The organism is Rubritalea marina DSM 17716, assembly GCF_000378105.1.
GTDB lineage: Bacteria > Verrucomicrobiota > Verrucomicrobiia > Verrucomicrobiales > Akkermansiaceae > Rubritalea > Rubritalea marina.
The window spans coordinates 171,606-219,373 of the sequence record NZ_KB899250.1 but is presented as its reverse complement, the minus strand read 5'-3'; the positions used below and the strand labels follow the sequence as shown (position 1 = coordinate 219,373).

Below are 47,768 nucleotides of genomic sequence, written 5' to 3'. Positions count from 1 at the left end.
CTTCAGGTGGCCGTGGCGGAACTTCCACGAGAATGTGGAAGTGGTTGCTCATGATGCAGAAGCTGAGGACGCGGACGCCGCAGAATTCTTCATAGAGGCGCATGATCTCAACGAACTTCGATTTTTCGCGATCACCGAAGAGGAATTGTCGGTCGACGACACGCGAGACACAGTGGTAGATGGCGGGCCTAAGTTCTTTACCGGCCCAAGGCGCTAGGGTTCTAGGGGAGGACATAGAGCAGATTGTAACACGGGAGGCCCTGCGACATCAACGATCCTCTGTATTTAGTCTGGCTACTAATAGAGGAGTGGCTACGAATAGAGGAGTGGCTACGAATAGAGGAGTGAATAGAGTGCACAGCTAAACACTCAAGAAGTCCTGACCACAAATCACCCATGATAGGAAATTAGTCAGACTAAAATAAGAGAATCTCTAAATCCCCCATCAAAAGCCTATGAGCAAAGTAAGAAGAGTTAACTGGATCGACATGATTGTCCCAGACTCAGATAAAACATCCGAATTTTACTGCAAGGTCTTCGGTTTTGAACGCGAAGCTGAGGATGAAGGTGACGGTCATACTTCATACCATATCAAGGATGGAGATAAAAACGTTCTAGGTATTTGTGCTGACGCCGTCTTCCCGAACTGGGTTAAAGGTTGGCTCCCATATATTGGTGTCGAAGATTATGACCACAGTGTTTCTCAGATCGTTTCATCAGGCGGTTCAATTCACAAGGAGATGGTTATGAACTATGAATGGGAAGGACAGAGATTCTGCCTAGCTATAGATCCGTCTGGTGCCCCAGTCATGCTGTGCGAATCCAAAGATCAACTGGCTTAGTATCAAGCGCTATGTGCAACAGCTTACTAGCTGATCTAACATCCCTTTGGGTGCTATGAAGAAAACTAGTGAGCCCTTAATCAAACAGATTCATCTGCGGGGGATCGACCTCAGGCATGGTGGCTTTGGTGTTTTTGGGGCGTGGTTTTTTCTTTGCCTCTGGTTTGGAGGAATTCATTTCGAGGTGTGAGAGGATGTCTTTGGCGCGGTTGACGATGGATTGCGGGAGTCCGGCGAGTTTGGCGACCTGGATCCCGTAGGATTTGTCGGCGGAGCCGGGGAGGATCTTGCGCAGGAAGATGATGTCGTCGTTCCATTCGCGCACGGCGACGTTGTAATTTTGCGCGGCCTTGCGGGTGTTTACGAGGTCTGTAAGCTCGTGGTAGTGGGTGGCGAAGAGGGTGCGTGACTGGAGCTGATCGTGGAGGAATTCGGCTACGGACCAGGCGATGGAGAGGCCATCGAAGGTGGCGGTGCCGCGGCCAATTTCGTCGAGGATGACGAGGGAGCGATCGGTGGCATTGTTGATGATGAGGGAGGTTTCGTTCATTTCGACCATGAAGGTGGACTGGCCTCGGGCGATGTCATCTGAGGCTCCTACGCGGCAGAAAATTTTATCCACGAGGCCGATGTGTGCGGACTCGGCGGGGACGAAGGCACCGATCTGCGCCATCAGGGTGATCAAGGCGACCTGGCGGATGTAGGTGGATTTACCAGCCATGTTGGGTCCTGTTAGGATGATAAGTCGTGCGTCATCATGCTCTAGCAGCGTGTCGTTGGGGACAAATTTTTCATCGACGAGTGTTTGTTCGAGTACCGGGTGACGGCCTTCGACGATGGAGAGTTGGGTGGATCCATCGAGCTGAGGGCGGGTGTGTTGGAACAGCTGTGCGGTCTCGGCGAGGCCGAGGAGGACATCGAGGGTAGCGAGTGCTTCGGCGGTGGATTGGAGTTCGTCGAGGTGGAGTGCGACTTGGCTGCGGAGTTTGGCGAATTCTTCGGCTTCGAGTTGTTTGGAGCGTTCTTCGGCACCGAGGACTTTGGATTCCACTTCTTTCAACTCAGGGGTGATGAAGCGTTCGGCATTCGCCATCGTTTGCTTGCGCTGGTAGTCTTCGGGCACTAATTCGGCCTTGGCTTTGGTGACTTCGATGAAGTAGCCAAAGACGTTGTTGTACTTGATTTTTAGGGTGTCGATGCCGCTGCGCTGGCGTTCTGATTCTTGGAGCTCGGCGATCCATTGTTTGCCGTCGCGCGAGGCGCTGCGGTAGGTATCGAGTTCCTCGCTGTAGCCATCGCGGATGATGCCGCCATCGGATAGTTTGGCTGGTGGTTCATCGACTAATGCTTGTTGTAGCAAATCAACGAGTTCGTCGAAGTTGTGGATTGATGCCAATAATTCACTAGCGAGGGAGGTGGTGGCTGCAACAGCTGCTAGATCGGCGGTGAGTTGGGGTAGCTGTGCGAGCGAGAGTCCGAGTGACTGGAGATCGCGCGGGGTGCCGGAGCCTTGTGAGAGTCTGCCGGTGGTGCGTTCGATGTCTTTGATTTTTTTCAAAGAATCTCGGCATTGGTTGAGAAGGTAGGGTTGCTCAAGGAAGCTGGAGATGAGTGACTGGCGAGCGAGTAGTGGATCGATGTCGCGCAGTGGGTGGAGGATCCAATCGCGGAGCTTGCGCGCACCCATGGGGGTGGCGGTGCGGTCTAGCGCGTGCAGCAGGGTGTGTTTTTTCCCGGATCGAGATTCAACGAGGTCGAGGTTGTTTTGGGAGGCTGAGTCGATGGTGACGTATTCGTTGTTGTCGCGCACGCTGAGCTTGAGCAAGTGGTCGCAGGAGCGTCTGAGCTGGTGCGAGAGGTAGTGGAGCACGGCGCCTGCTGCCGAGGTGGCTACTGTCATACCCTGGCAGCCAAAGCCTTCGAATGATTGCACCTTGAAGTGCGATTTTAGTTGGTGCTGGGCTTGGTCTGGAATGAAGGTGTAGCCATCGTAGGGCATGCAGTGGGCAATGCCGCCGAGCTGGCTGAGTTGGTCGTCGGGGATGATGATCTCGGAGGGGGAGAGGCGCTTGAGTTCGTCTTCGAGTAATGCCTTGTTAGGAAACTCGCTAACGGTGAATTCGCCCGTGGTGTGATCGGCGCAAGCGAGGCCGAAGGTTTTGCCCTGATGGCACACTGCGGCGAGGTAGTTGTTCTTTGAGTCGTCTAGCAGGTTGATGTCGTCGACGGTGCCAGCGGAGATGATTTGAGAGATCTCACGTTCGACCAATTTGCCTGGGATCGGGGTAGAGGTTTGCTCGCCAATGGCGACGCGGATGCCTGCTTTGACGAGCTTGGCGATGTAGCCTTGGGCGGCGTGGTGGGGGACGCCACACATGGGCACGTCGTGGCGTTTGGTGAGTGCTACGTTGAGGGTGGCTGCGGCGCGCTGAGCATCTTCGAAGAACATTTCGTAGAAGTCGCCGAGGCGGAAAAAGAGCACCACATCGTCTGGTAGAGACCGGCGCATGGCCACGTACTGAGCCATCATGGGGGTGAGTTTCTTTTCGGACTTTTTCGACATCTGATCCGGATACTGAGCATGGATTTGGTGGGATTCAACTGAGAAGTCAGAATGTGGCTGATTTTTGAGAGATCCTCTTGACGGCATCGAGGAATTATCGAGATTAGAGAGGATGAAAATTGTATTCAGTAACTTGGTGAAAGCTTCTGTGATGGGAGCTTGCGTGGCGTTGCTCTCCGTGAGCGCCGAGGCACAGCACACACAAATGGGCAAGGATATGGAAACGGTGAGTGACAATCTAAAGTCACTGCGCAAGATTCCGAAAGATGATTTCAAGGCGGGCGCCGAAGCAGTGCGTGCGGCCCGTGCGGCAATTTACTCCAGCATGAATGAAGTTCCGGAGATGATTGATTACTGGAAAGAGGGTCCGAAGAAGGATATTTCTAAGGCGGACTCTAGCCGTTTGATGGCGCTTTCGTATGCGGCGCTGTGTGAGCTCGAGATTGCCTACCTCGAAGAAGATCCAGCGAAGATCAAAGAGGTGATGAAGAAAATCAAGGCCGTCAAAAAAGAAGGCCACGAGAAGTATTCCGACGATTGATACGTATCGATCATTGATTGATGTGGTGTGGGTCTGGTGATCCCACTGCATCTAGCAATTACCCTCTGTTTTGATGAAGCGTTTTCTTTGCCTTAGTTTCGCCCTGATTGTGGCTGTGTTGGTCGGTCTCAAAGTCGCTGTTAGCTACTTGGTGAGCGAGGATTTCTTAGTGGCCAAGATTGAAGAAAACCTCAATAGCCGGGTGTCGATCGAGTCGGTGGATCTGAGTTTGCTGAATTTTCCGGCAAAACTGGAGATCAAGGGATTCGCCATGACTCAGAGGGACCAATTTGCAAAGGACGGGGTTCCGGCGTCGGAGCGCCCCGAGATTGCGAAGCCGGCGGTTTGGTGTGATCGTTTCTTTTGTGAGGTGGCCTTGCGTGAATTGTTTGAGGGCAAGCTGCGTATTCATAGCTTGGAAGTCGAGCAAGCCAAGCTGCATGTGGTGATGCATGAAGATGGGAGCAATAGCTTGGCTCCATTGTTCGAGCCAGTGGTCGCAGCGGGGGCTAAGTTGCCACCTTCAGATACAGGTGATGTGCCGCCCAAGGCTGTGCCGGTGGAGGAAGCGAGTGCTGGGCTTGTGACTCAGTTAGATTCATTGCGTGTGGTCGACTTGAGGCTCGAGTGTGTGCTCGAGAAGTCTGGTCTGATGATCGTGGGGGAGCAAGTGAATGTGAGTATCGATGATATTCGTGTGGATCCTCAGAATTTGGAAAAAGTGAACCAGGCGAATGCGGGGATTCGTTCGACTCTGAAGGTGGTTGGCAATGCGGGGGAAAGTGACCCGATTGCGAATCTTTTGTTGTCTGGCGACACCACGACACGACTTTTCAATCCAAAGACTGGGGCGATCGACCCAGTGGTTTCTTTTGATATTGAGCTGGATGAGGAGTCCTTTTTGAGCACTCACATTCCGACACTGCAGCGCACTTGGGGTGCCTTGGCGGTGTTTGAGACGTTTGGGCTCAAGGTGGGCGAGTTGCCGGATGCGATCCGTTTTGGCAAGAGCCGAAGCCTGAAAGGGCAGTACGCTCAAGGGCGCGCGGAGATCGAAGAAGACGTTTCATTGATGGTCAACGACTGGGAATTGTCTCTGGATGCGCCGTCGTGGCTAAACATGGGCAACAACGCGCACGATGTGCGTGCTGGTCTGTGGGTGAGCAAGCGCTCAACCGATCGATTTTTGAAGAACATTGAAGGCTTGGTTCCAGAAGCGAGCCTTGATGGCGAAAACCTACTGCGCCAAGCAGTGGAAAAGGAATTAGTAAAAGATGGGAAGTTGCACCTCGAATTGCAGAGCCTTGGCTCACTGGAAGAACCGAAGGTGCGATTGATGACGAAGATGCCAAGCGTGGAAAATCAGGTGAAAGACTACGCCAAAAAGAAGGCCTTCGACTTCCTGCGCCGCCAACTTACGAAATGACGATTGAGCGTCAATCGAAGGCAAGCTGCCGTTAGTGCGTTTGGCCATGCTGTGCCATTGTTTCTTCATGCACGAAGCAGGAGACAAGTTGAGTCACTCAGGAATCTGGAGTGAACCTAGAGAGAGTCTCGAGATCGTTGCCCAAGCATGCTTCATTGCTGCGGCTCGCGAGTCCCTGCGTGCAGCCATTTCTGTGTGAGAACTGCACCTGAGTAGGTGTAGAAGCTAGCCTCTAGCGAGTGTTGAGTACACTTGTTAGAGGCTTTGTACTTTTGGTGGTGTGCTGGCGAGGGGCGGAGAAAAAAGCGACACAGGCTATGCCTGTGTCGCTTTCATCTACTACTGCTTGGCTATGGGGAGAATGCTTGATGGAGGTGGGGCTCCAATACCTCAGAGAGGCGCGAAGTGCATGCTCTATGCGGGGATTTTAAAATGGATTTGAGGGATGTTGCGGGCATCGTAGATCGTGCTGTGGATGGCGGTGCCAGTATGTTTGGTGATGATTTGGCTGTTCGGTTGGGCCACGAGCTTGAGATGTTTTTGTTTGTGGCACTGGATGTGTACTTGATCCCGCATCATGGTGACATTTTCCGCGTGGAGTTGTTTGCGGATCATCCCACCTTCTGTGAGCATTTCGATTTGAAAGCCGCGGCGTTTGTTGGCGATGAGTTCAGCCACTCGCTCGAGTGATTGGGCGCTGGCCTGATTGAGCGGGTTCAGAGGTTCTGTGTCGACGATCGAGAACTCAGGGCCTTTTTTTGCGAAGAGCTGGAGCAGGCAATTGAGGCAGTCGTTGTGGAGGATGTGCTTGATGTGGATACTGTGGAAGCAGAAGGATGAGTGGGAGCGAAAAAGGATCTCGATTTCTGCTTCACTCACGGTGCCGGCATTGCGTACGAGGCCCTGGCTCCAGTTGCCAAAATTCCAGTTGATGGAGCCATCGGCGCTCTGGCTGTGGTCCTCCGAAGCGGAGGCGATGTAGCGCGGGTATTCGCCTGATTCGGTGAGGCATGCCAGTGGGTTCTTGAATTGTGTGTCAACGGCGCCGAGCCCGTGGAGTCGGTGCAAGATTCTGGACCACTGGGGGGTGAACTCTAATGTCTTCATGATGCTGGTATTGCAGCATGATGGGGGGCGTCTGGCTAACGCTGGCTTGCCAATGATTAGCGCCAAGTCGTGTAGGCTCCGTGCTTACTTCTTTTGAGTTCGGCGCTGTAGCATCCTTGTTTTGTCTTTTTCAGACATCAATGAGCAGCCGCAAGTGCCGCAGCAGGCTGAGCGCTTTAGTGCTGTGTAGAATCGCCAAGTTAGCCAGATGGCGGTGGTGGCGATCACGCAGAGGGTGATGATGGTTTGGGTGCTGGGCATGCTTGATTTATTTCAAGAAGATGCTCGCAACTTGGAACACCACCAGGGCGGCGACGTATGCGAATGCGGACATGCCGACCAACTGGCCGATGGCCCATTTGTATGAATTGGTCTCACGTGCGACGACTGCGGAGGTTGGGAGGCATTGCAGTGCGTAGATGAAGAATACCAACAAGCTCAGGAGCGTGGCGGGAGTGTAGATTTTTGAGCCGTCGGGCCAGGTGGCCTTGGCTAGCTTCTCGTGGAGCAAGGTGTCCGCTTGGCCTTCGTCGAGCTCTTCGCTCACGTTGTATGTGACTTGTAGAGAAGATTTGAAGACCTCACGCGCAGCGAAGGACATGACCACTGCGGTGCTGGTGCGCCAGTCGTAGCCCAGTGGCTTGAAGACTGGCTCGATGACATGGCCGATCTGGCCCATGTAGGATTGTTCGAGAGCGAGTGATGCATTTTCTGCTGCTGGGCTGTCCTCCGCGGGTTTTGGGTAAGTTTCTAATGCCCACAGGATGATGCAGAGCGCGAGGATGATGGAGCCCGCTCGCTTGAGGAATGCGTAGGCGCGATCGACAATGTGGCGCGCTAGGTAGCCTGGCTGCGGGAGTCGGTAGGGGGGGAGTTCGAGCATGAAATGGCTCGGGGTCTCATCTTCAGCAATGCGCCCTTTGAGGATGCGAGCAGCAATGAGTGCGGTGATGATGCCGGTGAAGTAGACGGCTAGCATCACCATCGCCTGAGTGAAGCTGCTGGCCAGGGGCAAGAGCATGGTGATGAGCAAGGTGTAGACTGGTAAGCGCGCGGAGCAGGACATCCATGGTGCGATTAGAATGGTGATCAGGCGCTCTTTAGCCGAGTCGATGGTACGCGTGGCCATCACGCCAGGGATGGCGCAGGCGTGCGAGGAAAGCAGCGGCAGGAAGGACTTGCCAGAGAGGCCTACCAAGTTCATCACGCGATCCATGAGGATGGCGGCGCGCGCCATGTAGCCGCTAGCTTCCATCAAGGCGATGAAGAAAAAGAGGATCACAATCTGAGGTAGGAATACCAAGGTACCACTGAGTCCTCCGATAATGCCTTCTACAAGAAGGTCGTTGAGGTCGCCCTCGGGCATCGCGCTGGCTACCCAGTCACCGAGCGAGGCGAAGCTGCCCTCAATGAAGTCCATCGGGTAGGAGGAGAGCGAGAAGATCGTCCAGAAGACGGCGTACATGACGGCGATGAGGGTGATCCAGCCGGTAACGGGGGCGAGCAGGAAGCTGTCTAGGCGGTCGGTGAGGGTGAGGGTGCCATCGTCTTCGCGGCGTGCTGCTTCGTTGCAGATTTCTTTGATGAACTTAGTACGTTGTTGCTGGCGTTCATCAGCATTTCCGCGGGTGTTCCATTTCGGGCTAGCTGGCCGGGGCAGTGGGGTGCCGAGTGCCTGCTTGAGTTCGATCAGGCCCTTATGTTTGTTGGCTTGGATGGGCACGATTGGGACGCCGAGTTCCTCTGATAGGATGGTTGGGTCGAGGTGGATGCCCTGCGCTTCGGCAAGGTCTACCATGTTGAGTGCGAGAACGACCGGGTGGCCGAGTGCGATGACCTCGAGGGCGAGGTGGAGGTGGCGTTCGAGTGCTGATGCATCGACCACGCAAATGGTGAGGTCTGGCTTTGCTTGTTCGTCTTGTTCACCGCAGAGCACATCATGGGTGACTTTTTCGTCAGCGGATTGTGGCTCCAGTGAGTAGCAACCGGGGAGGTCAATGAGTTCTACTTTGACTCCATGTGGGGTGCGGAACTCACCAGATTTGCGAGAGACGGTGACCCCAGAATAGTTGCCTACCTTTTGGTTTTGACCGGTGAGGGAATTGAAGAGTGTGGTTTTGCCCGCATTCGGGTTTCCAACGAGTGCAACGAGAAGTTGCGGCGATCCAGTAGACATCGAAGTGTGACGAATGATTAAGTAGTGAAAATAATGGAGCTCTTCAAGGTGAGCTTATGCTGGAGTCACTAAAATTTGATCTGCCAGTTTACGATTTAAGGCGAGCTTGGTGCCGCACAAGGTGCAAAGCATGTTCTGCCCGTCGCTGAGCTTGCGTACTTCCATGGCCTCACAAAAACCCATTTGGCGCAGGCGAGAGCAACAGGTGCCCTCCAAGGCCTTCACGCGAAACAGACGACCCGGGCGCGCTTGGCTCAGGGTCATCTTGTCGCAAGCCGAGGCTTGTTGCTTGGAGCGGAAGAACTTCATTGCCATTGTTTTAGTTTAATTGAGAATCGTTTGCAATAGTAAATTGTAGATTGTGCGTCACTGACGGGTTTGGCAATGGGAGATGGCGCAACTTGTCCTTGCTAGATGGCAGTTGGTATGAGCTATGATGTTGGAGGTATTATTTCACCATTACGAAGCATCTATGAAGAAACGAAGATCGATACTTATCTTGATATTGGCAGCTTGTGGTATCCCTGCGCATGCAGAAGTGCAGCTTTCGCCCTTATTTAGTGATCACATGGTGATCCAGCGTGAGAGCACAGCGCCAGTCTGGGGGATGGCGGATGCTGGTGAGCGAGTGACCGTGGTGGCAAGCTGGGGAGAAGAGGCTAGTGGTGTCGCTGGAGATGATGGGAAGTGGATGGTTCAGTTGCAGACGCCCGAGGCTGGAGGTCCTCATTCGATCACGGTGACGGGGAAGAATACTGTGGTGCTTCAGGACGTGCTTTCTGGTGAAGTGTGGTTTTGTTCAGGTCAGTCGAACATGGATTACACGATGCAGTGGCTCTCTGCAGCAAACCCAGATCGAGCAGCGGCGGAGGATGTGCTCACGGCTCAGTATATCCACCAGGAGCTCAACAGCGCCAGTGACTCACAGTTGCGGCAGTTTGAGGTGCAGAAAAAGACAGCGCCATTTGGACCGCAAGAATCACTCAAGGGGAGCTGGGTGGCATCCACGCCTGAGGCGAATGGAGGGTTCTCAGCCACAGCATACTTTTTTGCGCGCGAGCTCCGTGAGCAATTGCAAGTGCCTGTGGGTATCATCAAATGTGCGTGGGGTGGGACAAGGGTGGAGCCTTGGATGCCGCATGATGCCTTTGAGCAAGACCCCGAGATGTTGGAGTACTATGAAGCGAAACTCGAAGGCATGAAGAAAGGGATCGAGGATTGGGATGCGGTCGAACAAAAGCAGAACTACGAGCAAGCATTGGCCGCATGGAAAGAAACAAAACAGGGGCGGAAGCCGCAAATGCCAGTCTATCCTATGGCGGATAAGCAAAGCCCAGCGACTTTATTCAATGGTATGGTCTTCGCGGTGAAGCCCTTCGCCATCAGAGGAGTGATTTGGTACCAAGGTGAATCCAATGCCAAACATCAGATCGCGCAGTATGGGGCCAACCTCACTCGCATGGTGAGCTCGTGGCGCAGCCACTGGGGCCAGGGTGAGTTCCCATTCTATTTGGCACAATTGGCAAACTTTAGAGCGCCTAGTCAGAAGCCCTTAGAATTTGATCCATGGGCTTCGATTCAAGACCAACAGCGACGCTTCATGAAGCTTGAAAATACTGGCATGGCGGTGCTCAACGACATCGGTGAAAACAATGACATCCATCCGCACAACAAAATCGATGTGGGCAAGCGACTTGCATTGTGGGCGTTGAAGCACGATTACGGTATGGACGACATCGTAGCCAGTGGGCCGCTCTATGAGAGCCATTCGGTCCAGGGCGCAGAGATGTTGATTCGCTTTTCCTCTGTGGGTCAGGGCTTGATGGTGGGTGAGAAGGTTGGCATGCAGGACACACGCCCGATAGAAGCAGCCCTTGGGCATTTTCAAATTTGCGGAGAGGATGGTAGGTGGCACTGGGCTGCCGCGGAGATTATTTCCAAAGACACAATCAAGGTCTCGCATCCAGAAGTGCGGCATCCTGTCGAAGTGCGCTATGCGTGGTCGAAGAACCCGACGAGCGCCAACCTCTACAACAAGTCGGGTCTCCCAGCCTCACTTTTCACCACGAACCCTGATGTGGTGTACGAGAAAGTCGTCTTAGAATAGCCTAGCAACGATCTAGAAAAAGCCTGCGGTAGCCATGCTGCCGCGGGCTTATTTGTGAAAAGCCAGTCGCGCTTACTTGCGGCGTCTGAGTAGGAAGGTCAAGCCACCCAAACCGAGTAGGCTGGTAAGGTCCTGTTGTTGGATGTAGGCCGTTCTCTGGGCACAAAAAACGCCGGAGCGATAGGTCTACCGGCGTTTTGGATGGTTTAGAGGAATGCGTGGTGCTTACTCTTTATCGAGGTCTGCGAGTGCGTCTACGATGGCATTGCGGAGTTCTTGTTCATCGACTTCTCCGGTGTGGCGCCAGACGATTTCTCCGCCGGGCTTGACGAGGATACTGTGGGGGATCGGGCCCTGCCACTCTGGGTCAATGGTGGCGGCGAGCTTCTCGAGTTCGGTGCCAGTGAAGTGGTAGTTGTTGGTGCTGCGGCCTTCCGCTTTGACTGACTTCTGGGTGAAGCGTGAGAGTGGGAGGTGTTGGTCTTTGATGAAGGCTTGAACCTTGCTGGCATCCTTGGCTGGATCGATGGAGATGGTGATCATCTCAAATGGGCGCAGGGCGTGGCGGCGATAGCTTTTGATGAGCATCGGGAATTCTGCCACACAGGGGCCGCAGCTCGTGGACCAGAGGTTGATCAGGCGCAGTTTGTGGCTTGGGTTCTCTGCGAGTGATTTGGCGGTCTCTAGGTCGAGTGAGTCGACGGATACCGGGAAGCCTTGCCAGCGCTCCTCGTCTTCTATGACGAGCTTGGTTTTCCACTTCCATTTGGTAGAACAGCCGAAGACATGCGACTTGGTTTCTGAGATCGGCTTGCCATCTAGTAGCAGGTTGATGTTGTCGACCAGGGTGTTTTTTTCGGCTGGGCCAGGGTCGCGGCGGCCGTTGTCAAAGTGGCCATGGTAGAGCACCTTGCGCTCAGGGCCTAGAATGAACATGTGTGGGGTGGCTACGGCGCCGTAGGCGATTGAGGCTTGTTGGGTCTCGCCGTCATAAAGGTAGGGGTGTTGGAGTTGTTCTTCTTGGTGCACGACCTTCATTGCCGCGAAGTCATCGTCATATTTAGAGAAGGCATTTTCCCAGGTCATCACACCTTCTGGGGCGGCGCTGGAAATGGCGACGACCTCAACGCCTTTGTCTTTGTAATCTGCGGCAAACTGGCTGATTTTGCCACGAGCTGCGATGGCGTCTGGGCAATGGTTGCAGGTGAATGCTAGAACAACAAATTTAGCGTCTTTAAAGGAATCGAGTGTGTATGTCTTGCCGTCAGTTGCTGGGAGTTCGAAGTTTGGTGCCTGGGCGCCGATTTCGAGTGTTTTAATTTTTGGAGCATCGGCTGCGATGCCCATGGAAATGGCGGCGCTTGAGAATAAAGCGATGAGTTTCATAGAGTTTAGAGATCGTTGTGTCTGTTCGTGGCTTGTCAGTGCTGTGAGCAAGCTATACTTCAGTACTCGATTCTGGCTAGAGGATCTACTTAGAAATTACGAAAACTGTAAAAAAGGTCTTGCTTGATGAAAGAATCTGTATACACCTCGCCCTCCTATGGCAAAGAAGAGCTGGATCGCTCGCAATGAGCGCAAGAAAAAGACTGTAGCTAAGTACGCGAAACTTCGCGAGCAACTTAAGCAAGAGAAAGATTACGTGGGTCTCACAATGCTTCCACGTGACGCATCACCAACACGCGTTGTAAACCGTTGTGCCTACACAGGCCGTCGTCACGGTTTCCTTCGTCGTTTCAAGCTTTCTCGTATTGCTTTCCGTGAGCTCGCATCACACGGAATGATTCCGGGTGTTACCAAGTCCTCTTGGTAATTATCAATATTCGCAGTCTACTGCTATAGACAAATTTTTGATACGCAAGGTAGGTTGTTCCTGCCTTGCGTATTTGTGTTTTGATTGATTTGATTTAGAGATGCCAATCTACGAATACCAATCTGAGAGCCCTGGGGTGCGAGGGGAAAGTTGTGGCGTTTGCAGTAAGGGCTTTGAGCTTCGTCGTCCGGTGGACCGCGAGCCATTGGTGAGCTGCCCGCTGTGCAAGAATCCGGTGAAGAAGGTGATTAGTCGTGTGAATACCCCGACGATCACAAAGCCGATGTCCAAGATTGACGCGAAGAAGGCAGGTTTCACCATCCTCGAGAAGCGTTGCGACGGAAATTACGAAAAGCTCTGAGCAAGGCGTTCCCCCTTGCTGGAACTATTCCCTTTTACAAAGTTGGAGAATGCGCGTATTGGAAAGTCATGGAAGATAGAAATTTAGGTCCTCAGCCCTTGGATGCAATGATGGATGCTTGGGAGATTAGCAACCACCAGATGGTGGATGTCTCAACAGAGCAGCTCAATCATAAGCAGATCCAACGCGCAAGGCAGGGACGCAGGCTCACACTGAAGATGATGCAGAAGGTGACGCGCGCGTTTAATGTGACGATTTGGTATCGTCTCGACGATGCTCAGAAGGAGGCGTACTTCGAGTACATGCACAAGCATCTTTTCAATTACGCCAAGGGCTACGACGCTGAATTTGTCGACCCGAACGAGCCGATTCGTACGGCACTTGTTGGCGAAGAATAGCCAGCAACGGTGAATAACTAGCATTGGCCGGCGTGTCGAGTGATCCTCAATCAGCGAGCTATGATGTCCTCATTGTGGGGCAAGGACTCGCGGGCGCAGCACTTGCGATGGCATTGATGAAGCGGGGCAAGCGTCTCGCGGTGGTTGATGATGGTTCAGCGACTGCAGCAAGCCGTGTTGCCGCTGGATTGGTCACCACCCTCGCTGGCAAGGGGATGAATCCTGCTTGGCGACAGGCTGAGTACTGGCCGCGCTCCTTGGCCTACTACCGCGCGCTGGAGGAGGCATCTGGTCAGACTTTGTTTCACGCGCAGCCTGTACTGCGACTCTTTGGTGATGACAAGGAAGCTGCGAAGTTTGCACGCAAGAAAGCGCAGGTGGCCGATTGGGTAGGCAGTGATGCTCCCCAAATTGATCTGGCTCAAGTGCACGGCGGCTTTGGCGGCTTTGAAATGGCCCAAGGTGGGCGTCTAGACACGCAGGTGTACCTTGCTGTGGTGCGCGAGCAACTAATGAAGGCAGGAGTGGATTGTGTCGATACGGCTTTCGACAGTGCTGAGCTGCAGTCGACGGACGCAGGGTTGCGCTGGCGCGATCTGGAAGCAAAGCAGGTAATTCTTTGTCAGGGAGCGCGCGGGTTGCGATCTGGACCATTTAGCGACATGGAGCATCGTTGTGCCAAGGGGGAGATGCTCACGGTGCGAGTGCCCGAGCTAGAGCAGCAGCGCATCATCAACCGCAATGGCTGGATGGTGCCGATTGGTGACGGGCTTTGGCGTGCTGGTGCGACCTATGGCTGGGATGATCTTGAACCGAACCCTACAGAGTCCGGCCGCGCTGGGGTGCTCAAAAAAGTGGCTGAGCTTACGCCGCTAGCCTTCGACATCGTGAGTCACGACGCGGGTGTACGACCCATCATCCGCAAGAGCCAGCCCGTTATCGCCTTTTCCGAAGACTATCCGGGGCTGTCCTGTTTCAATGGTCTAGGATCAAAGGGCGTGATCACCGCTCCGTGTGTGGCCGAGCAATTTGCAGCCTTCTTGTGTGGCGAGATCGATGCTCTGGACCCAGACTTATTACTCAGTTAAGTCTGGGGGCAAAGGCGTCTTGTGTGTGTGCTTATGGTTGCTGCAGTGGTTCCGAGATGCTGTCACGTTTGATCCAGCCGCGGCTGCCATTGGCAAGTTCGATGTAGGCCCATTGATCAATCTCAGAGATGCGTCGTGCTGGGCTGGCAAGCTTGGCGGTGATTAGTGTCTTCTTGGCGATGTCGTCATCGCTTGGTTGGATTGGTTCGGTGAGCAATGGGGTGCTGCGGACGAGGATGCAATTCGTTTCGATGGGGGGCTCTGCGCCTCGCAAGGGGTGGATCCACCAGATGCCTACGGAGAGGATGGCGAGTGCTAGTGCTGTGCTGGCCAGCGTGTTGAGTGTTCTTTTTGACTGCGGGAGGTGGAGGCGCAGTGCGAGGCAACATAGCACGATCCAGGTGAAGCTGGCGGCGATGATGAGGCAGCGCTCTGGGCTCAGCCCGGAGAGCCATGGATTGGTCGTATCTGCTTGTTCCGCCACGATACTGGCGTGGCTGCTCTGGATGAACTTGAGATTCTTTTTTGCTTCGACGTGTGCTGGGTTTAACTCGAGAGCGGTGAAGAAATGCCTAGTCGCTTCTCCGAACTGACCGAGTCGGTAATAGCAACAGGCGATGTTGTAGTGGAGGTCTGCGGAGTTTGGGTGTTGCTCGGCTAGGGTTTGATAGTGTGCTAAGGCCTCGGGGTATTGCTTGGCCTGCCAGGCTTCAAAGCCATTGGCTTGGGCATCCGGGATGAGAGAGAGGAGCATCAGGATGAGTCCTAATTTCTTTAATGATTGGAGGATTTTGCTGCGCTCAGAGCGACTGAATTGGCTCGATTGTCCTGGGGTGTAGCAGGAGGTGTCGCGGAGGCTGCTGAGTTTGGCTGCCAGTTCACTTTGTGGTGACCAGCGCGATGCATAATTGGCCGCGGCCTTGATGAATGCGGCATCTTGTTTTGTATTCAGTGCCTGCCATTCACTTTTCTGCTCGGGCGGTACGGAGGATGCACGCTGCCTTTTACGTAGGAGGCCTAGGAGGAAAATGGGGAGTAGTATGAGGGCTGGAATTGATTGCCAGACCCATGGGGTGCGGGCCACCGCTACGTTGTGCGCGGCGGGAGTGAGGTTGACCTTGGCTAATGGGCCTAGGATGTCATGCATCGATTCAGTCGTGAGGGCAGCAGGGCTGACTGTGGGAGTGCTGATCGCTTCATTGATCGTGACTGCAGATGAGGCGGTGATGTCGGTTTTCCATGACTTGCTGGGGAGGTTGAAGTGCGTGAGTGAAAAGCGTGGCAGGAAGTGTGCCGCGGCCAGTGGCTGCAAGAGGTAGCTGAACTGCACGCTGCCTTCGAGCCTCTTGCGCTCATCTCCTTGTTCGACTCTGGAGACATCGATGACATTCCAGGCTGTGGGGTTGTTGAGCTCTGGGGCGGCTAGTTCTGAAAGGTTGCCAGAGCCGCTGACGGTGACGGTGACGTTGATCGAGTCGTTGGTGCTGAGGACAGTTTTCGCTGGGAGGCTGGCTTCGATTTGTAAGTCACCCACGGCACCTTGGAAACCGGCTGGCGGGGCACTTGGGAATTCGATGACTTCTAGCCCGATTTGTTCGGATTTGAGTGGCACGTCCATGCTGGTCTGGCGGATGAAGCCGAAGCGTGAATTGATCCCACGCGGCATGACGACGAGGGTGGTTTCTAGCGGTCCGAAGACGGCATCGCCTGGCTTGAGGGCGCTGAGTACTGTGGTGTAACTGGCAACGTGGTGTCCGAGGCCATTGATGTTGACGCGGCCGAGTTCGCGGCGGCTTGTTGGTGTGTTGAAGCGCCAGGCTGTGGCATTAAAGATTTCAGCAGCTTGGGGGATACCGAAGCCCTGAGGCTGCATCCGATGCGGGATGTAGACCTTGTATTCCACCGGCACAGCTTCACCTGGGTAGAGCGTGGTTTTATTGACGAATATCCGTGAATAGAAGGTGACCTTTTTATCACCCTGTTCGTCGCGGTAGTCGAAGTGGTTTGGGGTAAGGACTGATAAGGGGCTGACCTCTAGATCTACCGACTGTGACTGGACCATCTGCCCATTGAAGTCGAGCTTGAGCTCTGGAATAGTGTAGCGACCTACAGGCAGTAGTGAAATGTCATACTGGTAGATGTAAAAGCGGGCTCCATTGAGGTTTTGTGATCCTGTGTTCTTGAGGCGAATGACTTGGTCATTGCCTATTGGGATGATTTTTGGAGGGGACTGCTTCGGCCGTTCATTGCGAAAAATTAGACTGAGGGTTGCCTCTTCGCCTTCGATGAGCTGCGTGCTGCTTACTTGAGTGATCAATGGAGACTCTTCTTGAGCGAAGGTGATACTGCTGAAGCAAATGAGGAAGAAAAGTAGATAGCGCATGGTTGTCTTACCAATCAATTTCTGGGTTTAAAGTTTGCCACGTGGGCCTGGTGTCGGACTCAGGAGCTTGCTGCATGTCGGCGTGGCGTTCTAGCAGTTCACGAGCTTCTAGTTGCTGTTTGGCTTCATAGCCATATTGCGGTCCTTGGCGTACGAAAGATTGATGAGCGGGTTGTTGGCCGCCTTGTTGTTGGTCACCTTGTTGTTGGTCGCCTTGCTGTTGGTCACCTTGTTGTTGGTCGCCTTGTTGTTGGTCGCCTTGTTGTTGGTCGCCTTGTTGTTGGTCGCCTTGTTGTTGGTCGCCTTGTTGTTGGTCACCTTGCTGTTGGTCACCTTGCTGTTGGTCACCTTGCTGTTGGTCGCCTTGTTGTTGGTCACCGTCTTGTTGTTGGTCACCGTCTTGTTGTTGGTCACCGTCTTGTTGTTGGTCACCGTCTTGTTGTTGGTCACCGTCTTGCTGTTGGTCACCGTCTTGCTGTTGGTCACCGTCTTGCTGTTGGTCACCGTCTTGCTGTTGGTCGCCGTTTTGTTGATCCTGCTTTTGTTGCTCCTGCTCTTTGACTTTTTTGATGATTTCTAAGGCATCGCGGGTGGCGTTCGCATTGGATTGAGCATGGTTGGCGTAGGGGCCAGACTCGGTGGATTGGAATTTTTCAAGTGCGTTGGTCAAGCCATGTTCAAGGCGTTGAAGGTCTTCGATGTTTAGCCCATTTTCTTGGTCTTGAAGCCGCTGCGTGAGGTATTGCTCGAGGTTCTGGTCTTGAAGTCCTTCAAGGCTAGAGAGCTGTTCTTGTGCGATGCTATTGCCGAGGTTGAATTGGTTTTTGGGGGCCAAGCTGGGATCTCCAGTGGCGAGGGCTTCGGAGTAGTACTTCCTGGCTTCTTGGTAGTTGCCTAGTCGATAATTTGCTTGAGCGAGAGCCTCGGCGATTTGCGTTCTTTTGGGGCCTTGAGCGAATTGATGGGCATGTTTGAGTTGCTCAACGGCGGTCTCGAAGTCTCCGTTTGCGAGTGCTCGGTATCCCTCGCGCTGGAATTGCGGTTGTTTGACTGTTTCGTTCCACAGGGTTTTGATGGTGGATTCTTGGGCCTGTGCGCGTGGCGTAATCAGGAGGGCGGAGCCAGTGAGGAGGATTGCTAGTGTGTGGCTTGGGCGTGACTTCCATTGAGTCTGGGTGAGGGCGCCAAGAAAGGCGAAAAGTACTCCAAGGGCGAGGTAGGTTTGGTAGCTTTCGTTGGGAATGACGCGTTTGCGTCCGTCTTGTTGCTCGCGCTCTTGAGCGTCGAGGATTGTTGAAATTACGAGCTCTGGGCGGTCGTTGATGTCGGTGTATGCTCCATTGGTTTCGGTGGCCAATTGTTGTAGCAGGCCAGGTTCGAGTTTGCTATGGACCACGGTGCCTTGGGGGTTGCGGTGTTTGCCGTCTTCTTGGTCTTGGTTGGGCACGACGCCGCCGACGCGCGAGCCGATGCCGACGCTGATGATTTGGATCCCGTGCTCGCGGGCTGCATCGATGACCTCATCAATGCCGCTATCATGTTCTTCACCATCGCTGAGGATGATCAGGCTGTTGGCCTGTTTCTCCGTTTTTGAGAGTGTTTCGGTAGCTTTGCTAATGGCTTCTGCGAGATTCGAGCCGCCGATGGGCATCGACTCGGTGTCGACTTGGGAAATGGTGTCGCGGATGGCGAGGTGGTCGATGGTCAGCGGGGCGATGACCTTGGCGGAGCCCGCAAAGATGATCATCCCGACTTTATCGCTTGGGTAGTCATTGAGGATCTGGAAGGCGAGTGTCTTTGCGGCAGTGAGTCGATCACTCGAGATGTCTTTGGTGAGCATCGAGCGCGAGGTGTCCATCGCTAGCATGATGTTGCGGCTGGCGACTTGCTCGGTCTCCTCTCGTTCACCGTGGTAGGGGCGTGCCAGCGCCAAGATGGAACAGATCAGTGCGAGCGCTCCAAGTGTGAGGGTGAGCCAGCGACGGGTGCTCGGCACGCTGCGGACGAGCTTTGACTCTAAGCGTGGGGCTACCAGGCTGCGCCAAGCGCGTCCGCGCGCACGGTATTGCAGCACCGCTAGCACCATGAGTAATGGCACGAGGGCGAGGCTGTAGAGCCAATCTGGTGAGATGAATTGCATGTGACGAAATGGGCTCAGGCGGGGCCCGGGTGACGGCGGAAGATCTGGTGGCTGAGGTAGGCGAGTAGGCTGATGACAGCCATCAGGGTGAAGTGGTGGTGGTGGTCTTCGAAGGTGGTGATGACGGTTTTGGTGCGCTCGGTCTTTTCTAACTGATCGATGCTGGTGAAGGCGTCTACTAAGTCATTGGTGGACATGGCGCGGTAGTATTCGGCTTCGGTGATTTCGGCAATTTGCTTGAGTGTTTCAGTGTCAAATTCTTGGCCTGGGTGTCGTTGAGACTGGAGTCTTCCGGTCTCTGTGCCGATAGCGACGGTGTAGATTTTGATGCCTAGCGTCTTGGCTGCTTCAGCGGCTTGCAGTGGAGAAATTCTCCCAGAGTTGTTGGATCCATCAGTGAGTAGAATGATGATGCGTGATTTTGAGTCTTGGCGTTTATCGAGTCGGATGGCTGAGGCTGAGATGGCTGAGCCGATCGCGGTGCCTTGGAAGAGGTGGCGATTGGGTTTGATGCCATCGACCTTGGTGAGCAGCCATTCGTGTTCCAATGTGATGGGTGATTCCTGGTACGGGCGCCCGGCAAACGGGATGATGCCGATGCGGTCGTTGGGGCGCCTGGCGATGAAGGACTTCACCACATTGCGTGAAATCTCGGAGCGTTGGACGCGATAGCCATCGAGAATGAAATCATCGATTTCCATAGAGTAGGAGACGTCCATGGCGATGACGATGTCGATGCCGCTGGCTTTGCGCTCCGAGTAATCGTGGCTTAGCTGCGGGCGCGCTAGGCTGATGCTGGCAAAGATGATGAAGAGCGAGAGCAGGCTCAAGGCGAGCCAGCCAGCCTTATCTTTCTGCTGACGGCCCAGCTCCCCAAAGAAGTCCAGCGAGGAGAAGGAGATACTGCTGCGTGTCCCCGCTCGGTTGCGTAGCAACAACAGCGGGATCAGGCCAAGCAGGAGGAAAAACCATGCAGGCTGAGCAAATGTGTACTCTGTGAATGGCGTGTTGATGCTTAGGTGTTTGGCTTGGGTTCGGATGTGGCTGCACGGTCGGGCGCGGCCTCGCAATGATCGATGATGCTGAGCCCTAGCTGTTGTAGCGTAGTGGCTTCCTGAGCATCGTGGGAGCGCGGGTTGTAGATGATCGCACTAGAATTTGTTAGGAACTGCGTGGTGTCGGCTAGAACGGAATCGGGAAGCAAGGATGTTTCCTCGCTGCTGAGTTTAAATTCCTCGAGGGTTTGGAAGAGCGTGGGTGCTTCAAAGCGAGCTCTGAAATAGTCACGCAGGATGAATGAGGCGGATTTGGCAAATGCGGCGGTGCTGAGCGCTTCTGTGTCGAGTTGGCGCAGTGCTTGGCGGGCTAGATCGGCGGGGTAGATGGAGGGCGCTTTGCGCTTGTGCTTGGATACAACGACTCCGGCGAAGATGAATCCGGCAAGCACCAGGAGACCGAGCATGGCATAGCCAGCGAGCTCCCACCAGAGTAGCCCTGGTTCGGGGTGTTGCGTTTCTATAATATCCTCGAGCTTCATGGTGAAGGGTGGTGCTTAGGCGTGTCTGCTGGAGCGGTTCTTAAATAGTTGGTGCAGGAGTGGGAGATAGTCTTGGTCAGTGGCGGCTTCGATGTGGTCGATTTTGTATTTGGCAAAGCTTCGTTTGAGCCATTCATTGCGCGCTCGATTGCGTTCGTTGTAGCTTTCTCTGAGTGCTGAGTTTGAGGTGTTGATCATCCTGTCCTGTCCGGTCTCGGGGTCGGTGAGGTTGACCATGCCCACATCTGGGAGTTCTTGCTCTACTGGGTCGAAGACGCGGATGGCGATGGTTTCGTGTTTTTGGCTCAGGGTGCCGAGCTTTTTGTGAAATTCTTCATCGACGAAATCGGAGAGGAGGAAGACGAGGCTTTTGCGTTTCAGGGTGCGAAGGATGAAGTCGCAGGCGGAGGATAAGTTGGTCGTTTTATCCTCAGCATTGGTGGCTAGAATTTCGCGGATGATGCGCAAGCTATGGTGGCTACCTTTGGCAGGCGCTAGGTAGAGTACGGTATCATGGGCGAAGAGTAGGAGTCCCACCTTGTCGCCATTGTGCTTGGCTGAAAAGGTGAGTACTGCGGCGATTTCTGCGGCGATTTCACGCTTAGAATAATGCACGGATCCGTAATCGAAGGAGCCCGAGATGTCTACTGCTACGAGCACGTTGAGCTCGCGTTCTTCACGAAAGGTACGGATGTAGGGGGTCTGGGCACGTGCGGTAACATTCCAATCGATGAAGCGGATTTCATCGCCGTGTTGGTATTCGCGGAAGTCTTCGAAGTCGAGACCCTGGCCTTTGAATGAGGCATGGTATTCGCCGGAGAAGGACTCGCGGCTAAGGCGCTTCGCTTTGATTTCCAGCTGATGCACCTTGCGCATGATTTCCTCAATCGAGGAATCTAGCTTTTGGGTCTTTTCTATCAAATTATTCTATCGGTTGTTTGGCTATCGGGCTAGCGGGTGACTCGCTCAGCAACTTTTTTGGCAGTTTCGAGGAAAGCGTTGCTGACCGACGATTCTGTTTCAGAAACTGTGGCGATAGGGGTTCCGGCGTCGGCGCATTCGCGGGTGCGCATGTCGATTGGGATTTGGCCGAGCAATGGCACGTTGAGGCGCTCGGCTTCGCGGACGCCACCACCATCGCCAAAGAGGTGGTATTTCTTGCCAGCATCGCATTCGAACCAGGCCATGTTTTCGATGACTCCCAGGATGTCTACATTGACTTTGGCAAACATGGAGACGGCTTTGCGGGCGTCGATGAGAGCGACTTCTTGTGGGGTGGTGACGATGACTGCTCCATCGAGTGCGACGGTTTGTACGATAGTGAGCTGGATGTCACCAGTGCCAGGAGGCAGGTCGAGGATGAGGTAATCGAGGTCGCCCCATGCGACTTGGCGGAGGAATTGTTGGGTGTAGCGAGTGGCGAGCGGGCCACGCACGATGACGGGTGAATTGTCCTCGAGCAGGAAGCTCATCGACATGAGCTTGATGCCGTGGGCTTCGATCGGGATGATTTCATCGTTCTCGTTGGCCAGCGGTTGTTGGTTGGTGCCAAACATTTGCGCGGTGGAAGGCCCGTAGAGGTCACAGTCGCAGAGGCCCACCTTGGCTCCAGTTTTTGAGAGTGCTACGGCGAGGTTGGATGATACTGTGGATTTGCCCACGCCGCCTTTTCCTGAGGCTACAGCGATGATTTTTTTGATCCCGGGAATAGCGCTTTTCCCTTGTGCTTCTCCACCAGCATTTCCGGCGGCTTGAGCTTCCGGGTTTTTGACGTCGATACGTACTTGTACGTTGCCAATGCCATCGAGGGCACCGAGGGCTTCTTGGCATTCTTTGAAAATTGTTTCAGGGACTTTGGGATCCTTGGTCTGAAGGGCAATATCTACTGTGACGTCTGCGTCTTGGATGGTGATTTCTTTGACGAGTCCAAAGGCGACGATGTCGCGTGAGAAGCCAGGGTATTTGACTTGGCTGAGGGTAGATTTGATTTGTTCTTCAGTCATGATGGTGGTGGAGCAATATGCTGCAGTTAAGTAATAGGATTTTCTAGCATCCCGCAAGTCAGACAATAAAAAAACGAGAGTGTCCGCTATGAGTGGTGCGGATCGTGTGGGTGGGGCGCATTTCCCTATCGGTTCGTCATGCTGAGCGATCCATCAACAAAAAAGCGAGCCCAAGGGCTCGCTTACTTTGAGTGGTATGAATTTCTTTGGGCGCTTAGCTGCGATCCATGAGCTCGATGTAGCGTGGGAAGACCTTCTTGAAGAGGGAGTTCTTTCCGCCGCGTGAGAGTTGGTCGCGCACGAGGTCTTGCGGTTCGATGCTTTCAGCTGGGGTGGATTCTTCCACATGGATGCCTTGAATGTCGAAAACCAGGTGGATGAGGTTGTCATTTTCGCCGAGCGAGACCTTGGCTTCAAAGTCATCGCCTGAGAGAGTGACCTCGTTGATCGCGAGGCTATTCTCGTCGGTGACGATTTGGGCTTCGATGAACTTGCCACCTTTGCTTTGGAAGCTGAACGAGTGGGGTGCACGGTCGCTGGTGAGCATGTCATTGGCGAATGCCCATTCGCATTGGGTACTCATCCATGCGAGGAGCTGAAGCCCAGACTGCAAGTTGTCTGGGTGCACGACGATGTTGACCTTCTCAATTTTTGGTAGTGCCGCTTGGCCGGCGTGGTCGTCAAATAATGAGGCGATTGCGAGGCGCACGCGGTAGGTGCGCGTCCAGGATAGGTCTTGCACTACGAGGCCATCTTGGAGGAGTGCGCGCTCGAGGAGGCGGTATTGTGCACGTGGTTCAGCCCATTCTGCTGAGTCGATGATGAGGCGAGCAATGAGTGTGTAGAGGCGGTCGTCAAAGCGGTCGGTAAGCTCTCCTTGCCACCAGAATACTAAGGGTAGGTCGCTCTGGAGGTGGGCGAAGATGCTATTGCGGTAGCGCCCGACGACTTTGCCGGCGAGGTGGAAGGCGATCTGTTCGCAACACACGGCTTTCTTGCCATTGGCGAGATTGCAGTGCGCGGTGATCCATGAGCGCATGCCCACCTCTGGGTCATCGAGGTCAATCCCGACGAGGATGGCGCGGCAGGCGTGCTCGCGGGTGATTTCTCTCACCATCGAGGAATTGCATGCGAGAGCGGAGGCGTCTTCTGAGTAGACTGCAAAGTTCATCAGCGAGGCGTGCGTGCTCGCATCGTCTGCTTCCCATAGTTTTTTGAGTTCAATCTCAATGTCTGAGACTGGAACTTCTTTTCCGAGGATTGAACAATCTGAAGGAATGGTCATGGGTGCTAGTTGCTTAGAGTCTTCTCCAGGAATTGCCGTCTTGCTCGAGCAAGTCGTCCGCTTCTTTTGGTCCCCAGCTACCAGCGACGAACTCAGCCATCTCTGGTGTGTGGTCGGAATCGTGCCAAGCGCGCTCGATGTGGTCGACGTAGCGCCATGCTTCTTCCACCTCATCGCGGCGTGCGAAGAGTGTGGCGTCGCCTGCCATGGCATCGAGTAAGAGGCGTTCGTAGGCCTCTGGGCTGCCTTTGCCAAAGCTGGTGGCGTAGTGGAAGTCCATTTTCACTGGTTCCATGCGGAGGGTCGTGCCTGGAAGCTTGGACATGACACGCAGTGAGATGCCTTCGTCTGGCTGGATGCGGATCACGAGGACATTGCCGCCAGAGGCAGCACCTGGGATCGCATTGAAGAGAACGCTTGGTGGGGACTTGAAGTGGATGGAAATCTCGGTGGCCTTCTTTGGAAGACGCTTACCAACGCGGAGGTAGAATGGAACACCACTCCAGCGCCAGGTGTCGACGTGCATGCGTAAGGCGACGTAGGCTTCGGTCATGGATTCTGGGTCGACGCGGTCTTCCTCACGGTAGCCAGGCACTTTGTTGGCATCGATGTGGCCTGCAGTGTACTGCGCGCGCACCACATTTTGCTTGATGAGTTCGGGTGTGTTGAGTTGGCGAAGGGAGCGGATGACTTTGACTTTTTCATCGCGCACACCATCGGCTGAGAGGTCAGTTGGTGGCTCCATGGCGACCAAGCTGAGGAGCTGGAGGAGGTGGTTTTGTACCATGTCGCGCAGAGCGCCAGCTTTGTCGTAGTATCCACCGCGTCCACCTTCCATGCCAAGGTTTTCGGCACAAGTGATTTGGATTTGCTCGATGTACTTGCGGTTCCAGAGTGGCTCGAAGATCGAGTTGGCAAAGCGAAGAACCATGATGTTCTGCGCGGTTTCTTTACCGAGGTAGTGGTCGATACGGTACGTGTCCTTCTCTTCGAAGGTGTTGTTGACCACGGAGTTGAGGTGCTGTGCTGTGGCGAGGTCGGTGCCGAATGGCTTCTCGACAATCACGCGCGCCCAGCAACCCTCGGCCGAGTTGTTGAGGCCGACTGCCTTGAGGTTCTCGAGGATGACATCGAAGAACTCTGGGGCACTGGCGATGTAGAACAGGCGATTGCCTGCGCCACCGCGGGACTCGTCGATCGCGTCTAGGCGCTCAGCGAGGCGCTTGTAGCCGTCGATGTCGTGGAATTCGCTCTGATGGTAGTATACATTTTCTTTGTATTCGTTCCAGAGTGCGGGATCGTGGCCGGTGCGTGAGACTTTTTGGTTCAGCTCTTCGAGGCCGGAGCGGAACACGTCATCTGATTTTTCACGGCGTGCGAAACCGATGATTTTCACCCCATGGGGAAGTTCTCCGTCCACAGCGAGGTTGTAGAGTGCTGGGACAAGTTTGCGGTGGGTGAGGTCACCAGTGGCGCCAAAGATGACGACGGAACACGCTTCTGCACGGGAACGCGATACTAAATCTTCTCTAAATGGATTGCTCATTGCTGCGGGCAGCATTCCCTCGGATTGGCAATCTGCCAAGCCGTAACTACGGCAATTGATAAAAAAGTGGGAGAAGATCTCGATGTTCTGTTCAGTAATCGGAGATTCTTAAGGAGAAATCATTATGCTAGTTTGAAGTGTCTTGTCGGGTTTTGGTGGTCGCGGGGGTGTTCTCCTATTTGTTGGGGCGGGTGAGCGTGTGCGGTCGGGCGACTTGGTGCTGGTGTTATGGGGCGAAGTTTGGCTGTATCGTTGGAGTTGTTCCCCGTGAGGGTTGGTCGCAGGTTTGGCCGATGGATTAGAACACACTTAAGATAAGAGGATGAGTAAGCAAAGTAATGTATTAGGAACACCGCTACAAAAGTGCAGCACGCAACCGCTGACGGGGTTTATGCGTGATGGCTATTGTTCGTGTTGTGCTGGGGATCATGGCTTGCACACCGTGTGTGCGAGTGTGACGGCAGAATTTTTAGAATTCTCTCGCTCGAGAGGTAATGACCTTTCGACGCCACACCCTGAGTATGGATTCCCTGGTTTGAAGCCTGGAGATTGTTGGTGCCTCTGTGTCACACGCTGGGTGGAAGCGTATCAATCCGGGAGCGCCCCAAAGGTCCACCTTGAGGCCACGCACCTCTCAGCGCTGGAGTATATCGATCTTGAAACCTTGAAAGAATTTGCCACTGAGCCGTCATAGAGATGGCAGTATGGTCTAGGGGCTGAGTTTGAGCTTGGTTCACGGACATGTGTGGACTGAACAGAGGACGCAGGTCCCTACTTGGCTTGGTGGTAAGGAGGTGGTTCCTCAAGCGTTCGGTGACATAAAAAAAGCCAGCCGCGACGGTGGTCGGGCTGGCTTAGACGATTGATAGATAGCTTCGGTGCGGAGCTTATTTGGCGTCAGCAGCGATCGATGCCTTGAGGGCATCAATGACATTGCTGTCTTCCAAGGTGGTGACGTTGCCGGTGACATCGCCGGTGGCGACGAGCTCCTTGAGGAGGCGGCGCATGATCTTGCCTGAGCGGGTCTTAGGGAGGCCTGGGGCAAAGTGGATGTCATCTGGCTTGGCAATGGCTCCGATGACTTTGCCAATGTGATTGCGCAGCTCAGCTTTGAGCTCTGGGCTTTCAGTGAACTCGCCTTTGAGGGTGACGAAGCAAACGACCGCTTGGCCTTTAATCTCGTGAGGCTTGCCTACGGTGGCGGCTTCGGCCACGGCTGGGTGTGCGACGAGTGCGGACTCGATCTCAGCGGTGCCGAGGCGGTGACCTGAGACGTTGAGAACGTCGTCGAGGCGTCCAACGATGTAGATGTTGCCATCTTCATCTTTGCGTGCGCCGTCACCCGCAGTGTACATGCCGTTGTAGTCGCTCCAGTACGTGTCTTGGTAACGTTGCTTGTCGCCGTAGATGGTGCGGAGCATGGATGGCCATGGCTTGCGGATCACGAGGCGCCCGGCCACATTGGGTGGGCATTCGTTGCCTTCCTCATCGAGGATGGCGGCATCGACTCCGAAGAATGGTTTGGTCGCGGTACCTGGCTTGATTGGGGTGCAGCCTGGGAGTGGTGAGATCATCACAGCTCCAGTTTCAGTTTGCCACCAGGTGTCGACGATCGGGCAGCGGCCGCCACCAATTTTTTCGTAGTACCATGCCCAAGCGGCTGGGTTGATTGGTTCCCCCACGGTGCCTAGCAGGCGGAGGGTGGAGAGGTCGTGTTTATCGACAAATTCGTCGCCAGCTTTGATGAAGGCACGGATTGCTGTAGGGGCAGTGTAGAAGATGGTGACTCCGTAGGATTCGATGATGTTCCAGAAACGTCCCCAATCTGGGTAGTTCGGGCCACCTTCGTACATGATTTGGCTGACGCCATTGAGCAGCGGGCCGTAGGTGATGTAGGAGTGGCCTGTGATCCAACCCACATCGGCGGTGCACCAGTAGACGTCGTCTTCTTTCATGTCGAAGATGTACTTACAGGTGGTGTAGGTGCCTACCATGTAGCCGCCTGAAGTGTGGAGGATGCCTTTTGGCTTACCGGTGGATCCAGAGGTGTAGAGGATGAAGAGCGGGTGCTCAGAGTCAAAGCCTTCGGCCTTGTGTTCGGAGGATGCTTTGGCCGTTTCTTCGTGCCACCAGAAGTCGCGCCCCTGAAGCATGTCGATATCATTTTTACAACGTTCGAGCACGATCACAGACTTGACGGTGTCATTGCCTTCGAGGGCTGCGTCCATGTTGTCTTTGAGTGGCACGACACTCGCGCGGCGCCATGAGCCATCAGCGGTGATGACTGCCACTGCTTTGGAGTCTTCGAGGCGGTCTTTGATGGATTCTGAGGAGAAGCCACCGAAGACGATCGAGTGGACTGCGCCGATTCGGGCACAGGCGAGCATGGCGATGGTGGCTTCAGGCACCATTGGCATATAGATCAGTACGGTGTCCTCGGCTTTGACGCCTTTGGCAAGTAGGACATTGGCCATGCGGCTGACTTGTTCGAGGAGGTCGTTGTAGGTGAGGGTGCGCTTGTCGCCAGGTTCACCTTCCCAGATGATTGCTGCTTTGTCGCCGCGGCCAGCCGCTACATGGCGGTCTACAGCATTTTCGCAGACGTTGAGTTTTGCGCCTTTGAACCACTCGGCGTATGGAGCATTCCATTCGAGTACTTTCTCCCATGGTTGCTGCCAGGTCAGGTCATTGGCTTCACGCGCCCAGAAGGTGTCAGGGTTTTCGATAGATTCTTTGTGGAGCTCTTCGTACTGTTCCATGCTGGAGATACGGGCCTTTGAGGCAAACTCAGCAGACGGTAACAAGGTAGTGTTCTCGTCAATCGTTGGGATGGTTTCTGTAGTCATATGTTCAAATGAAATAGGGTGGGTATGGACAGCTGCGGGGCACGTTACCAGCCTGAATCTGCTCCTGACAACCAAGAAACCGATGTTTTTTACACGAATTTTCAAATTTCAATCAAATGCAGTCATCTGATTGTGTGGTGGTGCATCGGTTCTTTAAATTTGCAGTTTAAATGTGTGTTAGAATTTGTCGAAAATGGCCCTTTTTTCTAGAAACTCGACTAACACGATGATCTAATCGCTAGGACAAAAAAAGACCCACCAAGCTGGCGGGTCTTTTTCATGTGATTGGTAATGAGTTGCAGGCGTTTAGCGTTTGCGTTTGTAGGATTTTTGTGAGCGCTGCGTGGATTTTGGGCGTGATTTGGCGGTTTTCTTCTTTGCCGCGCTGCCACGTGTTTTCTGAATCGAGTGCTTTGTTTTGTATGAGCGATCGAGCTTTGGGTTGCGCATCATGAGCTCGAGGTCATCGTATTGGAGCTCTGAAAAGCGACCTGCATCCAAGCCGCCTAGAGTGAGGTGGCCGACGCGGATGCGTACGAGTTTGACAACATTGAGGTGAGCGGCTTTGCACATGAGGCGGATTTGGCGCTTGAGGCCAGTCTCGAGTACGATGAGAAAGCGGCGGGGGGAAAGGCGTTTGACAGCCTTGGCATATGCTTTGGCTTCGCCAGTCCAGATGCCATTGAGAAATTGGTCGAGCACATCATTGCTGAAGGCTTGATTGACGGTGACGAGGTATTCTTTTTCTACCTTCTTACCAGGGTGGGAGAGTTCTTGCGCGAGATTGCCATCATTGGTCATGATGAGCAGGCCCTCGGAGTCGCGGTCCAAGCGGCCCACGTGATTGAGGTGGCGCATGTTTGGAGGCAGAAGCTCGTAGATTGTTTCGCGTTCCAGTTCATCGCTCTTGGTGCAGACAAGGCCTTTAGGCTTGTTGAGCATGATGGTGCTGGTGTCGCGGGGAAGGACGCGAGTGTTGCCGATTTTAACGAAGTCGTCCTCGGTGACGCTGGTGGCAAGATCCGTGCAGACTTTGCCATTCACTACGACGTTGCCTTTCTTGATCAACTCATCGCATTTACGGCGTGAGCCGATGCCACATGAGGCCAAGTATTTGTTGAGGCGGATGGCGATCTGTGTTGGTTCTTCGTGCATGGATTGGTGATGGGAAGTCTGGTCGATGAGGAAGGAATGCAGACTAGCAGACCGATAGGGCTAGCGACAAGAAAACCCGCACAGTGCATGTTGACCGTGCGGGTGTGTAAAGTTCTTAGAGCCGGAGGCTTACTTAGTGACCTTGGTCTTAGGAAGGCCGATTGGTGATTGGCCTTCTTGCCACTTACCAGATTCCTGGAGTGCCTTAACGCGTTCGAAACGCTTCATCACTGAACGCTTACCTTGTGCGCTACCTTTTGCTTTGAGACTGGAGTGCTTTGACATAATAAAAAATTGGTTTGGTTGCTGGAGGCGCAAGCTAGGGGGATCGATGGAAATTTGCAACTGGAAATTTCGTTTTTTTCGGGACTTTATTTTTTGGGTAGTGGGCGCATGGAACCATCCTCCCAAGAGGGGCGATGCTTGATGTCGTTCTTCTCTAATAAAAAACTCGCCCCGAGGCTTGTGGGCCAAGAGGCGAGTCTACCTACACATGAAATTAGATTTGAGCCATTTTAAATATTACAAGCTCATCACTAATGAATAACTACATCTAAAAAGCGCCCACTAGAGATTTCTTTGTCTAAATCATCTTCTTTTTTTGAAAATTATTTCAAACCCTAGGTTTTTAGGGGGGCGGGCTTGGGTTGACCATGGGTTCGGTGGTTGCGGTGGACTCATGTCCCTAGCTGCATTGGTGGTGTGCTTCGGGACGCTTATCCGATGGCGACTTTGGCGTAGGCGTGGACTTCGGTGTAGGGTAGGCGTGCTAGGAGGCCAAAGTGTTTGTGGTGGTGCAGGTAGTACTGGCGGTTGCGACTGCTGTGGATGCCGCAGAGGAAACGTGTGAGTTGTTCGGTGCTATGGATGCGATGCGCTTTTTCTTTGAGGAGTTCTTGGATTTCTCTGAGTTCCGTTTCGCTGGGCGTATCTGGTGTCGCGCTCGGTAGTGTTTTTGGGCGTTTGTCTTTTTTGCAGGATGAGCAATGACCGCAGGGTGGGACATCGTGGTGGCTGAAGTATTTTGCTAGATTGCGTGCGATGCAGGCTCTGGAGGTAGCGATACGCACGACTTCGTCGAGCTTGGCAAATTCTGACTGGATCCATTCGCTTTGTTCTTGGGTGAATTTGGCGATAAAGTTGAGGGGTTTCTTTTTGATGGAGTAATGCCAAAACCATCCACTGGGGATGAGCTTTATTTCATCGGCGTCCGCGAGTTCGTGAAGGTGTTTCCAGAGGAGCGTGTGTGAGAGTTTGAGTTTTTCGCAGAGGGCATGGGTGTCCACTCGGTCGCTAGCCTCTATGAGGGTGGCGAGTGCTACTTGGATGCTCTTGGCTTGGTGCTCGAGTTGGAATTGTTGGCCAGCAATCGGCCAAGCTCTGGCGTAGCGCCAGCTGCTGCGGGTGAAGCGGATCGCTCCTGAGCACTCAAGTTTGGCCATGATGACGCTAAAGGTGCTGGGGGAGATATCGAATTGGACTCTTGTTTGGTGTGGGCTCAGGGTGCATTCGCTGCCTTGGGAAAAGAGTTGTTCAAGCAACTGGGTGAGTGAGCGTGGAGGGATTTCAGCTCCGTGAATAAAGTTTTTAAGTGTGATGAGGTCGTCTCCGCAGGCAAGTAGAGTGCATTGGCTGGGTGCACCGTCTCTCCCGGCTCTGCCGCTTTCTTGCATCCATCCTTCGGGGGATTTGGGGAGGTGGTAGTGGATGACGCTGCGGATGTTGCTTTTGTCGACTCCCATGCCAAAGGCGATGGTGCAGACGATGACTTCGACGAGGTCGTCCATGAAGGCGGCTTGGACCTGCTTGCGTGACCCATTGCTCATGCCGGCGTGGAAGGCGCGAGACTCGAAGCCATGCTCGGTGAGGAAGTGGCTGAGTTGTTCCGTGTCCTCCTGGCGTGTGACGTAGACGATGGCGGGTAGGGTGTGTGGACCACGCAGGGTATCGAGTAATTTGGCATTGCGTTGATCGGAGCTCACCGGGTGAATCGTGAAGCTCAGGTTGGGTCGGTGAATCGGCGAGTTGAATTGGGCCTTTTGCTTGATCTTGAAGTGGCGTCTGATCTCGCTGGCGGTTTTACGCGTGGCTGTGGCGGTGAGCGCGAGCGTGGCGTGTGGCTTGAGCTGGCGGAGTAATTTGGGGAGGTAGAGGTAGGATGGGCGGAAGCTTTGCCCCCAGGATGAGATGCAATGCGCTTCGTCCACCACGGCTAGGCTGATCTGGAGCTGCTTTAGAATGCTCAGGAGTGCAGGATTGGCCAGTGACTCAGGCGAGGTGTAGAAAATCTTGAAGGCTCCTTGGCGCAGGAGTTCGAGTGTCTCTGCTCGCTCTTGTGGTGAGAGTGTGGAGTCGAGGTGCCCCACTGGGATGGGGGTGTCTAGCGCGCGTAAGCTCTCCACCTGATCGGCAATGAGTGAAATGAGTGGAGCAATGACGAGGGTGGTTCCAGGGAGGAGCTGGGCGGGGAGCTGGTAGGTGAGCGACTTGCCGGCGCCGGTGGGGAAAATGGCCAAGCTAGGCGTGCCCTGGAGGACTGACTCGATGACCTCGCGCTGCAAGGGGCGGAAGGAGTCGTGACCGAAGTAGTGTTTTAATGGTTCATCGATCACGAGGCTGGTTTTTTTTGAATGAGGGGGGTCGGTGCATTTTAGTTGGTGCGCGGACACGTGAGGACATGTCACCTGCCAGATGGAGGTGTGGGTTGTGGGTGTGGCGCGTGCGTAGGCCAATGTTCCAGCCGGTGGTGGCTAGGGTCTGATCTCCTTTTCTGTGAAGGTGATTGAGATTTGGTATTTCCCTTCTTCGTTGGCCACGCCCATGAGGACGGTGCCTGAGTCCTTTGGCCAGAGGTGTGAGTGGAGTGCTTTGCCAGGCTCGACTTGAGCTGCTTCAGGCATGGGGTTGGCCATGAGTGGGTCACCATAGACTTCGTTGATCAGCTGGAGCGCTGCGCGGAATGTCCAGCTGACGGTGGTTTTGTAGCGGATGTCAGACACGGCATCCGAGCGCAGCGTGACATTCTTGAGTGTGTTGTCATCGTTCCAGCTGAAGTAGAGGGAGAAGTTGTTGCCTTTCAGTGGGGTGTTGACTTGGAAGATGCCGCTGAGGTCGGTGTCTTTGCCGATGTTTTCCACGGGGACGTTTGAGCTCAGTTGCTCATTGTTCTTGAGCTTTTCAATCACGACTTCCTTGGTGTCGCCGAACTCAAGGTTTTGGTAGGCAGCGGCTGAGGATAGGGTGACGCTGAGAATGAAGAGGCAAAGAATTCTGAACATGCGCGCAAGGTTGAATGAAAAGGGACGGGAGTTAAAGGGAATTGTTGGGGGTGTCGTAGAATCTTTGGTGTTGGGCATACGGTAGTGCCTAGGCTCTGTGGAACACCTTTCCAGACAAGAAAAAGCTCCCGCCTCATGCATGAGGGCGGGAGCTGATGTTCGTGTGTAGGTGGTCGAAACCACTAGGAGAATTCCTAGCGACGACGACGAAGAATGAAGCCCACGCAACCAAGACCAAGCAATGCTGTGCTGGATGGTTCTGGGACAGCGGCTACAGTCATGTCTGCTGTGAAGTCAGCTACTGTGGCTGACCCTCCGAAGTTTGAGTCATAATACGCAATGTTAGCAGAGCCTCCATCACCAGGGCGAACCATAGCGAAGCCTGCTTCTGATTCTGCGGAATTGGTATTTGAGTACAATCCGTAGTCAGTTCCAGACGAGATAGTTGTGCTTGTAGTATCAAACCATACAACAGTAAATAATGTGCCAGCATTAATGTTGTTACCTGAGTCGTATGATGCAGATCCTAAGAAGAAGTAACCAGCATCACCAGCATCAGTAGTAGTGCTTCCGAGGGCTAATAGCTCGTCACCATCGTAAGAGTTGCCAATTGTGAGGGTTTCGTCTAAGAATGATGATCCAGATGGCCCAGTGAGGTTGCCGCTGGTGTCAGCAAAAATGGCTACTGTGCTGCCGTCTGAAAGTTCAGTTCCAAGAGAGTCACGTAGGCTTAGAAATTCAAATGCTAATGTCACAGAGGCTTGAGCACTGCTAGCTAGTATCGTGCTGGCGATAGCGCCAGTTAGTAGGTTCTTCATGTAAAGTTAGTGAGTCGGGTTGTAGTTAGTTTGATTTAGTAACTTGGTGTGTTGTTCCAAAAGTGAGTTGCTCCATCTAGAGTTTGATATTTTCTAATGATAATGCCTTCTGAAGCTTTAATGGTGTCAGTGTCGGCGGTGGATTTATCGGAGCTATCAATCCAATTCGTGCCGTCATGGTAGAATATTTTAGATGCAGATTTGTTGAGGGATCCAGCTGTGTTGTCAAATATGTGTAGTTCGTCTCTTCTGCCTGACAAACGGGAGCTGGTACTCGCTACGAATGCTCCACTCTCATATAGGTTGAGGTTGTTGAGAGCTACGTCTACTGGGCGTGGAACGGCAACGTAATTATCTTGTGCTCCAGTTGTTCTAGTGGAGAGTGGGATGACAATCTGAGAATTTGTATCGACAGTGCCTGAGGCTGTATAGGTGGTTGATGTCGAAACTGCAACTGGGTGTCTGATAATAATGTACGAATCAGGCCACAGTAGTTTGTTGTCGGAATCGCCGTTGTCAGATGCGTCTGCCCAGCCTGTTGATTTGAGGAAGTGAACGGAGCCCGCTGAGCGGTTGACGCCTTCGGTAGAGTTATCAGGAATTAAAACCTCGGTGCGACGAGCTGAAAGACGGTTGCTAGCACTCTCTACTATCGTGTCTTGGGTCGCTTGTGGGAAAAGCGTGCCGAGTGTCCAGAACTTGTAGACTTTGAGGGTGTCGGTATCGGAGATGTCTGTGGCGGCATCGCCGTTGAGTTCGATGGTGACGTTGTCACTGCCATTGGCGGTGATTTGGTAGAAGTTGCCGTCGAGTGTACCGCCCGTGAAGCGCACGTAGTAGTAGGTGGCGTATTGGTCGGTGGTGAGGCCAGTGATACCGTTGAGGGTGAAGGTGGCGGTGGTGCCATCTTCGGTGGCAGAGCCACTGACTGCGGAGGTGATGCTGTCGGTGGTGTTGAGGAAAGGAACCGAGACGATGGTGTCAGAATTCGGCAGACAGGTGACGGTGGTGTAGCCCACTGGATCGGTTGCCACCGACTGCGCAGGTAGTGTGGTGCTGGTCGCAAGCATTGCTGCTGCGAGGCCTCCTGTTAGCGAAAGGGTGTGTTTCATGGTCATGAGTTTGGATTTAACGGCGAGGAATTTGCTGAGACGTATACTGGGAAATTTTGGCTATCTGAGGCAAGTCATAAATAGCATGGAATGGTTAATATTCGATTAAGAAAGGGTGATGGAGATTCATCGGCTGTCGAGAGTATAAGGGATTCCAGAAGTTATTTGATTCATGATAAAGATGACAAATAATTTTCAATCGCTTGAAAGAGAGTTCTTGGCGTGGGTCATATGTACTAGTTGATTTGTATGAAGTGGCGGAGTGTGTGTGGTATTGTTAGGCGCAAAAAAAGGCACACCGTGATGGTGTGCCTTTTTTAATAAATCGATTGATTGACTCAGATTATGCGTCAGCAACTTCTTCAGCTGGGGCTGCCACGGTGATGTTGAGTGTGGCAGTGACGTCAGTGAGGAGCTTGATTTCCACTTTGGAAGCGCCAGATGTTTTGATTGGGCTATCGAGTTGGATGGCCTTGCGGTCTAGCACGATGCCTTCTTCTTCGAGCTTCTTCTGAATGTCGATGGAAGTAACGGAGCCGAATGCTTTGCCATTTTGGCCGAGTTCGAGAGTGAAGGTGAGTTGTGCCTTCTTGATTTTAGCCGCGAGGTCCTGAGCTTCAGAAAGTTCAGCCGCTTCACGCTCAGCACGAGCCTTTTTGAGGTCTTCAGTGTGCTGGAGGTTTTGAGCTGTAGCTTCGTATGCCTTGCCTTGTGGGATAAGGAAGTTGCGAGCGAAACCAGCTTTTACTTTTACAACGTCGGCTTCGGCGCCGAGATTGTCGATCTTTGTACGGAGAATAACTTCTGTAGTAGCCATGGGAAAATGATTCGTTTTGAGTCGGGAGCGAGTGAGTAGTGGTTTTTATGGGGAGAGTCAAGCGGGTTTTGTGATTTGTTTCGAGATCTGGTGAGATCTGGCCCAGATAGTGTGTGGTGGCGCTAGCGGATCCCACTGTTGTGGTGGGGCGGCAGCTGATGCTTAATCGAGCAAGTCGGGGTAGCTGGCTTTTGCTAGCTTGAGGCTGATCTCTAGGATGTCGTCGCCACGCTTGAGTTTGAGTGCTGCTTCGGCAAGTTCTTGGCACTCAGAGTATTTGAGGCTGCAGATGGCTTTTTTGATCCGTGGGAGTTGGTGGGCTCCGACGGAGAGCTTGTCGACCCCGAGTCCGACGAGCAGTGGGATGAGGCGGAGGTCTGAGGCCATTTCGCCGCAGATGCTGGTCCAGCTATCGTTGTTGTTGGAGGCATCGATGGTCATCTTGATGAGGCGGATGACTGCTGGGTTGCTTGGTTTGTAGAGCCCAGAAACGTGAGGGTTCACGCGGTCGACGGCGACAGTGTATTGGATGAGGTCGTTGGTGCCGATGGAAAGGAAGTCGACTTCTTGGGCGATCTCATGGGCCATTATGGCGGCCGATGGGACTTCGATCATCACGCCGAGCTCGATGTTAGGATCGTATGCGATGCCTTTTTGGTCGAGTTCGTTCATGCATTCTTTGAAGATGGCGATGGCTTCTTCGAGTTCGCTGATCGCGGAGACTAGGGGGAACATGACGCCGACTTTTCCGTGCACGCTGGCTCGGAGAATGGCGCGTAGTTGTTCTTTGAACATGTCAACGCGGCTGAGTGAGACGCGGATGCCACGCCAGCCGAGGAATGGGTTTGGTTCTGGTTCGGCGAGTGGTTCTAGTGGGAGTTTGTCGCCGCCAGCGTCAAGAGTGCGGATGATGGCGCGGTGCGGCTTGGTGATTTTAGCCGCTTCTGCATAGAGTTGGTATTGGGCTTCTTCGGTTGGGATTTCTCCGTCTCCGAGGAGGAAGAATTCGGTGCGGAAGAGGCCGATGCCCTCGGCGCCAGATTCGAGGATATGTGGGAACTCATGCTTGAACTCGGCATTGGCGGAGAGGATGAGTGGGCGACCATCAAGTGTGGTGGTTTGCTCATCGCGGAGTTTGTTGAGTTCCTCTTCGGTGGCGGCTTTTTCCTCAGCAATGGCGCGGTACCTGCGCTGCGTGTCTACTGTGGGGTTGATGATGAGCTCGCCGGTGTAGCCGTTGAGGATGAGGTCGCTCGCTTCTTGGATCTCAATGATCAAGTCGGGCAGGCCGACGATGGCTGGGATGCCTAGAGATCTTGCCAAGATGGCGGTGTGGGAGTTGATGCTGCCGATCTCGGTGACGAATCCAACCGACTGGTCTGGGTCCATGGTGGCGGTGTCGGAGGGCGCGAGATCGTGGGCGATCACGATGTGGTGGTGCTCGGGTCTCGTTTCCTGGAGCTCAAGGCTGGAAGCATGAGAGAAGTTGTGGAGCACGCGTTGGGCGATGTCGTCGATGTCAGCGGCGCGCTCGGAGAGGTAGGCGTCGTTGAGGCGGCGCATGGCCTCGGAGTAATTTTGGATGACCGCAAAAAAGCAGAATTCAGCGTTGAGGAGTCGGCCTTTGATTTCGTTCTCGACCTTGCTGATCATGGATCGATCGTCGAGCAGCATGATGTGGGCGTCGAAGATCTGTGACTCGGAGTCGTCTGTGATTCCCGCGATGTGTTGTTGCAGCCCTGTGATTTGCTTTTTTGTGGTCTCTAGGGCGCTGCGGAAGCGAGCCACCTCAGATTCTACGGAAGATTCTGGAATGTCGTAGGTCTCTGGGGCTTGTAGGCCACGAGAGATGATGTGTGCGGGTCCGAAGGCTAGGCCTGGAGAGACTGCGGTGCCCTGAAGTGTGACTTCTTTGTGAGCGGGAATCAGGGACATGGGAATGGAGGCCGGTAGCGGTGGGTGCCAAGAGTGGCCTTTAAAGGGGGGATTGGAGGTGCTTTATTCTTCGAAGTTTCGGCTGATCAAGGAACCTACGGCTTCGAGCGAAGCATCAGCTTCTGGCCCTTCGGTGGTGATGGTGAGGACGGAGCCGTGCCCAGCGGCAAGCATCATGAGGCCCATGATGCTTTTTCCATCGATCTCTTCACCATCTTTTTCTACTGTGATTTCAGCATCGAAGGTATTTGCTGTCTTTACAAATTGTGCAGCAGGACGTGCGTGAATTCCAAGTTTATTGGTGATGGTGAATTCCTTAGTGGGCATGGTACTGGAGATGGTTATGAGTGTGGGAACGATGGAACAATAGGAGGAGATTGGCGAGAGTGGAAGGTATTTTTTTCTCTGTTGTGTAAGTTTCTAGAGGGTGAATGTCTTACAGTGTCATTCCGCCTGATGGTCCTGCGAGTTTTTCGCTGAGGCGGCTGTTGAATTCCTCGGCCATGTCATATCCGAGTTTGCGTAATTGGAGCTCGAGAGCGGTCACGGCTACGAGGCGTGCGGTATCGCGGCCTGGGGCCACTGGGATATCGACAAAGGGAACTTCGACTCCGAGGACGTCTTCGGTTTCGCGGGTCATGCCCAGGCGGTCGACTTCGTTGAGGTCTGAGTAGGGGCGGAGGTTGACGATGAGGTCGAGCTGTGTCTCTGGGCGGATGGAGCCTAGGCCATAGAGGTTGGTGACATTGATGATGCCGATGCCACGCATTTCGATGAAGCCGCGGGAGAAGTCTTCGGTGTAAGTGGTGAGGGTGCCGTTGACATTGCGGATTTTGACGTGGTCGTCGGCTACCAAGGCGCCGCCACGCTCGATCAGACCGATTGCTGTTTCTGACTTTCCAGCGCCACTTTTCCCTTTGATCAGCACTCCGATGCCGCGGAAGTCTAGCATGCAGCCGTGAGCGGTGGTGGAGGGGGCAAAATAGTTTTCCAGATGGAATGTGGCATCGTTCATGAATCGCAAGGTGATCAATGGTGTGATGAAGATGCTGATTTTGAGTTCATCACAGACTTGAATGAGCTCTGGGCGGACTTCTGCATCGCGGGAGACCACAAAGCAGGGGACATCTTCCTGGCAGATCAATCGGATGCGTTCTTTAACAGTTTCTGGTTCCAGGGTGTTGATGTATTGAATGTCGGAATTTCCCAACACTTGAACGCGCAGGTAGGCAAATGAAGAAATGAAGCCTGAAAGGGCTAAGCCTGGGCGGTTGACTGAGGGTTCTTGGATGAGGCGATCATAACCGATATTTGAGTTGAGTAGGCGCATTTCCAAGCGCTCACCAAATTCCTTAAAAAACTCTCCTACGCTGATGTGGCTGACGGTTTTGATCTTACGTTTCATGTTAGACTCATAGCTGTCAGAGCGGGAATAGGAAACCCTAAAGTGTGTGTTCGGTGGTGGACAATCGTCAAATGCAGGGGCGCTATTCTTTTTTTACTGGTACGACCAACAATTCTTGAGAAGATCAGTGGCGGACTCGACCGCATGCCTATGAATATCATCATCATTGGAGCTGGAGAAGTTGGTCGCCATATGGCGAGTGCCTTGTCACTAGAAGCACACAGTATCACCGTGATTGAGAGCAACCCTGAGCTGGCTCAGGAACTCGAGGACTCGCTCGATGCGCGCGTGTTGTGCCAGGATGGAACCTCGGTTACGAGCTTGCTAGAAGCTGGGGTGAGTGAGTGCGATTTATTTTTGGCTCTGACGAGTGACAACACGATCAATGTGATGGCGGCGTCGATAGCCAAGAAGCTGCAGGCAAAGAAGGTGATTTCGCGTGTGCATCCAGAGGTGCAACGAGAGGAATGGTTGTTTGATTACCGCAGTCACTTTGGTATTGATCACATTTTCAGCTCTGAGCGACTCAGCGCGATTGAGTTGGCGAAGTTTGTGCGCAACCCGACCTCCCTGCATGTGGAGGAAATTGCGCGTGGTCGGATTGAGATTCAGCAGGTGCGGGTGAGTGCTAAGAGTGAGGTGGCTGGCTCCAGCCTGATCGATTTAAAAGCTCCAGAGCGGACCCGTGTGGCATCGATCACTCGTGGGGGGGCTAGCATTGTGCCCACGGCTCAGGACAAGATTGAGATCGACGATGTGGTGACGATTTTTGGAGAGCCACGCAAGCTGAAGCTTCTCGCTGAGAAAATTCAGGGAGGCACGTACAAAGATCAGCAGATGAAGGTGGTGATTTTTGGTGGTGGTGAGTATGGCTTCACCTTGGCGCAGATGCTTGAGAGCCTGAATTGCCGTGTGCGGATTTTTGAAAAAGACCCGATCCGCGCTCAGGAGCTGACCGATCGCTTGTCGGATACTACGGTGATCAACACGGATGGTACGGTGTTGGCCGAGCTGGAGGAAGAACAGGTCGGTGAGGCAGATTTCTTTATCGCGACATCCGGCAGTGATGAGGATAATGTGATGACCTGCTTGCAGGCGAACAACCTAGGTACGAAGAACTGTCTGACTTTGATTCACCGCGCGGACTATGCGCGTGCGATCTCTGGGAGTGGGCGCCACTTTGGGATGCTCGCGGCGGTGAGTCCACGGGAAGCCACGCGACGCGATCTCGAGAAGTTTATCACTTCGGATCAATTCCACACAGTGAAGAAGCTGGACGCGGGCGAGATCATTGAGACCACAGTGGAGCGAGGATCGATTGTTTCCGAGAAGATGGTGGGTGAGATTGAATGGCCTGATGGTTGTGTCCTCGTGGCTAGGATCCATGGGATTCACGCGAATGTGCCCGGTCCAGATGATATTCTTGAGCCGGGCGATATGCTCTACGCGATGGTGACACCGAAGGTGCGGAAGCAATTTTTGAAGCTGGTGCGCTAATGTTGATGCTATGAATTTCCGTATATTAGGAAAGATCTTGGGAGCCTTGCTGATTTTGCTCAGTGCGGCGATGTTATTGTGTGCCTTGTTCACTAAGTTTGATGTTCACTGTGCTTGCCCCTGGTCGTTTTCGGCATTGGCGAAGTCGTCGGGCATCACTGCGGCAGTCGGGGCGGTGATGATGGCCTTGGGTTGGGGGCCAATCGAAAAGATACCGCGCCGCGAGGGGGTGGTGATCGTTGGTCTTGGTTGGATTCTTTCAGGCGTATTTGGGGGACTTCCATACATGTTGAGCGAGCCGGCGATGCCGGTGGTGGATGCGCTTTTTGAGTCGATTTCTGGCTTCACGACGACTGGGTCGACGGTGATGACCGATATCGAGGCTTGGCCGCGCGGGTTATTGATGTGGCGTTCACTGACGCAATGGCTTGGGGGCTTGGGGATTCTGGTATTGTTCGTGGCCCTGCTCTCCTACCTAGGGGTGGGGACGAAGTCCTTGTTCCGCAATGAATCCTCATTCCAGACTGGGGAGGCGAGCACAGCGCGCATCCGTGACACGGCCTTGAACCTCTGGCGGGTGTATCTTCTGATTACGATGATTTGTGCCTTGGGGCTGAAGGCGATGGGGCTCACTTGGTACAACGCGGTGAGCCATAGCTTTACGGCTGTGTCTACTGGTGGCTTTAGCCCGCATAACGCGAGCATTGGCCACTACTCGGACTGGGGCAATGGTTGGTTGATCGAGCTGTGGCTCAGCTTGTTCATGCTCATGTGCTCGGTGAGTTTCTTGATTTGGGTGATCTTGGTGAAGAAGCGATGGAAGCGCCTACGCGCTGAGGAAGAAGGTAAGTGGTTTGTTCTGATCTGTTTCGTGTCTTCTTTGATGATTGCAGTGGGAATTGCGGCCAACCAGCTAGAGGGCTTTCTGCCTGCGATGCGCGATGCTTGGTTCATGGTGGTGTCCATTGCGTCTACGACCGGCTTTGGGACTGTGGATTATGAACAATGGCCGGGCTTCGCCTTGATATTGCTGGCAATGCTGATGTTCATGGGCGGTTGTTCTGGATCCACTGCTGGGGGGATGAAGGTGTCGCGTCTCCTGGTGATGTTGCGATCTGCACGTTTCGAGGTGGTGAAGGCATTTCGCCCTCACAAGGTCTTTAAGATGCAGGTGAATGGGAATTCAATCGATGCCAATGGACGAAGCCAGACGGTAATTTTTGTGTGTTTGTATGGGTTCTTGGTCATCCTGTCATCGTTTGTGATGGGGATATTAGAGTTCATGAATGACATCGACATGGTCACTGCGGTGGGCGCAGTCCTGGCGACTTTACCGAATATCGGGCCTGGCTTTGGCGAGTGTGGGCCGACCAAGAATTTTGCGCATTTCATGCCGTTGACGAAGCTTTTTCTGAGCTTGCTAATGATCTTGGGGCGCTTGGAGCTCTATGCTGTGCTGGTATTGTTTGTGCCTTCACTGTGGCGTAAGTACTAGAAATCTTGTCTCATCAGTTGCCAGCGGCATCGCAACCTGATAACTGCTAGGTATGGCCCGATTGACCGAGATTGTTGAGTATTTGGATGTTGAGTTGGATCTGGCGGAGGTGCCTGACTACCCCGCCGCCCACAATGGACTTCAGCTGCAAAACCGTGGAGAGGTGACAAAGGTAGCCGCTGCGGTAGATGCGTCTTTGCCAGTGATTCGCAAGGCGATCGATGAGGGGGCTGATCTGCTGGTGGTGCATCACGGTTTGTTTTGGCAGGGGGTGCAGAAGTTGGTGGGAGCTCCATACCAAAAGTTTGCAGAAGCGATCGAGGCTGGCCTGGCAATCTATAGCGCCCACATTCCCCTGGATAGGCACCCTGAGTATGGCAACAACGCGTTGATGGCTGAGGCGATCGGCATGGACAATTGGGAGGCGTACCATCCATGGAAAGGGACGCTTCTCGGTGTGAGGCAATCGATGGATATCAGCCTAGATGATCTGCAACAGAGAGTTTCGACAGCTGTCGGTGGGGCGGTGCATGTGTGCCCAGGGCGTCAGTCTGGCACTGTGGGGATGGTTGGCTTGGTGACGGGTGGAGCCGGCTCTGAAATCGAATCCATGGCAGCTCAGGGGATTGACACGTTCATCACTGGAGAAGGGCAGCATTGGACTTACCCGCTCGCTGAAGAGTTGGGGGTGAATATGCTCTACGCTGGGCATTACCAGACAGAGACGTTTGGGGTGAAAAAGCTAGCGAGCTTGATCGGGGACAAGTGGGCGATTGAATCATGCTTCATCGATCACCCGACAGGACTCTAGGTCCTGAAGTGTCTGGGCGGTGATAGAATGAAATCCAGGGTTGAGTACTACTAGGGGCTTGCTAGCATGTGCAGCGAGCTCAATCGCATCATGCCGAAGCAATCAAAATACACTTGGGATCGAACCCAGCAGCGTTCTTCATTCAGGTTGCCACGCACCCGCCATGCTGGACGCATCATTACCATGGCGGTGGTTTTTGCTATTCTCAGTCACGTGGCAGTGATCTATTGGTTGCAGCATTGGAGCTTTGAAAGGCCTGCTGCACGCTTCCTTCAAGAGGTGGAGACTGACCCGATTGTGGTGCGTGAGATGGAATTTCGTGAGGCGCTTCCAGAAATGGAAGAGGAGGAGATTGCCGAGCCGGAGAAGATCGCGGATGAATCTCTCGATGAGATGGAAATTCTTGAGGAGATCCCATTGGACACCGAGGTGGACTTTACGCCCGAGGTCGATGAGATTGCGCTGGATTCTGAATTGCTTGATGACATGGCTGCTGCGGGATTAGAAAACCTGGGGCCGGAGGCGACTGAGGCACCTTTACTGGAAAATGAATTGCCTGACCTTGGTACGATGGAGACGATTCTTCAGCCTGCGATTGCTGGGCAAATTGTGATTGATCCAGGCAAGCAAGAGGATGGCATCCTCGATCCGGATGCTTACCTTGAGGAACTTGCGAAGCAGGGGGCTGATGGTTTAGCTAACTCTGGAAACCTTGGCGAATTTACGCCCCTTTCGGCGATGGCTAAGATGAATAGCCGAGAGCTGGTGAATACCAAGGGGATGATCGGGTCTGATCTTCTATTTGAATTTAACAAGGCGGATCTGCAGCAAGGGGCTCGCCTCAGCCTGCTTAAGGTGGCGCTTCTCATTGATAAAAATCCTGGCTTGAATTGCTGGATTGAGGGGCACACCGACACCATCGGTTCCGCTCAAGCGAATGCCGCGTTGTCGCAGCGACGTGCTCAGGCGGTAAAAGATTGGTTGGTGCGCTCGATGAAAATCGAATCTGATCGTCTGATCGCGATTGGATACGGAAAGGCTCGACCGATTGTGCCAGGTGGGGACAAGGATGCCCAAGCGGCGAATCGTCGCGTGATTATTAAGATGCGCAAAGGGCTGCCGCCACTGACTCCAGGTATGACGCTGGAGGCTGGGGGGCTTCCCACGCAAGATCTAGCTCCTGAAGCAGCAAAGCCTTTGTTGATTAAGCCTAAGGGGCCGCCAGTATTGGACTAGTCGCATTTTGGGGAAACTGGCATGACCTCGTGAGTAGGGATCATAATACTTAGTATCTGATTGAGAAACAGTATCGAAGAAGGTACTGTGTCACTATGTCTAATCAAAGTGACCAAGTTGTGGCTGCATTGCGCCAGGTTGTAGCAGATACCTATGCCTTGATGGGGCAGACCCACCTCTGCCATTGGAATGTTCGTGGCCCGGGCTTCTTTGCCTTGCACGCAGCATTTGAAGAGCAATACACGGAACTTTTTACCGCAGTGGATGAGATTGCGGAGCGTGTCCGAGCACTCGGAGCCTTAGCTCCCGGAGGACTTGGAAATCTTGCGCAGAGCTCGAGTATTACCGAATTGGAAGAAGATGCTGATGCTGACGCCATGGTAGCGCATCTAGCTTCTGCCAACCTCGTGGTGGTGGAGAGCCTTGCGGCGGCTCGCGATGCAGCGGCTGCGGCGGATGATTCTGAATCAGAAGATCTCGCGATTGCACGTATTCAAGTGCATCAAAAGACGATCTGGATGCTCAAAAGTTATTTGGGTCAGTGAGACGAAGTCCCCATGGTATAAGGATGGGCGCAGTGCCTGCTGGAGTGGTTTCAGCAGGCTTTGGTGCGTTTTTAGCTACAAGTTACGGCAAAGTCTCCTGACTTCTGCATGATACCCACGCGGGTCGCGCAGAGTGTGTCGTGATCGTCGAGTACAGCATAGACGGCGTCTAGGTTTTCTGGAGCGACAGAAATCAGGAGGCCGCCCGATGTTTGAGCATCGGCGAGTAGGAGCTTTTCTGATTCGGAGATTTCGCTGGAGAAGTTGACTTTGTCGCGCATGCTCTTGAGGTTTTCCTTGGACCCTCCGGGGATGTAACTAGCATCAATCAAGTTGATCAGGTCGGGGGATATGGCGGGAATGTCAGCCATGTGGATGTTGGCGCACAGTTCGGAGGCTTCTGCGACCTCGATGAGGTGGCCGAGGAATCCAAAGCCGGTGATGTCGGTGCAGGCGTTGATGAGGTTTTTTTCTGCAAGATCTGCTCCAGCGGTGTTGAGAGAGATCATATTATCGATGGCGGCCTGCATTAGTTGATCGGAGCAGGCGCCTTTCTTGTGGGCGGTGGTGATCACCCCTGTGCCCAATGGCTTCGTTAGGATGAGGATGTCTCCTAATTGAGCGTGTGCGTTGGCGCGATATTTCTGCGGGTGCACTGTGCCTGTGACTGAGAGGCCGTAGATTGGTTCGGGGTTTTTAATGGTATGCCCTCCTACCAGGGTGCAGTTTGCTTGCTGCACCATTTCAGCGCCTCCTCGGAAAATTTCCGCAATTTCTGCATTGCTGAGGTGCTCGGTAGGCATGCCTGCGATTGCCATTGCTGTGATAGGGCGCCCCCCCATGGCGTAGACGTCGGAAAGGGCATTGGCCGCAGCAATTTGGCCGAAGGTGAACGGGTCGTCAGTGATTGGGGTGAAGAAATCAAGTGTCTGCACCAGCGCAATGTCGTCGCTGAGTTGGTACACGCCAGCATCATCGGCACTGGCTGAGCCGACGAGGAGTTTGGGGTCAGATGGACTAGGTAGATCGCGCAAAACTTGCGCGAGTGACGCAGGGTCGAGCTTCGAAGCTCATCCGCCGCAGGATGCCAAGCTGGTTAGTCGAGTGATGGATTCTTTGCTCATTATGACTCTAGCTATAGCTCTGAATCGTGGCCGTGACGAGTGATATTGATTGCTTTTTTTTGCTAGATTGCTTGATTGGATAATCAAATTAATGATTCCTAAGAGTTAGATGTCTGAAAATTCCTCCATAGTATGCAAGCCAACGACCTGGGTGAAACTCCGAGGTGTGTTAATCTTAGTGATGTTTTTGGTGTTCGCCTATCTATTCTACCACGATGGCACGGTAGGGTATCGGGAGAAAAACGAGCACTACGTGATGCATGAATTGTTCGTCGGTGTGGCGCCTAAGTTGGTAGAAGAAGTCGAGGATGAAGCAGCCTGGAAGGCATTGGTGGGCAGTTCCACCGTGCCAAGTGGCGATGAGGAGTCCATTCCATTGCCAGAAGGTTTTGACCGCAGCCAGCCATGGCCTGAGAGCCTCTCCGAAGCCTATCAGGACTTGAAGAACGAGAGCAATGCGGGCTATGACCTGTGGCTGGAGTATTCAGGTGAACGCGGATGGGGGGCGGATGTCATGGATCATCCAGAAGACACGAGCTCGTTGAAGACGCAGATGGGGATGGCATACGGCTCTGCGACTCTGGCGCTACTAGTCCTCGTGGTTTTCCTACGTATTTTGAGCCGACGGATGGAGGTGACCGAGACTGCGTACATTGCTCCTGGTGGGGTGGAAGTCCCTTATGCCAGCATGCGTCGAATTGACACACGCAAGTGGGATTCGAAGGGGCTCGCAACCATCGAGTACGAGATTGATGGTAAGAGTGGTCGCTGCAAAGTGGATGGAATGGTCTATGGCCAGTTTAAGGCTGAGGAAGGAGCGCCTGCAGAAAAGTTGTTCCAGCAGATATTAGCAAACTTCAAGGGAGAGCTCATTTCATTCGTGGAAGATGACGAGGATGAGGGTGATAAAGAAGCTCCCCAGTCAGCGTAATTCTGCACATCTTTAAAATTATTAGATTCGCAGGCATTGGTGCTTGCAATCGCTAGGTCTTAGGTCTAATCAAAGGGATCTGTTAATCAAAATTAACAACAAAAACACAAGCATTTCATCATGTCTGATTCAATCGAACAAAAAGTAAAGGATATCGTCGTAGAGCAGCTCAATGTTACTCCAGACCAGGTTAAGACTGAGTCCAAGTTCATCGACGATCTTGGCGCAGATTCACTCGACACCGTTGAGCTCGTTATGGCTTTCGAAGAGGAGTTCGGCATCGAAGTGCCAGACGAAGAAGCTGAGAAGCTTACAGCAGTGAGCCACGTCATCGAGTACATCGAGAAGGTTTCCTAATTCGAGGGACCGCTACAACGCCTGGCGTTGTAATACAATTTTGGGGGTGATTCATACTAAGTGAATCACCCCTTTTGCTTGCCAGCCCACGGTATGCGAGTACCTTGAAGCGGGCCAAGCGATGTGGCTTGGCTGGCGAACCTTTCTAGATAGAGAGCGAGATCATGGACCGAGACTTAGATGCAATTCAGTATGCGATGGAAAATACTCAAGTGTTACTTGAGCCGGACCGCCGTATTGATACTTTCCAGTCCACTAGGTTTCGTTTCACCATGATCACGGAGTTGATGGATTCAGTGGGTAAGGTGAAAGTGCGTACGGGCGAGGTCGAGGCGCAGAAGCCTCTGATCATCAAGCCTAGCATGTACAACGAGATTGAGCTTGAAGGTTTTAACGACAGCGCTCGTGAGTATTTCGAGTGGATGAAAGAAAAGGGCGTGGAGCCAACCTTTTTTCAATATGGCTTCCAATTTAAGCGAAGCGAAGTGGAAGAAAAACTCTACCACGACCAGCTGGAAATGGTGAAAGAACGCGTGCTCGAGCATGCCCATCAAGAAAGTGATCCAATGGCGGTGGTGCTCGAGGGTGTCGATGAAGCCTGGGAGATCGGGATTCTCCGTTTTACCGTCGAGATGATCGAAAAATCTCAAGCGATCAATCAATTCGACTTTAAGCGTCGAGGGTTGTTAGATTAAGTTCTGATCATCATGAAAGTAACGACCTTCATCAAAATCGTGGCGGCACTGGCAGTGCTCGTGATGGTGGGGGCGACGGTGATGGTGACGCAGCGAATGGTTCTTGTGAATGCAGGAACAGAGGTGGCAGCACCGCGCAATGCAGTGGAGGCGATTGTGCCAGACTACCGAGTGAATGAAGCTGCGGTGGAGCGTTTGCTCTCGAAGTTGGATGTTGAGCACATGCCGGACATCACGCCTGGGCTTAGAGCCTATGAGGCAGCCTGTGCTTTACTAGAGGCTGGAGAATTCATCGCGGCAGAGCAGAAGCTTCAGTATGTGAATGCGTATTACCCGAGTGCGGCGGTTGCCGACGATGCGCGTCGGATTATCGGCGAGATGAATCTTGATAGCTT

Annotated in this window: 45 protein-coding genes and 1 pseudogene (1 of these 46 only partly in view); 19 read left to right on the top strand and 27 right to left on the bottom strand. The window is 53.5% G+C overall.

Annotation, left to right across the window (positions count from 1 at the left end):
• A partial coding sequence (locus F454_RS16065; RefSeq protein WP_205618985.1) for a transposase occupies positions 1-235 on the bottom strand: 235 nt, incomplete at its 3' end.
• Positions 236-455: 220 nt separating this feature from the next.
• On the opposite strand from F454_RS16065, the gene F454_RS0104725 reads away from it, so the two are divergent.
• Positions 456-842, top strand: coding sequence for a VOC family protein (locus tag F454_RS0104725; protein WP_156817133.1), 387 nt, complete (start codon positions 456-458; stop codon positions 840-842).
• Between the two features lie 76 nt (positions 843-918).
• Here F454_RS0104725 and mutS read toward each other — a convergent pair whose 3' ends face one another.
• The gene (mutS, locus tag F454_RS0104720) at positions 919-3,405 is read right to left on the bottom strand and encodes a DNA mismatch repair protein MutS (protein WP_018969480.1); all 2,487 of its coding nucleotides are present in this window, start codon (positions 3,403-3,405) and stop codon (positions 919-921) included.
• 112 nt (positions 3,406-3,517) lie between these two features.
• On the opposite strand from mutS, the gene F454_RS0104715 reads away from it, so the two are divergent.
• The 3 genes from F454_RS0104715 to F454_RS16695 all read left to right on the top strand — a co-directional run bounded on the left by F454_RS0104715 (position 3,518) and on the right by F454_RS16695 (position 5,571).
• Positions 3,518-3,946: a hypothetical protein gene (locus F454_RS0104715; protein WP_018969479.1), complete on the top strand. Its 429-nt coding sequence runs from the start codon at positions 3,518-3,520 to the stop codon at positions 3,944-3,946.
• Positions 3,947-4,019: 73 nt separating this feature from the next.
• A complete protein-coding gene (locus tag F454_RS0104710) occupies positions 4,020-5,372 on the top strand; it encodes an AsmA family protein (RefSeq protein WP_018969478.1) in 1,353 nt (450 codons plus the stop codon).
• A gap of 67 nt (positions 5,373-5,439) precedes the next feature.
• Positions 5,440-5,571 (top strand): hypothetical protein, encoded by a 132-nt coding sequence (locus F454_RS16695; RefSeq protein WP_018969477.1) that lies wholly within the window; start codon positions 5,440-5,442, stop codon positions 5,569-5,571.
• Between the two features lie 215 nt (positions 5,572-5,786).
• Here the strand turns inward: F454_RS16695 and F454_RS0104705 are convergent, their stop codons facing one another.
• The 4 genes from F454_RS0104705 to F454_RS0104690 form a co-directional block, all read right to left on the bottom strand.
• A complete protein-coding gene (locus F454_RS0104705) occupies positions 5,787-6,479 on the bottom strand; it encodes a hypothetical protein (RefSeq protein WP_018969476.1) in 693 nt (230 codons plus the stop codon).
• A gap of 84 nt (positions 6,480-6,563) precedes the next feature.
• A complete protein-coding gene (locus tag F454_RS16500; protein ID WP_018969475.1) occupies positions 6,564-6,740 on the bottom strand; it encodes a hypothetical protein in 177 nt (58 codons plus the stop codon).
• A gap of 7 nt (positions 6,741-6,747) precedes the next feature.
• Positions 6,748-8,655 (bottom strand): ferrous iron transporter B, encoded by a 1,908-nt coding sequence (gene feoB, locus F454_RS0104695; RefSeq protein WP_018969474.1) that lies wholly within the window; start codon positions 8,653-8,655, stop codon positions 6,748-6,750.
• A 54-nt stretch (positions 8,656-8,709) separates the two neighbouring features.
• On the bottom strand, positions 8,710-8,970 hold the full coding sequence (locus F454_RS0104690) for a FeoA family protein (RefSeq protein WP_026292712.1): 261 nt from the start codon (positions 8,968-8,970) through the stop codon (positions 8,710-8,712).
• 157 nt (positions 8,971-9,127) lie between these two features.
• Between F454_RS0104690 and F454_RS0104685 the strand changes: the two genes are divergently transcribed.
• Positions 9,128-10,762: a sialate O-acetylesterase gene (locus F454_RS0104685; RefSeq protein ID WP_026292711.1), complete on the top strand. Its 1,635-nt coding sequence runs from the start codon at positions 9,128-9,130 to the stop codon at positions 10,760-10,762.
• Positions 10,763-10,987: 225 nt separating this feature from the next.
• Here F454_RS0104685 and F454_RS0104680 read toward each other — a convergent pair whose 3' ends face one another.
• On the bottom strand, positions 10,988-12,148 hold the full coding sequence (locus F454_RS0104680; RefSeq protein ID WP_018969471.1) for a redoxin domain-containing protein: 1,161 nt from the start codon (positions 12,146-12,148) through the stop codon (positions 10,988-10,990).
• A 157-nt stretch (positions 12,149-12,305) separates the two neighbouring features.
• Between F454_RS0104680 and rpsN the strand changes: the two genes are divergently transcribed.
• The 4 genes from rpsN to F454_RS0104660 all read left to right on the top strand — a co-directional run bounded on the left by rpsN (position 12,306) and on the right by F454_RS0104660 (position 14,422).
• Entirely contained in the window at positions 12,306-12,575 is a 270-nt protein-coding gene (gene rpsN / locus F454_RS0104675; RefSeq protein ID WP_018969470.1) for a 30S ribosomal protein S14, read from the top strand.
• A gap of 100 nt (positions 12,576-12,675) precedes the next feature.
• Positions 12,676-12,936: an FmdB family zinc ribbon protein gene (locus F454_RS0104670; protein ID WP_018969469.1), complete on the top strand. Its 261-nt coding sequence runs from the start codon at positions 12,676-12,678 to the stop codon at positions 12,934-12,936.
• A gap of 68 nt (positions 12,937-13,004) precedes the next feature.
• Positions 13,005-13,334 carry a hypothetical protein gene (locus F454_RS0104665; protein WP_018969468.1) on the top strand — a complete coding sequence of 110 codons (330 nt, stop codon included), beginning with the start codon at positions 13,005-13,007 and terminating at the stop codon, positions 13,332-13,334.
• A gap of 32 nt (positions 13,335-13,366) precedes the next feature.
• Complete coding sequence (locus tag F454_RS0104660; protein WP_026292710.1) at positions 13,367-14,422, top strand: NAD(P)/FAD-dependent oxidoreductase; 1,056 nt, start codon at positions 13,367-13,369, stop codon at positions 14,420-14,422.
• Positions 14,423-14,453: 31 nt separating this feature from the next.
• On the opposite strand, the gene F454_RS0104655 is transcribed toward F454_RS0104660, so the two are convergent.
• The 8 genes from F454_RS0104655 to zwf form a co-directional block, all read right to left on the bottom strand.
• Positions 14,454-16,805, bottom strand: a complete 2,352-nt coding sequence (locus F454_RS0104655) for a BatD family protein (RefSeq protein WP_018969466.1) — start codon at positions 16,803-16,805, stop codon at positions 14,454-14,456.
• 7 nt (positions 16,806-16,812) lie between these two features.
• Positions 16,813-18,945 carry a VWA domain-containing protein gene (locus F454_RS0104650; RefSeq protein WP_018969465.1) on the bottom strand — a complete coding sequence of 711 codons (2,133 nt, stop codon included), beginning with the start codon at positions 18,943-18,945 and terminating at the stop codon, positions 16,813-16,815.
• Between the two features lie 14 nt (positions 18,946-18,959).
• Positions 18,960-20,015: a VWA domain-containing protein gene (locus F454_RS14195; protein ID WP_083912889.1), complete on the bottom strand. Its 1,056-nt coding sequence runs from the start codon at positions 20,013-20,015 to the stop codon at positions 18,960-18,962.
• On the bottom strand, positions 19,961-20,482 hold the full coding sequence (locus tag F454_RS0104640) for a hypothetical protein (RefSeq protein ID WP_018969463.1): 522 nt from the start codon (positions 20,480-20,482) through the stop codon (positions 19,961-19,963). Before F454_RS0104640 ends, F454_RS14195 begins: the two co-directional genes overlap by 55 nt.
• Before the next feature lie 15 nt (positions 20,483-20,497).
• Positions 20,498-21,403: a DUF58 domain-containing protein gene (locus tag F454_RS0104635; RefSeq protein WP_018969462.1), complete on the bottom strand. Its 906-nt coding sequence runs from the start codon at positions 21,401-21,403 to the stop codon at positions 20,498-20,500.
• A 29-nt stretch (positions 21,404-21,432) separates the two neighbouring features.
• Positions 21,433-22,485 carry an Mrp/NBP35 family ATP-binding protein gene (locus tag F454_RS0104630; RefSeq protein ID WP_018969461.1) on the bottom strand — a complete coding sequence of 351 codons (1,053 nt, stop codon included), beginning with the start codon at positions 22,483-22,485 and terminating at the stop codon, positions 21,433-21,435.
• 214 nt (positions 22,486-22,699) lie between these two features.
• A complete protein-coding gene (locus F454_RS0104625; protein WP_018969460.1) occupies positions 22,700-23,770 on the bottom strand; it encodes a glucose-6-phosphate dehydrogenase assembly protein OpcA in 1,071 nt (356 codons plus the stop codon).
• 13 nt (positions 23,771-23,783) lie between these two features.
• Positions 23,784-25,316 (bottom strand): glucose-6-phosphate dehydrogenase, encoded by a 1,533-nt coding sequence (gene zwf, locus F454_RS0104620; protein ID WP_018969459.1) that lies wholly within the window; start codon positions 25,314-25,316, stop codon positions 23,784-23,786.
• A 322-nt stretch (positions 25,317-25,638) separates the two neighbouring features.
• On the opposite strand from zwf, the gene F454_RS0104615 reads away from it, so the two are divergent.
• Complete coding sequence (locus tag F454_RS0104615; protein WP_026292706.1) at positions 25,639-26,010, top strand: DUF2237 family protein; 372 nt, start codon at positions 25,639-25,641, stop codon at positions 26,008-26,010.
• Positions 26,011-26,203: 193 nt separating this feature from the next.
• Here F454_RS0104615 and acs read toward each other — a convergent pair whose 3' ends face one another.
• The 11 genes from acs to hprK form a co-directional block, all read right to left on the bottom strand.
• Complete coding sequence (gene acs, locus F454_RS0104610; protein ID WP_026292705.1) at positions 26,204-28,162, bottom strand: acetate--CoA ligase; 1,959 nt, start codon at positions 28,160-28,162, stop codon at positions 26,204-26,206.
• A 306-nt stretch (positions 28,163-28,468) separates the two neighbouring features.
• The gene (locus F454_RS14190; protein ID WP_018969455.1) at positions 28,469-29,317 is read right to left on the bottom strand and encodes a pseudouridine synthase; all 849 of its coding nucleotides are present in this window, start codon (positions 29,315-29,317) and stop codon (positions 28,469-28,471) included.
• Between the two features lie 129 nt (positions 29,318-29,446).
• The gene (locus F454_RS16060) at positions 29,447-29,602 is read right to left on the bottom strand and encodes a small basic protein (RefSeq protein ID WP_018969454.1); all 156 of its coding nucleotides are present in this window, start codon (positions 29,600-29,602) and stop codon (positions 29,447-29,449) included.
• Between the two features lie 431 nt (positions 29,603-30,033).
• Positions 30,034-31,929, bottom strand: a complete 1,896-nt coding sequence (locus F454_RS0104595; protein WP_169334323.1) for a RecQ family ATP-dependent DNA helicase — start codon at positions 31,927-31,929, stop codon at positions 30,034-30,036.
• A 138-nt stretch (positions 31,930-32,067) separates the two neighbouring features.
• On the bottom strand, positions 32,068-32,595 hold the full coding sequence (locus F454_RS0104590) for a hypothetical protein (RefSeq protein WP_018969452.1): 528 nt from the start codon (positions 32,593-32,595) through the stop codon (positions 32,068-32,070).
• Positions 32,596-32,789: 194 nt separating this feature from the next.
• Complete coding sequence (locus F454_RS0104585) at positions 32,790-33,413, bottom strand: PEP-CTERM sorting domain-containing protein (protein ID WP_018969451.1); 624 nt, start codon at positions 33,411-33,413, stop codon at positions 32,790-32,792.
• Between the two features lie 35 nt (positions 33,414-33,448).
• On the bottom strand, positions 33,449-34,525 hold the full coding sequence (locus F454_RS0104580; protein WP_169334322.1) for a TIGR02597 family protein: 1,077 nt from the start codon (positions 34,523-34,525) through the stop codon (positions 33,449-33,451).
• Between the two features lie 343 nt (positions 34,526-34,868).
• Complete coding sequence (gene rplI / locus F454_RS0104575; RefSeq protein ID WP_018969449.1) at positions 34,869-35,342, bottom strand: 50S ribosomal protein L9; 474 nt, start codon at positions 35,340-35,342, stop codon at positions 34,869-34,871.
• 162 nt (positions 35,343-35,504) lie between these two features.
• Entirely contained in the window at positions 35,505-37,277 is a 1,773-nt protein-coding gene (gene ptsP / locus F454_RS0104570) for a phosphoenolpyruvate--protein phosphotransferase (protein WP_018969448.1), read from the bottom strand.
• 63 nt (positions 37,278-37,340) lie between these two features.
• The gene (locus F454_RS0104565; RefSeq protein ID WP_018969447.1) at positions 37,341-37,604 is read right to left on the bottom strand and encodes an HPr family phosphocarrier protein; all 264 of its coding nucleotides are present in this window, start codon (positions 37,602-37,604) and stop codon (positions 37,341-37,343) included.
• 109 nt (positions 37,605-37,713) lie between these two features.
• On the bottom strand, positions 37,714-38,682 hold the full coding sequence (hprK, locus tag F454_RS0104560; RefSeq protein ID WP_018969446.1) for an HPr(Ser) kinase/phosphatase: 969 nt from the start codon (positions 38,680-38,682) through the stop codon (positions 37,714-37,716).
• A 150-nt stretch (positions 38,683-38,832) separates the two neighbouring features.
• Between hprK and trkA the strand changes: the two genes are divergently transcribed.
• The 5 genes from trkA (at position 38,833) to F454_RS0104535 (ending at position 44,266) form a co-directional block, all read left to right on the top strand.
• Positions 38,833-40,179 carry a Trk system potassium transporter TrkA gene (trkA, locus tag F454_RS0104555; protein ID WP_018969445.1) on the top strand — a complete coding sequence of 449 codons (1,347 nt, stop codon included), beginning with the start codon at positions 38,833-38,835 and terminating at the stop codon, positions 40,177-40,179.
• A 10-nt stretch (positions 40,180-40,189) separates the two neighbouring features.
• On the top strand, positions 40,190-41,674 hold the full coding sequence (locus F454_RS0104550) for a TrkH family potassium uptake protein (protein WP_018969444.1): 1,485 nt from the start codon (positions 40,190-40,192) through the stop codon (positions 41,672-41,674).
• A gap of 52 nt (positions 41,675-41,726) precedes the next feature.
• On the top strand, positions 41,727-42,485 hold the full coding sequence (locus F454_RS0104545; protein ID WP_018969443.1) for a Nif3-like dinuclear metal center hexameric protein: 759 nt from the start codon (positions 41,727-41,729) through the stop codon (positions 42,483-42,485).
• A 90-nt stretch (positions 42,486-42,575) separates the two neighbouring features.
• A complete protein-coding gene (locus F454_RS15575) occupies positions 42,576-43,721 on the top strand; it encodes an OmpA family protein (RefSeq protein WP_169334321.1) in 1,146 nt (381 codons plus the stop codon).
• A gap of 95 nt (positions 43,722-43,816) precedes the next feature.
• Positions 43,817-44,266: a Dps family protein gene (locus tag F454_RS0104535; protein WP_018969441.1), complete on the top strand. Its 450-nt coding sequence runs from the start codon at positions 43,817-43,819 to the stop codon at positions 44,264-44,266.
• Between the two features lie 71 nt (positions 44,267-44,337).
• Here the strand turns inward: F454_RS0104535 and selD are convergent.
• Positions 44,338-45,321, bottom strand: a pseudogene (gene selD, locus F454_RS14180) (selenide, water dikinase SelD); the annotation flags it as partial.
• A gap of 178 nt (positions 45,322-45,499) precedes the next feature.
• Between selD and F454_RS0104525 the strand changes: the two are divergent.
• The 4 genes from F454_RS0104525 to F454_RS0104510 all read left to right on the top strand — a co-directional run.
• Positions 45,500-46,321 carry a hypothetical protein gene (locus F454_RS0104525; RefSeq protein WP_018969439.1) on the top strand — a complete coding sequence of 274 codons (822 nt, stop codon included), beginning with the start codon at positions 45,500-45,502 and terminating at the stop codon, positions 46,319-46,321.
• 120 nt (positions 46,322-46,441) lie between these two features.
• Positions 46,442-46,678: an acyl carrier protein gene (gene acpP, locus F454_RS0104520; protein WP_018969438.1), complete on the top strand. Its 237-nt coding sequence runs from the start codon at positions 46,442-46,444 to the stop codon at positions 46,676-46,678.
• A gap of 164 nt (positions 46,679-46,842) precedes the next feature.
• Complete coding sequence (locus tag F454_RS0104515; protein WP_018969437.1) at positions 46,843-47,373, top strand: hypothetical protein; 531 nt, start codon at positions 46,843-46,845, stop codon at positions 47,371-47,373.
• A 12-nt stretch (positions 47,374-47,385) separates the two neighbouring features.
• Positions 47,386-47,768, top strand: the start of a protein-coding gene (locus F454_RS0104510) for a LysM peptidoglycan-binding domain-containing protein (protein ID WP_018969436.1). 520 nt of this gene lie beyond the right edge of the window; 383 of the gene's 903 nt are visible here — the first part of the coding sequence; the start codon lies at positions 47,386-47,388; the stop codon falls past the right edge of the window.

Excerpts from the sequence above, each read along its gene's own strand:
- F454_RS0104725 (WP_156817133.1), top strand. The coding sequence starts at position 456 with ATGAGCAAAGTAAGAAGAGTTAACTGGATCGACATGATTGTCCCAGAC.
- mutS (WP_018969480.1), bottom strand. The coding sequence starts at position 3,405 with ATGTCGAAAAAGTCCGAAAAGAAACTCACCCCCATGATGGCTCAGTAC.
- F454_RS0104715 (WP_018969479.1), top strand. The coding sequence starts at position 3,518 with ATGAAAATTGTATTCAGTAACTTGGTGAAAGCTTCTGTGATGGGAGCT.
- F454_RS0104710 (WP_018969478.1), top strand. The coding sequence starts at position 4,020 with ATGAAGCGTTTTCTTTGCCTTAGTTTCGCCCTGATTGTGGCTGTGTTG.
- F454_RS16695 (WP_018969477.1), top strand. The coding sequence starts at position 5,440 with ATGCACGAAGCAGGAGACAAGTTGAGTCACTCAGGAATCTGGAGTGAA.
- F454_RS0104705 (WP_018969476.1), bottom strand. The coding sequence starts at position 6,479 with ATGAAGACATTAGAGTTCACCCCCCAGTGGTCCAGAATCTTGCACCGA.
- F454_RS16500 (WP_018969475.1), bottom strand. The coding sequence starts at position 6,740 with ATGCCCAGCACCCAAACCATCATCACCCTCTGCGTGATCGCCACCACC.
- feoB (WP_018969474.1), bottom strand. The coding sequence starts at position 8,655 with ATGTCTACTGGATCGCCGCAACTTCTCGTTGCACTCGTTGGAAACCCG.
- F454_RS0104690 (WP_026292712.1), bottom strand. The coding sequence starts at position 8,970 with ATGGCAATGAAGTTCTTCCGCTCCAAGCAACAAGCCTCGGCTTGCGAC.
- F454_RS0104685 (WP_026292711.1), top strand. The coding sequence starts at position 9,128 with ATGAAGAAACGAAGATCGATACTTATCTTGATATTGGCAGCTTGTGGT.
- F454_RS0104680 (WP_018969471.1), bottom strand. The coding sequence starts at position 12,148 with ATGAAACTCATCGCTTTATTCTCAAGCGCCGCCATTTCCATGGGCATC.
- rpsN (WP_018969470.1), top strand. The coding sequence starts at position 12,306 with ATGGCAAAGAAGAGCTGGATCGCTCGCAATGAGCGCAAGAAAAAGACT.
- F454_RS0104670 (WP_018969469.1), top strand. The coding sequence starts at position 12,676 with ATGCCAATCTACGAATACCAATCTGAGAGCCCTGGGGTGCGAGGGGAA.
- F454_RS0104665 (WP_018969468.1), top strand. The coding sequence starts at position 13,005 with ATGGAAGATAGAAATTTAGGTCCTCAGCCCTTGGATGCAATGATGGAT.
- F454_RS0104655 (WP_018969466.1), bottom strand. The coding sequence starts at position 16,805 with ATGCGCTATCTACTTTTCTTCCTCATTTGCTTCAGCAGTATCACCTTC.
- F454_RS0104650 (WP_018969465.1), bottom strand. The coding sequence starts at position 18,945 with ATGCAATTCATCTCACCAGATTGGCTCTACAGCCTCGCCCTCGTGCCA.
- F454_RS0104640 (WP_018969463.1), bottom strand. The coding sequence starts at position 20,482 with ATGAAGCTCGAGGATATTATAGAAACGCAACACCCCGAACCAGGGCTA.
- F454_RS0104630 (WP_018969461.1), bottom strand. The coding sequence starts at position 22,485 with ATGACTGAAGAACAAATCAAATCTACCCTCAGCCAAGTCAAATACCCT.
- F454_RS0104625 (WP_018969460.1), bottom strand. The coding sequence starts at position 23,770 with ATGACCATTCCTTCAGATTGTTCAATCCTCGGAAAAGAAGTTCCAGTC.
- zwf (WP_018969459.1), bottom strand. The coding sequence starts at position 25,316 with ATGAGCAATCCATTTAGAGAAGATTTAGTATCGCGTTCCCGTGCAGAA.
- F454_RS0104615 (WP_026292706.1), top strand. The coding sequence starts at position 25,639 with ATGAGTAAGCAAAGTAATGTATTAGGAACACCGCTACAAAAGTGCAGC.
- acs (WP_026292705.1), bottom strand. The coding sequence starts at position 28,162 with ATGACTACAGAAACCATCCCAACGATTGACGAGAACACTACCTTGTTA.
- F454_RS14190 (WP_018969455.1), bottom strand. The coding sequence starts at position 29,317 with ATGCACGAAGAACCAACACAGATCGCCATCCGCCTCAACAAATACTTG.
- F454_RS16060 (WP_018969454.1), bottom strand. The coding sequence starts at position 29,602 with ATGTCAAAGCACTCCAGTCTCAAAGCAAAAGGTAGCGCACAAGGTAAG.
- F454_RS0104590 (WP_018969452.1), bottom strand. The coding sequence starts at position 32,595 with ATGTTCAGAATTCTTTGCCTCTTCATTCTCAGCGTCACCCTATCCTCA.
- F454_RS0104585 (WP_018969451.1), bottom strand. The coding sequence starts at position 33,413 with ATGAAGAACCTACTAACTGGCGCTATCGCCAGCACGATACTAGCTAGC.
- F454_RS0104580 (WP_169334322.1), bottom strand. The coding sequence starts at position 34,525 with ATGAAACACACCCTTTCGCTAACAGGAGGCCTCGCAGCAGCAATGCTT.
- rplI (WP_018969449.1), bottom strand. The coding sequence starts at position 35,342 with ATGGCTACTACAGAAGTTATTCTCCGTACAAAGATCGACAATCTCGGC.
- ptsP (WP_018969448.1), bottom strand. The coding sequence starts at position 37,277 with ATGTCCCTGATTCCCGCTCACAAAGAAGTCACACTTCAGGGCACCGCA.
- F454_RS0104565 (WP_018969447.1), bottom strand. The coding sequence starts at position 37,604 with ATGCCCACTAAGGAATTCACCATCACCAATAAACTTGGAATTCACGCA.
- hprK (WP_018969446.1), bottom strand. The coding sequence starts at position 38,682 with ATGAAACGTAAGATCAAAACCGTCAGCCACATCAGCGTAGGAGAGTTT.
- trkA (WP_018969445.1), top strand. The coding sequence starts at position 38,833 with ATGAATATCATCATCATTGGAGCTGGAGAAGTTGGTCGCCATATGGCG.
- F454_RS0104550 (WP_018969444.1), top strand. The coding sequence starts at position 40,190 with ATGAATTTCCGTATATTAGGAAAGATCTTGGGAGCCTTGCTGATTTTG.
- F454_RS0104545 (WP_018969443.1), top strand. The coding sequence starts at position 41,727 with ATGGCCCGATTGACCGAGATTGTTGAGTATTTGGATGTTGAGTTGGAT.
- F454_RS15575 (WP_169334321.1), top strand. The coding sequence starts at position 42,576 with ATGCCGAAGCAATCAAAATACACTTGGGATCGAACCCAGCAGCGTTCT.
- F454_RS0104535 (WP_018969441.1), top strand. The coding sequence starts at position 43,817 with ATGTCTAATCAAAGTGACCAAGTTGTGGCTGCATTGCGCCAGGTTGTA.
- F454_RS0104525 (WP_018969439.1), top strand. The coding sequence starts at position 45,500 with ATGTCTGAAAATTCCTCCATAGTATGCAAGCCAACGACCTGGGTGAAA.
- acpP (WP_018969438.1), top strand. The coding sequence starts at position 46,442 with ATGTCTGATTCAATCGAACAAAAAGTAAAGGATATCGTCGTAGAGCAG.
- F454_RS0104515 (WP_018969437.1), top strand. The coding sequence starts at position 46,843 with ATGGACCGAGACTTAGATGCAATTCAGTATGCGATGGAAAATACTCAA.